This is a genomic window from Allobosea sp. AAP35 (assembly GCF_001295925.1).
In the GTDB taxonomy this organism is placed as follows: domain Bacteria; phylum Pseudomonadota; class Alphaproteobacteria; order Rhizobiales; family Beijerinckiaceae; genus Allobosea.
Map to the genome: position 1 here is coordinate 115,344 of NZ_LJHQ01000024.1, position 41,874 is coordinate 157,217.

A 41,874-nucleotide genomic window follows, 5' to 3' on the forward strand; every position below is an offset into this window, starting at 1 on the left:
GTCGAAGCGCTTCACCAGGGCCTCGCTGCCATAGATCGAGGCGTTCTGCGGCAGCTTCATGTCGACGAGCAGCTCGGTCCGGTCCGAGGCCGGGAAGAACTGCCGCGGCACCAAAGGCAAGGCCAGCATCGAGGCCACGAACAGCCCGATGGTGACGGCGATCGTCAGCCAGCGCACCCGGATCGCGCCGGACAGCATGGAGCGGAAGCCTTGTTCGACGCGACCAGGCCCGGCTGTCTTGCCGGTGGATTTGGGCGCCTTGAGCAGCGCCATGCCCAGGACGGGCGCGAAGATCACCGCGACGAACCAGGAGACGACCAGCGCGATGCTGACCACGGCGAAGAGCGAGAAGGTGTATTCACCAGCAGAGCTTGCCGCAAAGCCGATCGGCACGAAGCCCGCGATCGTCACCAGCGTGCCGGCGAACATCGCCACCGCGTATTTCTCGAAGGCGAAGGTCGCGGCCTTCTCCTTCGGGTCGCCGGCCGCCAGCCGCGTCACCATCGCATCGGTCGTCGTCATCGCGTCGTCGACGAGCAAGGCCAGCGCGATGATCAGCGCGCCCAGCGAAATCCGCTGCATGTCGATGTTGATGACGTTCATGATGGCGAAGACGACCGCGAGCGTCAGCGGAATCGACAGCGCCACGACGAGGCCCGGCCGCACGCCCAGGCTGATGAAGCTGATGACGAGGATGATCGCCACCGCCTGCCAGAGCGAGGTCATGAAGTCGTCGATCGCCTCATCGACCGTGACCGACTGGTCGGCCACCAGCCTCGGCTCGATGCCGACCGGCAGATCGGCCGTGATCCCAGCCATCGCCGCCTTGATATTGGCGCCGAGCGCCAGGATGTCGCCGCCCTCGCGCATGGCGATGCCGAGCCCGATCGCCGCCTGGCCGTTGACGCGGAACATCGGCTGCGGCGGATCTGCGAAGCCGCGCTTCACCGTCGCGATGTCGGCCAGCCGCACCATGCGGTCGCCCACCGGGAAATTGACGTTGAGCAGATCGTCTTCCGACTGGAAGGCGCCTGAGACCCGCAGCGAGAACTTCTCGTCCTGCGTCTGCACCACGCCGGCCGGCCGCACCACGTTCTGGGCCTGCAGCGCGCCCAGCAGAGCCGTGCGGTCGATGCCGAGATTGGCGAGTTCGCGCACCGAGAATTCGATGAAGATGCGCTCGTCCTGCGCGCCGATGATCTCGATCTTGGAAACGTCGGGCACCAGTAGGAGCCGCGAGCGGGCGGCCTCGACATGGTCGCGCAGTTCGCGGCCGGTGAACCCATCGGCGGTGAAGCCGTAAATGATGCCGAAGGTGTCGCCGAAGCGGTCGTTGAAGAACGGCCCCAGCGTACCCGCCGGCAGGGTGTGGCGGACATCGGCGACGAGGTTGCGGACCTTGAACCAGGTTTCCTGGACCTCGCTTGCCGGCACCGACTGCTTCAGATTGACGAAGATCGTCGTGCGGCCCGGCGTCGTGAAACTGCGCACGAAATCCAGGCCCGGCGTCTCCTCGATCTGCCGCTCCAGCCGCTCCGTCACCTGCTTGAGCGTGTCCTCCATCGTCGCGCCGGGCCAGGCGGCCACGACCACCATCGACTTGATGACGAAGGCCGGGTCCTCGTTGCGGCCGAGCTTGACGAAGGCGAGCACGCCGGCCGCCACCGCCACGATCATGAGATAGATCACAACCGAGCGGCTCTTCAGCGCCCATTCTGACAGGTTGAAACTCATTGTGTCTCGGCCCCGGACAGGCGCACGCGCTGCCCTTCCTTCAGGAGATTGGCGCCGGCGGTGACGACGATGTCGCCCAGCGCCAGCCCCTTGCCGACAAGCGCGGTGGCGGGATCGCGTGACACCAGATCAAGCTTGCGCAGCGAGACGGTCAGCGCGGTGGGATCGACGACCCAGACGCCGGTCGCCTGTCCTTGCTGCGTCAGCGCCGTGGCCGGGATCGCGATGCCCGACGCCTCGCCGCCGCGGATTGCGCCCGACACCGCGGTACCAAGCCGGAAGGAAGCCGGCGGGTCGGCCAGCCCCACGCGCACCCGGAAGGTCCGCGTCACCGGGTCGGCCTGCGGCGCGACCTCGCGCACATGGCCGCGCACGCTGACGGACGGATCGCTGGCGAGCGAGACGTAGACATTCACGTCGGCGGGGATGGCACGGATCGCATCGGCGGGCACTTCGAACACAGCGTCGCGCCCGTCGCGCCGCGCCAGTTGCACGATCATCCGGCCGGCCGCCACGACCTCGGCCGGCTCGGCGCCGACGCGCGTGACGATGCCCGGCGCATCGGCCTTGAGCGTGGTGAAGGCAACGATGTCCTCGGCGGACCTGACCCGCGCGCGGGCCGCCTCGACCTGGGCGCGCGCCGCGGTGCGGCCCTGCTCGGCGGCCTCGAAATCGGCCTGCGTGGTGACGGCGCGCGCCAGAAGGTGCTCCTGCCGCTGAAACTGATTGTCCGCCTTGCGCAGCGCGCCCTCGGCCGCCGTCAGCGCCGCCCGCGCCGCGCGCAGATCGTTGAGTTCGTTTTCAGGATCGAGCCGCGCGACGACCTGCCCCTCGGTGACGCTGGCGCCGACGCCGACGAGCCGCTCGGCCAGGCGCCCGCCGATGCGGAAGGACAGCGCGGCCTGGTCCTGCGCCTCGATATGGCCGCTGAAGCCGAGATCGCCGATCTGGCGCGGCGCCTCGATCGTCGTCGTGCGAACGGTGCGAATGGACGGAGCGGGCGCGGTTTCGGCCTCGCGCTGGCAGCCGCCGGCTGCGATGACCAGGGCGCCGAGGCACAGGGCAAGGGGCAGGCGCCTGCGCCGGATCCAGACACGCCCGCTCCGTTCGCCCCCGTCAGCGCTGCCGGCGGCGTGTGCCCGCCCGTCTTGCCGCGCAAACTTTCGCATCGATCGTCCACTCGCATCGTGACGGGCAGCGTCAGCAACAGACGAGGCGTCTTCGCCTGATCGCGCTCGACAACCGGCGTCGCGCCCCATGTCCTGGCATTCGGCGGAAAACTAGCAACAGCGACCCTGAGCCGGATCAGCCTAGAATCCCAAATCTGGGCTGTTCATCCCATTCTCCCGCCGGCGCTCGCAGGGGCAGGGACCGCGCGTGGGGTCCTCCGGCGCCAGCGGCGCGCGGCTGCGAAAATCCGTCGGGCTGCAGCCATATTCCCGGCGGAAGGCCCGGCTGAAGGTCGAGTGATCGCGAAAGCCGACCTGGTTGGCGATGGCATGGACCGAGAGCGGCTCGCCTGGAGCGACGAGCGACTGCCTCGCGAGCGACAGCCTTTCGCGGTTGATGAAATGGGCGACTCCTCCATCGCCATCGAGCAGGCGATAGAGTTTCGAGCGCGACATCGCCAGCAGCCGCCCGAGCTGTGGCGGCCCGAAATCGGGCGAGGCCATGTGGCGCTGAACCATCAGGCGCGCGCGCTCGACCGTGCTCGACGCCAGCCCCGGCGAAGCTTGGGCGGCAGCTTCTCCGACCGGCGCGATGCAGGCTTCGATCAGGGCACGCGTTGCGATCGCCAGCTTCTTGGCCTGGTCGGCATGGATATGCGGCGACTGGCTCGCCAACTGATGCATGAAGCCAGCCAGCAGGGCACCGGGCCCGATCCGCGTGTCGAGACGATGCACGGGCGCCGCCGTCGCGTTGAGACCCTCGAGCCACTCCCGGGGCATGCACAGCGCCAACCTCTCTTCGTTGGTCACGAAGCGATGCGCCGATTGTTCGAGCGTCGCCAGCGCCAGGCCGACGCGCGGCGAGACGATCAAAGTCGACCAGTCGTCCGCGCCTCCGCACAGCAGCGCGACGCAAGCCTGGCGCCGGGACCGCGGGGCGCGCAGCAGGCCCGAGACAGGCTGGCCAGCGCGCCGAACGTCGCGGATCAGGGTCAGATCGCCGAAGCGCCATTCGGTCGCGGCGCCCGGCTCGGCGGACATCCAGGGCGTTGGGGGAATGGGCGCCGGCGCGAGCTCTCGCATGAACATGTCGTGCTGCGGCGCGGAATTGTCGTGCAGTGCCGAATCGTCCTGCGGCATCGCGAACGGCGAGACGAAAGTTTCTGCAGCGTAACTGGACTGATCGGTTGCGGACATTGACATGGCCACCTCTGTGAGTGCGGATCGTCGCATGCGATGAGTCTTTTGGGCGTCCCGTATTGACGATATGAAAGATCGTCGGCCTAGCCTTGATGGTCATCAATATCTGAGAAACGGGCTCAAGCCCCGATATAACTCTGCGTCATCCCTAGCGCGTGGTGGCGGCGTCGAAGACGCGGATCGGCGCCGTAATCAGCAGCCCTGCTGCGGAACCGACGGTCTCGAGCGCCGTCGCCGTACCCGACACGTCCGAATCCGTGATGACCTGCCCCTCGATCAGCCGATTGCCGATCAGCTGGACGATCTCGGGGCTGGCGGCATAGGTGTCGTGATTGACGCGGTCGCCGGCCCGGACCGCGCTGATGTCGACCACGGTGATGCCCTTGAGGCCGGCCAGTTGCGACCGGTAGTCCTCCAGCGAGAGATCGATGGCGCCCAGCCGGATCGCGCCGCGCGCCAGGAATTGCGAGAGCTGCAGCGCCCGGTCGTTCTGCGACGCAAAGATCGTGATGCGCGGGCGGCGCGGCCCCATGACCTCGACCTGCCGCCGGAAGACGCCGACATCGAGATCGGGCGAGGCCAGGATCAGATTGTTGATCTTGGCCGGGACGCCGCCATTCTCCAGAGCGACCTGCTTGATGGCCTCGACGGCCACCCAGGCTCCCATCGAATGCGCGAGCACGACCACCTCGCCAACAGCCGGGCTTTTGGCCGCCAGCATCAGCACCTCGGCGAGATCGGAGCGCGAGTACGAGGCGTTGTCGAGATCCAGCCGATAGTCGAGTAATTGCCCGCGCGAAGGCCAGGAAAACAGGATCGGAGCCGCGTTGGCATCGGAATCATGGGTCAGCTGCGCGAAGCGGAACACGGCGCGGTCGAAGGGCGTGTTGAAGCCATGCACGAAGATGAAGGCGCGGCGTTTGCGCCCCCCAGCGGAGGCGAACCAGCGCGGCAGATCCGACTTTCGCAGCGAGGTCGCGGCAGTGACGGTAAAATCCGTCGCCGGGTTGCCCGGTGCCGTGCGCGGCAGCTGGATCGTCCCCGGTTCGCGGCCGCGCGGGATCGAGACGACGATGTTGCTGAAGGACACGCCCCGGCCGCGCGCGCCGTCATACAGCACGCCGGGCTCGTCCGAGACGGCCCGCGTCGTGGCGGTCAGCATGTCGACCTTGTCGGTCCCGGGCACCGGCGCCACGGTCTGGAGCAGGCCCCGGGGCGCGGCTGCACAGCCCGAGAGCAGAAGTCCCATGATGATCGCCAGGCCGGTGCGGGATGCGGTTCCGGTGCCGACCTTCATCGCAGGGCCGGCGCGGTCCGCGGCGAAAGGACCGGTGATCGGCCGGCCTCGGCATGCCGGGAAATCGGACAACGGTCTGTCGAACTGCCGCGCATTGTGACGGGCATCAGGCATCGCTCCGCAGTCGTCGCGACCGTGGAACCCTGCCTCGACCGGCTATCGCCGGTACCGACAAGTCCTCCGCGGCCGCCATGGCCAGATCGGAGCCCCCCTCCGACAGTTGCGTCAGGATAGTGAAGGCCGGGCAATACAGCAAGGTAAGCCCGACCTGCGGATTTGAAGCCGCATGTCGACGTGCTGTCGCCCCACAAAAGTGTCGCATTCTCGCCAAGTTTGGGACAGCCGGCCCAAGCTTTGGGATTCTGTGCCGATGCCCTCCCGGCGCAGCCCACTAAGTTCGGCTCCATGTCTCCGCCCGGCTCACCAATCGGGCGGACGCACCGTCATCGCCGGAGGGCCGCTTCCGGCTAGGGGAGAGAGCCGACATGGCCATGGCGAGCACCGCGCCCAAGACCACGATGCAGCGCTTTCTCGACGGGGTCGAGAAGGTCGGCAACATGGTTCCGCACCCGGTCGTGATCTTCCTGATCCTGATTGGCATCGTGATCGTGCTCTCGGCCATTTTCAGCCTGTTCGGCGCCCAGGTGTCCTACGAGCGCATCAATCCCGAGACGCACCAGATCGAGAAGGCGTCGACGGCGATCCGCAGTTTGCTCAACGCCGAGGGCATCCGGTTCATCTACTCCTCGCTGGTCCCCAACTTCATGGCGTTCACCGCGGTGGGCCTGATGATCGCCGCCATGATCGGCGCCGGCGTCGCGGAAGAATCGGGCCTTGTCACCGCCCTCATCCGCAAGCTGGTGATCATCTCGCCGCCCGCGGCGCTGACCTACATCCTGGCCTTCGTCGCCATCACCGCCAGCATCGCGGCCGACGCGGGCTATCTGGTGCTGATCCCGCTCGCCGGCATCGCCTATCTCGCCGTCGGTCGAAACCCGATGGCGGGCCTTGCGCTCGGCTTCGCGGGCGTGGCCGGCGCGTTCACCGTCAACATGCTCATCAAGCCGCTGGACGCCGTGCTCGTCGAGTTCACCAACGACGCCGCCCGTCTCGTCGACCCGGCCCGCACCATCGGCCTGGCCTCGAACGTCTGGTTCTCGTTCGCGTCGGTCATTGTGCTGACGATGACCATCGCGTTCATCACGGACAAGGTCGTCGGCCCGAGGCTGGGACCCTATGATCGCACCAAGGCAGCAGAAGGGACGACGACCGACCAGGCCGCGCTGTTGTCGGAGGCCGAATCCCGCGGCCTGCGCTTCGCCGGCTTCGGGCTACTCGGGCTGATCGCGGTATTCCTGCTGTTGACCGTTCCCGCCGGTGCGCCTCTGCGCAACCCAACGACCGGCGAACTGATCGGCAATTCGCCGTTCATGAACGGGCTGATCGCCCTGATCATGCTGATCTTCCTGACCAGCGGCTGGTGCTACGGCATCGGGGCCGGGACGGTGCGCACGCTGACGGATGTCATCGCGGCCATCGAGAAATCGATCAAGGGCCTCGGCGGTACGATCTTCCTGTTCTTCATTCTCAGCCAGTTCGTCGCCTATTTCACCTATACGAACATGGGCACGGTGATGGCGCTCAGCCTCGCCGGCGTGCTGCAATCGGCCAATATCGGCGCGCTGCCGCTGCTGCTCGGCTTCATCGTCGTCGTTGCCATCATCGATCTGCTGCTGACCGGGGCCATCGCCAAATGGGCGATCTTCGCGCCCGTCTTCGTGCCGCTGCTGATGAAGCTCGGCGTCGAGCCCGAAGCAGTGCTCTCGGCCTATCGGATCGGCGACAGCCCGATGAACATGATCACGCCGCTCAACGCCTATTTCGCGCTCGTGGTCGGCCTGATGCAGAAATACGACCGCAACGCCGGTGTCGGCACCGTGGTGGCGCTGATGCTGCCCTATCTGGCCGGCATGTTCGCGGTGTGGACCGCGCTCTTCGTGATCTGGAAAACGCTGGGATTGCCCTGGGGCCTGTGAGCCGCCGCGCCCAACCCTGAACAACAAGCCAGGCCCGGTCATCATAACGGGCTCTCAACTGGGATGGATGTCATGAGCAACGCCACTATTCCCCTCGATGTCGAGGCGGCGATCGACCATCTGATGAACTTCCTCTCCGTCGAGGGCGTCACCGGCGAGGAGGCCGCGATCGCGGCTGCCGTCAGCGAAGCACTGATCAAGGTCGGCGTGCCGGCATCCGCGATCCGCTTCGACGACGTCAATACGCGCATTCCGCTGCCGACGCAGACGGGCAACCTGATCGTCGAACTGCCGGGCACCAAGCCGGGCCCGCGCCTGCTGTTCTCGACCCATCTCGACACGGTGCCGCTCTGCGCCGGCGCCAAGCCCAGGCGCGAGGGAAACCGCATCGTCTCCGACGGCACGACGGCGCTGGGCGGCGATGCGCGCACCGGCGTGGCGCTGCTGGTGGTGGTTGCCGAGACCCTGCTCAAGAACAACCTGCCCCATCCGCCGATCACGCTGCTGTTCACGGTGCGCGAGGAGAGCGGTCTCCACGGCGCCCGCGAACTGAACCCGGCCGATCTCAAGAGCCCGGCGATGTGCATCAATGTCGACGGCCAGCTCGCCTCCGAGCTCATCATCGGCGCTGTCGGCCAGGAGAACTGGGAGGTCGAGATCACCGGCCGCGCCTCCCATGCCGGCGTCGCCCCCGACAAGGGCATCTCGGCGACGATGGTCGGCGCGATCGGGCTGGCCGAGGCCAGGGCCGCCGGCTGGTTCGGCAAGGTCGTCAAGGGTGAGGCCTTCGGCAGCAGCAATATCGGCATCTTCGGCGGCCGGGACGGCAAGCCGGCCGGCGACGCCACCAATGTCGTCACCGACTATGCCTTCCTGAAAGGCGAGGCGCGCAGCCCCGAGCTGAGCTTCGCCACCCAGATCGTCGACGGCTTCGAGGCCGCTTTCGCCAAGGCCCAGGCCGCGGTCACCGACCATGAGGGCGACACCGCGCAGGTGGCCTTCAAGCGCGCCGCGGCCTATCCGCCCTTCCGTCTGGACCAGGATTCGCCCGTCGTGAAGCGCGCCACCAAGGCGCTCGGACTGCTCGGCATGGAGCCGACCTACATCTTCTCCAATGGCGGTCTCGATGCGAACTGGCTCGATAAGGCCGGCGTCCCGACCATCACCATCGGCGCCGGCCAGGCCGAGATCCACACCATCAAGGAATTCGTGAAGCTCGACGAATACGAGAAGGGTTGCCGGCTCGGCATCCTGATGGCGACGCTCGAGGACTGAAGGACCGCTCGGGCGTTCGCCCGGTCGATGACGGCCCAACGAGGAGCTGACGCGTGAGCCCCATTGCCTATACCGCCTTGATCATCGCCGCGGCCGTCGTCCTGTTCGTCACGAACAGGGTGCCGGTCGTGCTGGTGGCGATGGGCACGGCGCTCTCCCTTTGGGCGACCGGCGTTTTGACCCTGCCGCAGGCGCTGGGTGGGCTCGGCGACCCGGCGGTGATCTTCATCGCCGCGCTGTTCGTCGTGTCATCGGGCCTCGAGGTTACCGGCGTCACCGCCTGGGCCGGCCAGCTCCTGATCAAGGGCGCTGGAGAAGACAGCCGCACGCGCCTGCTGCTGCTGACCATGGGCCTCGTGGCCCTGCTGACGGCGCTGATCAGCGTCAACGGCGCGGTGGCGGCCCTGCTGCCGGTCGTCGTGGTCATCGCGGTGCGGCTGAAGCGCAACTCCTCGCAGTTGCTGATGCCGCTGGTCTTTGCCGCCCATGCGGGCTCGATGCTGGCCCTGACCGGCACGCCCGTGAACGTGCTCGTCTCGGAAGCGAGCATGGATGCCGGCGTCGGCGGCTTCGGCTTCTTCGAATTCGCCCTGGTCGGCATTCCGCTGCTCGCCGGTTCGATGGCGATCATGATCCTGTTCGGCCAGAAGCTGCTGCCGGAGCGCAACGGCGCGACCATGCCGGCCGATTTTAGCCGCCATGCCAAGACGCTGGTCGAGCAATACGGGCTGGCCAGCGGCATCTACCAGCTGCGCGTGCGCGCGACCTGCCCCTATGTCGGACAACCGGCGGCGGCGATCGATCTGTCCGCCTATCCCGGCCTCCAGCTCGTCGCGATCCAGGAGGGTGAGAGCGCAAGCCCGCTGCGTCGCGACGCCATCGCTGAGGGCGACCATCTCCTCCTGCGCGGCGATGCGGAGGCGGCCGCCAACTTCGCCGCGACGCTGCATCTCGCCTTTCGTGACGAGAGCGCAGCATCGGGCGCAGGCGAGGAGACGCTGTTCAACCGGCGCTCGGGGCTGGCCGAGGTGGTCATCCCGCCGCGTTCAGGCTTGATCGGAGAGAGTGTCTTCCCCGGCATGGTCACGGACAGCGGCGATCTGATCATTCTCGCCGTGCAGCGCTCCGGCAACGAGATCGTGGGCGAGAACGCCACGACGCAGGCCGGCGCCATCGTGCTGGAGGCCGGCGACACCATGTTGCTGCAGGGCACCTGGAAGGCGCTCGACACCCATCTTGATGATCCCGACGTCCTTGTCGTCAGTTCGCCGGAACTGGTCCGGCGCCAGGCCGTGCCGATGGGCCCCGGCGCCCAGCAGGCCGTTATCATCCTGTTCGGCATGGTCCTGCTGCTCGCCACCGGCATCGTGCCGCCGGCGGTGGCGGGCCTGCTCGCGGCGGGCGCGATCATCCTGACCGGCATCATGACCGTCGAGCAGTCCTATCGCGCGATCAGCTGGACCACGGTGATTCTCGTCGGCGCGATGATGCCGCTCTCGACCGCCATGGTCGAAACCGGCGCGGCCAAGCTTCTGGCCGAGCGGCTCGTCGTCATGGTCGGCGATGCGGGGCCGATGGCGCTGCTGGCGGGCCTTTTCGTGCTGACGGCGGTGATGGGGCAGCTCATCAGCAACACCGCGACCGCGCTGATCGTGATCCCGATCGGCGTCGCTGCGGCCGCCAGCATGGGCATCTCGCCCAAGCCCGTGCTCATGAGCACGGCGGTGGCGGCGGCCGGCGCCTTCCTGACCCCGATCGCGACCCCCACCAACCTGATGGTGATGGGCCCGGGCGGCTATGCCTTCAGCGATTACTGGAAGCTCGGCCTGCCCCTGCTGATCTGGTTCTTCATCGTTGCGGTCTTCATCGTGCCGCTGATCTGGCGCTTCTGACAGGCGGGCCATCGACCCGCCGCGTTTTCGGGAAAGGAGACGACAATGTGGGTTCGAGCATGGCTTCTCGCTGCAGGGCTGGGCCTTGGGTATCTGTCGGCAGGTGACGCCGTCGCCGCGCCCGTGGCGTCGGTGCCTGGCGTGAGCGTGGATAGCGGCGTCGAGCAGGCGCAATGGCATCGGGGTCGCCGCTGCTGGTGGGAGACGCGGCGCTTTCGTGATCATCGCGGCCGCTGGCACACGCGCCGCGTCCAGGTCTGTCGTCGCTGATGGTGAAACCGCCGCGCGGCGATGCGATGATCGCCTCATGGTGCTTGTCGAATTATACGCGGCTGACCTTCATGGCGACTTCTGGGTTCGAGCCCGACTCTACGGGCCCGGCCCGCCGTCAGGCCAACTCCTCTGACGATACGACAAGGCGGCCCGGCAGTCCCTTCGCCACGCCATCGACCAGCGCCGCGGCGACGCGGGTGGCCTGGCTGATCCGCCATTTCGGGGGCAGGAGAGGTCCCATCACCTTGGCCACGAACAGGCCGATACCCTCGGCGGTCCTCGCCTCGGCGCGTTCGCCTCCCAGGAGGCCGGGGCGGACGATGACCAGGGACACAAACCCGATCGCCTCGATGTCGTGCTCGATCTCGCCCTTTGTCCGAAGATAGAAGCTGCGCGAGCCGGTATTCGCGCCCAATGCCGAGTTCAGCCCAAACCGAGTCGCCCCTCGATCGCGTACCGCGCGGGCGATGGCCAGCGTATAGCCATGGTCGATAGCGCGAAAAGCCTCGCGCGAACCCGCCTGGGCCAGCGTCGTGCCCAGCGTCGAGATCGCCGCATCGACCTCCCACCAGGGCGCATCGAGCGGCAGGGCGTCATAGTCGACGATCGGGTTCGACAGCTTGGGATGGGGCGCGAGCGGGCGGCGGGTCGGGGCCACCACCTGCACGAAGCGGTCGTCGGCCAGTAGGCGCTCGAGGACATGGCGGCCGACGAGACCGGTGGAGCCGGCAATGAGGATACGGGACATCGCTGCACCTTTCGAGTCCATGGTTGGCGAAGGACGGCTATCGCATCGCCGCCAACTCGCGGCTGCAGGCTTCGCCGACCGAGACGAGGAAGTCCATGCGCCCGGACTTCGCCCTTTGCACGGCGGCGACCACGTTCAGGCACCGTCAGCATGGCGCGGCCAACCTGATCTGGAGCCCGATGCCGGAACGCGATCTCGCGTGGAACTGCTTGACGGCCTGCGCGAGGACAAGGACGGCGCGATCGGGACACAGACGCGCCTTCAATCCTCGGTTACCTGCCGCTTCTGATCTCCGATCGTCAGAAGCGCGGTTCGGGCAGGCTTTCGACCAGCCGGCTCAGGCCATCGCTGTAGCGTTCGCGCAGATCCGCCCAGTAGGGATGCTGGGCGGTGAATTTGGCGAGCTGCCCGGCGATCAGGCTGCCGGCCTCGTAGCGCAGCAGGTCGATCGGCGGGGCGACCGAGAGGTTGCTGCGGATGGTGGCGTCGAAGGAGAGAAGGGCGAGCTTCGCCGCCTCGTCGAGCCCGCTGCGCGTGGTCAGGGCGCGGTCGAGGATCGGTTTGCCATATTTGGTCTCGCCGAGCTGCAGGAACGGGTTGCGGCTCGAGGCTTCCACGAAATTGCCAGCTGAATAGACCTGGAACAGGCGGTGGCCATCGCCGGCGATCTGGCCCCCGACAAGGAAGCTCGCGCTGGGATCGCCATAGGGCTCGACGAAGCTCCGGTTGAGCCGCATCACCTCGCGCAGCACGGCGCCGACGGTCTGCGCGACGTCGAACAGGCTGCGAGCGGCAAGAATGTCGCCGCCGGCGCCCTCCGTTCCGCCCTTGCCCGCGTTCTGCCGGATCATGCTGATCACCGCCTGGGTCGTGGCGAGATTGCCGGCCGACAGGATGGCGACGACGCGCTCGCCAGGCTTCTCGAACAGCGCCAGCTTCTTCACGGTCGAAATTTGGTCGACCCCCGCGCTGGTGCGGGAATCGGAGGCCAGCACGAGGCCCGTCGGCAGCCAGATGCCGAGGCAGTAGGTCATGGTCGCGTTCCCCCCCGCGATGAGCGGCGACTATGGCACGGTTCGGCCGCCGGCGTGACGCCGGATCTGGCCGCGCATGCTGCGAATGCTGGCGAAGCCGCAGCGCCGGGCGATTTCCTCGATCGGGAGGTCCTTCGTCTCCATTAGGCGCAGGCAGCGCTGGGTGCGCCGCTGCTGGATGAAGCGGTAGGGCGAGACGCCGACCTGCGCTTGGAACTGCCGCGCGAAGTGGAACAGGCTGAGCCCGGCGATCGCGGACAGCTCCGTCAGCGACAGGTCCTTGTCGAGATTGTTCTCGATAAAGGACAGCACCCGCCGCACCTCGATCCGCCGATAGGTCGAGCGTTCGCGGTGCCGGGCGGCGCAGCGCAGCAAGCTGCCCGCGAGATGGGTCACCGCGCTGTCGAGGAAAAGCCGCGACGCGTCGTCGGTGCGAGCCAACTCGATCCAGAGCGACCGGCAAGCCGCTTCGAGGACGTTGTTCTTGAAGTAATGGCCGATGAGGGGGCGCAGTGCCGCCTCCTCATGGGCGAAGAGCTCGTCGTCGAGATCGGTCAGTAGACCGCCACTCCAGGTCAGGACCAGAAGCCGCGTCGGCCCGGCGATCTCGTAGCGCACCTCGGTACCGGGCGGCACCAGCAGGAAGTCGCCGCGGCTGCGCGGTCGCTGCTTCCAGCCGTCGCCATAGTCGAAGCGGGTGGGACAGGCCGCCTTCAGCGGCAGGCCGAGGACCCAGTCCGTGCTGGCGATGTCGGTGAAGTCATGCGGCTGCTGATCGACGACGAAGCCGTGGAACTGGCTCCAGAGATGCGTGCGGTGCTCCTGGGGAAACTGCGAATAGCCCGAGGACCGGTAGAAATCCGCGAAGGAGCGTCTCGGCCGGCTCGGGCTGGCGATGGCGTGCGTGGTCATCGGTCCTCCTTTCGCCTTGAGCATGGCGCAGCCGCTGCACCGCAAAAAGAGGCCTTCGCGGCCCGCGACGGCCTCTTGCCGGGTCCGCGCAAGCGTTCACCGCAAGATCGCGCCCTGGCGTCATCGCAAGATGATTTGTCCTCGACTAGCCTTTCGCAAGTGCAAACCCTGTAGCCCAACAGCGAAAGGTGCGGATGTGAAGTCTGATCCCGCAACCGTGTTCGGTATCGCGCGCCAGATCCGTGGAGCGGCGGCATGATCGACGCGTTCGGCTCGCAGCACGCCGTCGATCATCCGGTCGCCGGCCACGCCTTCGCCGCTGCGGTTGCTGCCCTGGCCGGCCACCGGCCCGATGTGGGCGCCCATCTCGAAGCCGCGCTGGAGGCTGAGCCCGCCTTGACGGCGGCGCATGCGCTCGCCGGCATGGCCGGCATCGTCCTGGCCGGCCAGGACAACCTCGCCGATGCCGCCATCCGCCTGCAGCGGTCGCGCGCCACTCTTGGGCGCAATGGCGGCGGGACGGCATTCGAGCGGGCTCTGGTCGGCGCCCTGGACCATGCCGTCGCCGGTCGGCTGCGTGCGGCGGCCGATGTCCTCGACGATTTCCTCTACCGCGATCCCAACGCCTTCCTGGCCGCCAAGCTCTCGCATGCGCTGCGCTTCATGACCGGCGATGTCGACGGCATGGTCAGCCTGACGGCCCGCCTCAGCCTCGAATGCGAGCGATCGAACGCCGGCTATGGCTATCTGCTCGGCTGCCACGCCTTCGGGTTGGAGGAGATCGGCCGGCTGCATGAGGCGGAGCGCGTCGGCCGGGCCGCTCTGGCCGTCGCGGCTGACGATGCCTGGGGACTCCATGCCGTTGCCCATGTCTTCGAGAGCCGAGGCCAGACCGCCGAGGGCACTGCCTGGCTTGAGGAGCACCGTACGGTCTGGACCCGCTGCAACAATTTCTCGCGGCATTTCGCCTGGCATCTCGCCCTGTTCGCGCTGGAGCGCGGCGACCACGACGCCGTCCTGGCGATCTATGACCGCGACGTCGGCAGCGACCTGTCTGGCGATTTCCGCGACTTTGCCAATGCGGCCTCGGTGTTGTGGCGCCTGCGCCAGCTCGGGATCGATCCGGGTGCGGCGCGCTGGGAGGCGCTGGCGGAGATCGCCCGCCAGCATGCGCGCGACACCACGCTCGTCTTTGCGCAGATGCACTTCCTGATGGCGCTGATCGGCTCTGGCGCGCGCGACGAGGCAGCAGCCTTCGCCGAGTTCATCCACGACAGCGGCCGCGCGGGCACCGACCAGGCCAATGTCGCCCGCAATGTCGGCGCCGAACTCGCCTTCGCGCTGGTCCAGGGCGAGCGCGGCGGGGCCTCCGACGTGCCGGTCGGCTTTCTGGCGCGCCGGCTGCACCGGCTCGGCGGAAGCAACGCCCAGCGCGATGTCTTCCTGCAGACGCTCGCCGGGATGGCGCATGCGGCGGGCGACGCCGCGGGCCTGCGCCAGGTGCTGGCGGTCCGGCGACGCCACAAGGCCGACGACCCGTCGATAACCAAGCTGCTGTGGGGAGCAAATTCTGCTTCAGCTCGTGTCGCAGCAGAGCTGAGGGGTGGAGACCGAAAATGACGATGGTAGCCGACGCGAAACCTGCGACCCTTCAGGGTCGGACAGCCCTTCACCTCTTCGCCGGCGGCCTGGCGGGCCTGCTGATCTGGGAGGTCTGGGCCCGTGTGCTGACCAAGGCCGTGCTGGGCTATCCGCTCGAGCCCGCCGGGTTGATCGACGCGATCGCCCAGCATCGTTTTGGCCTGTCGGTGCCCTATCTCATCCGCGAGGCGCTGCATTACGGCGTCGGCATTGTCGGCTACCCGGTCGCCTATTTCGTGATCTCGCGCTTCGTGCCGCGCTGGCCCGTCGTGCTCGACGCGATCGTCTTCGTGACATTCTCGATCGGCATCGCCGGTCTGATGGCGGCGGGCACCTTCGCGCCGATCCACTTCATCTTCTGGACCGCGGCCGTCTGCCTGATCGCGACCCGGCTGATCAACCGGGACGCGCTGATCGCCGATGCGATCACCTGGGGAAACTTCACCTGGTTCAACGCGCTGGGCCTGATGGCGCCGATCGGCGGCCTGTCCTTCTACCTGCTCGGGGAGGGCGGTGAGCTCTCCTACATGAGTTTCGTCGGCCATGTGATCTACGGCGCGGTCGCTGTCTGGCTCTTCGAACGCCTTGAGGCCGGCTCCGAGCGCCGATGATGCCGGCGCGGCGGTCGCGCCTGCAAACACCAACGCAGTGACGGGAGGCGCAACGCCATGAGGGCACGGCTTCGGACCAAACCGGCCGACTTCGACAAAAAGATCGGGCTCGTGCTGCAGGGCGGGGGCGCGCTCGGCAGCTACCAGGCAGGCGTCTACGAGGCGCTCGCGGAATCGGGCTACCATCCCGACTGGATCGCCGGCATCTCGATCGGCGCGATCAACGGTGCCATCATCGCCGGCAACGCGCCGGCAGAACGCATCTCGCAGCTTCGCGGTTTCTGGGAACGGATCACGGCGCCGACCACGAGCTTCCCTTTCCTGCCGTTCACGGAGGCGGCGAATAGGCGCTGGCACGCCGCGAGCGCGCTCCTGTTCGGGCGATCGGGCTTCTTCGGTCCGCGCCCGATGACGGACTGGTTCGGCTCGCCGGTGAGCTTCTACGAGGCCAGGGCCCTGCGCAGCACGCTCGAGGCCTTCATCGACTTCGATCGGCTCAATGCCGGCGATACCCGCTTCAGTGTCGCCGCCGCCAATGTCCGGACCGGCGATTTCGCCTATTTCGACAGCCGCGAGATCACGATCCGGCCCGAACACATCATGGCCAGCGCCGCGCTCCCGCCGGGCTTCCCGCCCGTCGAGATCGATGGCGAGCATTACTGGGATGGCGGGCTGGTCTCGAACACGCCGCTGCAATACGTCCTCGATTACGTACCCCGGCGCAGCCGGCTGACCTTCCAGGTCGATGTCTTCAATGCGGAAGGGCCGCTTCCCGCTGACCTGGAGAGCGCCATGGAGCGCGAGAAGGACATCCGCTATTCGAGCCGCACGCGCGCCGCGACCGACATGGCGCGTGTGATCCACGATGTCCGCCACAACATCAACGACCTGATCGAGCGATTGCCCGACGATCTGCGCGCCAGCAAGGAAGCCCAGTTCCTCTACGATTTCGGCTGCGTTACCCGCATGGACATCGTCAGGCTGAGCTATCGTCCGGCCGAGCCTCAAGGCCAGTCCAAGGATTACGAGTTCAGCGCCGCCACCATGGCACAGCGCTGGGACCAGGGCCTGCTCGACGCCCGCGCGACGCTGGCCGAGAGCCCCTGGCTCGTCCCGATGCCGAGCGAATTGGGCGCAAGGGTGTTCGACGGCGGCTGGGCGAGTAATGCACCCGCACAGACCAGCCTGATGGCGCAAAGCCGTCCGGCCGCGGCCGAGCCAGGCTGAGCCGGCGATGGCGGCTCCCGCGATCATCGTCGCTCTGGGACAGGCCTGGCTTCTGGCCGGACTCGCCGCCGGCGTTGCGTTTCTGCTGTTCGGGCTCGACCGGCGCGACGCCGCGGCCCGCGGGGCCTATGGCTTCCGGCCGCTGCTCCTGCCGGGGCTCGTCCTGCTCTGGCCGCTGGTTCTCTGGCGCTGGCTTGAGCCGCCGTCGCCGTCTCGGCAGCCGTCGCTGCGTCGCAGCCACAAGCGCGCCCATGCTCTCCTGTGGCTCGGGCTCGCCTGCATCCTGCCGGCCATCTTGGCCACGGCGCTGGCGCTGCGGCGGCACGACATACCCGTGCCGGCCTCGGTGCGGATCGACACCGGCCCGTCGGAGCGCGACGAATGAGCGTCAGCTATCGCCCTGTGGGCTGGACGCGCAGCAAGATCGTCTATGACGCCGTGCTGATCGCCGGCATCGGGCTCTATCTTGCGGCCTTCATGCGGTCCGCGCCGAGGGGCCGGCCGGCCGGCACGCTGCTCGACGACCAGTCGCTGGCGATCAAGGCCTATGGCTCATGCGCTTTCCTGCTGCTGACGCTCGTGCTGATGATCGGGCCGCTGGCCCGGCTCGACGCCCGCTTCCTGCCCCTGCTCTACAACCGCCGGCATTTCGGCGTGATCACCTGCACCGTCGCCGCAGCCCACGCCATGGCCGTTTTCGACTGGTATTTCGCCTATAGCCCGCTCTCGCCCTGGGTCGCGCTCTTCGCCACCGATACCACCTGGGGTGACCTGCGCGGCTTTCCCTTCATCCCGTTCGGGCTCGCGGCCTTCCTGATCCTGCTCGTCCTGGCTGCGACCAGCCATGACTTCTGGCTGAACTTCCTGACGCCGCCGGTCTGGAAATCGCTCCATATGAGTGTCTATGCCGCCTATGGGCTGGCGGTGCTGCATGTCGCGTTCGGTGCGTTCCAGGATGCCCGCAATGCCGGCCTGCCAGTGCTGGTCTTCGGCGGCAGCACAGTCCTCGTGACCTTGCATCTGGCCGCCGCCTGGCGCGAGCACCGGCTGGACCGGCGGGGACCGGTCGATGCGACCGGCTGGATCGCGGCCGGGCGGATCGGCGACGTTCCGGCCGGCCGGGGGCTGGTCGTGCCGCTGGCAGACGGCTCCTCGGTCGCGATCTTTCGCGAGGGGGACGCTCTTTCGGCCATCAGCAATCTCTGCGCGCACCAGAACGGCCCGCTGGGCGAGGGCCGGCTGCGCGATGGCTGCGTGATCTGCCCCTGGCACGGCTATGAATACCGCCTGCGCGACGGCTGTGCGCCGGCGCCCTTCACCGAGCGCGTCGCGACCTACAAGCTCAAGCTGGAAGCCGACATGATCCTGCTCGACCCGAAGCCCAATCCGCTGGGGACGACGGTCGAGCCCATCGCGATCGGGGAGCGTGGCCGATGACGCAGCATGACGGGATCGCCGGCCCCCGCACCGACGAGTTCTTCATTGGCTGGAGCGGAAAAGCGGGGCCGCGCCTGAGCCGCTTCCTCGCTGTCGTCGCGATGCTCTGCCTGACCGGCATGGGCTTTATCGGTTACGGCCTGAGCCGCCATGCAGATGATCCCGCCGCCGGCCTGTTGCGGCTGGGCGAACGGGATGGCGCCGGTGGGCCGGTGCGTCCCGACGATTGGGGCGGCGAGGAGATTTTGCGCGGCCATGTCTCGCGCTTCGGCCCGCCTTTGCTGCATCTGCCGCCGAGCGGCGAATTCCCGCGCGGACGGGTGATGCTCCTGGCCGGAGACGGCAAGAAAGGCCCCGATCTGCCGGCGGGCTCCGGCCCGATGGAGTTGCGTGGTAGCGTGCTGCGGCGCGGCGCCATCGAGATGCTGGTCGTCGAGGGGCAAGGTCAGCCGCTCGACGCCTCCACCGGCCTCAACCCCGCCATGCATGAGCCGCTCGGGCGCTGGCGGATCGCCGGCGAGATCTGCGACGGCAAATGCTATGCGGGCGCGATGCGGCCGGGCTCGGGGCTGGCCCACAAGGCCTGCGCCAATCTGTGTCTGATCGGCGAGATCCCGGCGGTGTTCGTCACGGTCGATCCTATTGCCGGCAGCCGGTTCCTCGTGCTGGCGGGGCCCGATGGTCGCCCGCTGCCGGCCGATGTCTATGACTGGGTTGGCATTCCCGTCGAGTTGCAGGGCGAGGTCGAGCGGATCGGGAACGTGCTTGTCCTGCGCCTCGAGCTCACGCGCATGAGGCGCCTGTAATGGCTCGGCTGGTCAGCCTCGTCGGCACGCTGCTGATCTTCGCGCTGGCCTATGGGGCTTTCGTCCAGGCGGCGCCCGTTGCAGGCCTCATCGGCCTTCCCGAGATGAAACTCGTCGCCCAGCTCGGCCTGACCCTGGTCGTGCTCGGCATCGCCGACGCCGTGGCCGGACGCCTGTTTGTCAAGATCCATCCCCCGACCTGACTGCCGACAGAAAGATTGGACGTCGCCATGACCGACACCTCCCCGATCGTCATCGTCACCGGCGCGGCCGGCAATGTTGGTCGCGCGCTGCTGACCACGCTCGCCTCACGCGGGGACCGCATCATCGCTGTGGACCGCCAGTCGTCGGCGATGGGCGACCTGCTTCAGCCGTTCGGCGGCACTGATCGCCATCTTGTTCTGGCTGATCTCGACCTGTTCGACGCAGCCGCCTGCGAGGCCGCCGTCAAGGCGGGGCTCGCCCGCTATGGCCGCATCGACGGCATCGCCCATACGGTCGGCGGCTTCGCCTCGGCCGCAGCCGCCGAGGGCGGCCCCGATCTCTGGGAGCAGATGTACAGGTTGAACGTCCTGACCACGCTCAACATCTTCCGGGCCGCGCTGCCGCCCATGCGCGCAGCCGGTCGCGGCAGCCTTGTCGCCATCGGCGCCGGTGCGGCGGTGAAGGCGCCGTCGGGGCTCGGCGCCTATGCCGGCGCCAAGAGCGCCGTCCATCGGCTCGTCGAGAGCTTCGCCGACGAGCTCAAGGCCGACCGCATCCGCGTCAACGCGATCCTGCCCAGCATCATCGACACCCCGCAGAACCGGGCGGCCATGCCCAACGCCGACCACACCGCCTGGGTGCGGCCGCGTGAGATTGCCGACGCCATCGCCTTCCTGCTTGCCGAGGACGCCAGCGGCGTCACCGGTGCGTTCATCCCGGTGTCGGGCCGCGTCTGAACCGTTGCGGCTTTCAGCCCGGCGCCGCTCTCACCAGCCGGATATCGACCTCGCGCTCGACAAAATCCCATTCCCGTGTCGCTCGCAGCCGCGCCAAAAGCTTGTCGAACGCCGGCTCATCGGCAGGCGCGAACTCGAACCAGGTCAGGAAGTCGAACGGCTCGCCGAGGTCGCGGCTGTGGTGCAGCCGTCGCGCGATCGCCGGCAGATACTCCATGCCGATCGCGGTGTGCTGCGAGGTCTCTTCAAAGATCGCGCGCCTCTCATCCTGCGCGAGCGCCCACCAGGCCGCTGACTTTCTGATCGGGATCAGGGCTGCATGCGTCGCCTGCGGCCGGTCGAGGCCCTCCTGGCGCACCCTCAGGCCGGCCATCTCGTCGCGGGTCGCATAACGCGTGTTGCTGATCGTGCCGAGCAGGCGCCAGTGGACCGCGCCATCCGCCGTGCCGGGCTCCCAGGGACGGATGGTCAGGGCTGGCGCCGGGGCAAGGCCGGCGCCGCGACAGGCGGCGATCGAGGAGATCAGCCACTGGCCGCCTGTGCCACCGCTGAAGACATAGGTCGATGCCATCATGGTCCCCATCCTGCTCGTCCGCCACGACACGGCCAAGCCAATGCGAAAGCTAAGGCAAATGACGTGCCCGCCCGCGCTCCGACGCCTGGCCGCTGACGCTCGCCAACTCGGCCTCTAGCACCAGGATGCGGCGGTCCTTCTCGGCGAGGGCCGTGGCGACGTCCTTCGCCGGGATCAGCTGGGGAATATGCTGCGGGCAGTTGGCGTCCCAGGCCTCGATCTTGAACAGCATCGCCTGCTCCGGCGTGCCGGCATAGCCGGCGGGGCGCAGCCGCTCCAGCAGCTCCGGATCGTCCTCTACGACCCTGGCCGTGCCCCATATCTTGATGCGCTGGCGGCGGGCATAGTCGATCAGGAAGAGATAGGCCTTTGGGTTCTCCGACAGGTTGCCGAGGCTGACATATTGCCGGTTGCCGCGGAAATCGGCGAAGCCGAGGGTCGTCTCGTCGATCACCCGCAGGAAGCCGGCCGCGCCGCCGCGGTGCTGGATATAGGGCTGGCCGTCGGCACTGGCCGTCGCCAGGAAGAAGCTGTCGCGGGCCGCGATGAAGGCCGCCAGCTCCGGCGTCACCGTCGTCTCCCAGCCGCCATGCTCCTCCATCCGGCGGTAGCCGTTGCGGGAGCCCTTGCGCTGCTGGATCGCCTTGACGGCCGGCGTGAAGGCAATGTCGCTCGAACTCTTCAGATCGCTCATTGGTCTGCTCCGGAAAGCCGTCTCCCGGCCGCATCGGCCAGGGAGACGCAGGTCATGACGGGAGGGGGACGCAGGGGACGCCAGGCGCTCAGGACGCCAGCGGCAACGCGACGGCGGGGAAGTCGACATCCGTGCCGGCGACCTCGTTGACGTAGTTCGTCAGCGTGTTGAGCGCGACATGGGCAACGATCTCGATGATCTGGCCGTCGTCGTAGCAAGCCGCCTTGACGGCCGCGACGGCGTCTGGACCGACATGGCCGCGCTCGCTGACGATGGCGACAGCGAAGCGAACGGCAGCATCGGCCTTGGCATCGCCGGAATGGCCATGGCGGTTGGCGAGGATCTCGGCGTCGTCGAGCTTGGCGATGTGGCGGCCGAGATAGCTGTGCGCCGCCAGGCAATAGCCGCAGCCATTGATCTGCGCGACCGCAAGCGCGATCCGCTCCCGGGTCTTGGGCTCGAGCCGGCCCTTGCCCAGCGCGCCGCTCAGGCCGAGATAGCCTTCGAGCGCGGCTGGCGAATGCGAAACGACGCGAAACAGGTTCGGAACGGAGCCGAGCTGCTTTTCGACGGCCTGCAGCAGGGGCCGCGCCGCCGCCGGTGCGGCGTCGATCGAGGACGGGGTGACGATGATGGACATGATGGGCCTCCCTCGAGGCATGCCGGGATGGTCGCCTCACGAGGGGAAAGATGACAATGGTCGCCTAAAACGATAATTGGCTGGTTTGTCACGTCATCATTGCGCAGAATGGTGCAATCTCATGGACCGGTTCGCCTCGCTCTCAGCCTTCGTCAAAGTTGCAGAGCTCAAGGGCTTCGCCCCGGCGGCCCGTCATATCGGCCTGTCGCCCTCGGCCCTGACGCGTCTCGTCGCCGCGTTGGAGGACCATCTCGGCGCGCGCCTGCTGCGGCGGACGACGCGCTCGGTCACGCTCACCGACGAGGGCGAGCGCTATCTTATGCAGGCCCGCCGCATCCTGGCCGATCTGGCCGACGCCGACGCTTCGCTGCAGGCCGTGCGTGCCGTCCCCGCCGGCCGGCTCGTCGTGGCGGCGCCGCTGGCCTTCGGCCGCTTCCATGTCGGCCCGCTGCTGTCGGCCTATCTGTCGCGCTATCCGGCCGTACAGGGAGAGCTCAGGCTGGGAGACCGCAACGTCAGTCTCATCGAGGACGGCATCGACGTCGCGGTCCGCATCGGCGATCTCGCCGATTCGACGCTGAAATCGCGCCGCGTCGGCGAGACACGCCGCGTTCTGGTGGCGGCGCCGGGCTATCTGGAGAGGCATGGCGCGCCGTCGTCCCCCGCCGACATCGCAGCGCATCGCTGCATCCATTTCTCCGGCTTCAACGCGGCCCATGAATGGGTTTTCGAATGGGAGGGACGGCGGCTGCGGGTCGCCTTCACGCCCAGCTTCGTGACAAATGGTGCGGAAAGTGCCGTCCAGCATGCCGTAGACGGCGGCGGGCTGACGCTGGTCTTCGCCTACCAGGCTGCCCCGGCGCTGGCGCAGGGGCGTCTGCGCATCCTGCTGCCGGACTATGAGAGGCCGCCCTCGCCGATCCAGCTCGTTTACCCGACCGCGCGCCTGCTCTCTGCGAAGGTGCGCACCTTCATCGACATGGCCGTCAACGACACGCACTGGTCGTTCACGGATTTGGACGCATCGACGGGCGTTTGATGAAGGCGACGGTCCATCGCCCGGTGTCGGACAGGCGCCGATATGGAATCTGCGGCCTGCGGCGACAGATGCCGGCCAGACTCGCAGTTGTCAGCAAGCCACCGACAGAGCCTCTCCACGCCACGACCGGTCCCATCAGTCTGAACTGCTGGCGGCCGTTCCCGATGTCTGCCGTGGCCCCTTCGCGATTGCTCGACTGACTGGCCCAGCAGACGGCCCTGAAGCAGACGTTCCAGATGCCGGCTATGGACCAAAAGCGTCGGCCGCTCACTGATGGCTGCACGCGCGCGCTCCTGAAAAAACCTGCCACTTCCACAAAAAAGCGACTTGTCAGCCCACCAGCATCGATGCAGTGTCGGCATTAACGCATACATTAATGGACGCGCAGATGATCGCTTTGGCCGGATACGATGAGACCGAGGATGATCCGCGCCCTCCGCGCTCGTCTGAGGCCGTCTATCTGAAGCTCAAACAGGCGATTCTCGACAACCGCTATCCGCCCGGGGCTCAGATCCTGGAGAGCCAGATCGCTTCTGAATTTGAGGCCTCCCGCACGCCTGTGCGAGAATCCTTCGTTCGCCTCCAGCAGGAGGGGCTGCTGGAGATCGTGCCGCGTCACGGGGTACGCATTTCGGCGTTGTCGCCGGGCGACATGCGCGAAATCTACGAAGTTCTCATGTCGCTCGAGCCGACCGCGGTCGAACTGCTCGTGGCGCGCCGACCCGACCGAGCCGAGTTGTCCGGTCTTGTCCGGGCCTGCGACGACATGGAGAAAGCGTTGGCGGGTCCGCAGCCCGATCTCGTCGCCTGGGCCATGGCGGATGAGCGCTTTCACATGAGCCTCGCCAGGCTTTGCGGCAACAAGCGGCTCGCCGCGATGATCCTGACGGTCTGGGACCAGGCCCATCGCGCCCGCATGTTCACGCTGTCGCTGCGGCCTTTGCCTCTGCAATCGACGGCCGAGCATCGCGCCGTCGTCGATGCGATCCTCGCCGGGGACGGGGAGCGAGCGCGCGATCTCTATTTCGCCCACCGCAAGCGCGGCGGCCATGAATTGACCACCATCATCGAGCGCCACGGAATCCAGCGTCTATGACATCGAACTCGTTCCATCTCGCGGTGATGCCCGGCGAAGGCATCGGCATCGAAGTTATGGAGGCGGCCTCCGCCGTGCTCGCAGCGGTCGAGGATCGTTTCGGTCTCTCATTCCGGCCGGAGACGATACCTGGCGGCGCGCATCATTACCGTGAGACCGGCGCGACCCTTCCTGATAACGGCATTGCTCGCGCCGGCAAGGCTGACGCGATCCTGTTCGGTGCGATGGGCTGGCCCGACATCCGCTATCCCGACGGCACCGAGATCGCGCCGCAACTCGATCTGCGCGTCGCCTTCTCGCTTTTCGCCGGCGTGCGCCCGATCCGCGCCATCCCCGGCGTCAGGCTCGCGCTCGCCGACGAGCGCGCCAAGACGATCGATCTCGTCATCGTGCGGGAATCGACCGAGGGCATGTTCGCCTCGCGCGGCAAGGGCGAGATCATCGAGGATCGCGAGGCGCGCGACACGCAGGTGATCACCCGGGCGACGACGGAAAAGCTGACCGAGTTCTGCTGCGGGCTGGCGCGTCGGCGTCGCGAGAGCCGGGGCACGCCCGGCCGCGTCACCCTGGTCGACAAGGCCAATGTCTTCCTCTCCTTCGCCTTCATGCGGAAGGTCTTCTACGAGGCCGCAGCCAGACATCCCGACATCGATGCCCGCCACCACTATGTCGATGCGATGGCGCTCGACCTCGTGCGCCGGCCCTGGGATTTCGATGTGCTGCCGATGGAAAATCTGTTCGGCGACATCCTGTCGGATCTCGGTGCCGGTTTGATCGGTGGCATGGGCTTCGCGCCCTCGGCCGATATCGGCGCGGCCAACGGAATGTTCCAGCCAAGCCATGGCACGGCGCCCGACATCGCCGGACAGGGCATCGCCAACCCAACCGCGATGATCCTGTCGGCGGCGATGATGCTCGACTGGCTTGGCGAGACGCGCGGCAGCCAGGCGGCCGTCGATGCCGGCCGCGCCATCGAGAAAAGCGTCGATCATGCCTTCGGGATGCTCGGCCTGCGCAGCCACGACATCGGCGGCTCCAACGGCACGGTCGAGATCGGCAGGACGGTCGCCGACCTCATTCGCAGCGGCGAGGCCGATCCGCAATGACCGGGCCGTCTCAGTCATGACCATCGCGGTTGCCATTGCGGGCTGCGGCTATTTCAGCCGGTTCCATCAGGATGCCTGGAGCCGCATGGCGGATGTGCGCGTGGTCGGCATCGCCGATCGCGATCCGCAGAAGCGCGCTGCCGCTGCCGCCCTGTTCCCGCAAGCGCGCGCCTTCGTTGAAGCGGAAACGATGCTCGACGAGACGACACCCGATCTGATCGACATCGTAACGCCGCCCCAGACCCATCTCGATCTCGTGCGGGCGGCTTCGAGGCGCAAGGTCGCGATGATCTGCCAGAAGCCGCTGGCGCCGGCCTTGCCGGAGGCGATCGAACTGGTCGAGACGGCCGAGCGGGCCGGCACGCTGCTGGCCGTGCACGAGAACTTCCGCTTCATGCCCTGGTTCCTGGAGACCGCTCGGCTGATGGCGGATGGGGCTGTGGGAACGCCGCTCAACATCAGCTTTCGCCTGCGGCCGGGCGACGGCCAGGGGCCGAACGCCTACCTGTCGCGCCAGCCCTACTTCCAGCAAATGCCGCGCTTCCTCGTTCATGAGACCGGCATCCATCTGATCGACGTGTTCCGCTGCCTGATGGGCGAGATCACCGGCGTGTTTGCACGGCTGCGGCGGATCAACCCGGTCATTGCCGGCGAGGATGCGGGCCTTGTGATCTTCGACTTCGCCAGCGGCGCGGCCGGGCTCTTCGACGGCAACCGTCATGTCGATCATCCCGCAAAGGACACCCGCATGACCAACGGCGTCTTGCTGGTCGAGGGTACGGAGGGCGTCATCCGACTCGACGGCTTCGGCAAGCTCTTCGTCCGCCCGCGCGGCGGCGAGGAACGCGAGCACGCCTATGACTGGGAGGATCGCGGCTATGGCGGCGACTGCGTCTACCGGCAATCGCGCCACATCGTCGATCATCTGGTGACCGGCACGCCGCTGGTCAATTCCGGCCGCGACTACCTGCGCAACCTCGACATCGAGGAGGCGGTCTACCGCTCGGCCGAGGAGGGCCGCTTCATCTCGCTTTGAATTCCACGAGAAGGCGGCGCCAAAGCCGCCCAGGCTGGCAAACAATCACATCCTTGGGAGGATAACATGACCAACAGACGCGATATCCTGAAGGGCACGGCCGCAGCGGGCGGCCTCGTCATCACGGGCTTTCCCACAATCCTGCGGGCGCAAAGCGCCAGGGTGCTGCGCTTCAGCCATACCGACACCTCGGTCGGCGCGCGCCAGCAGGCGGCGGAAATGTTCGCCGCCGCCGTCGAGAAGTACACGCAGGGCCGCTACAAGGTGCAGGTCTATCATTCAGGCCAGCTTGCCAACGACGCCAAGTCGCTCGACCAGCTCCAGATCGGCGGCCTCGACTTCGCCGTCACCGGCGTCGTCACCTTCACCCCGCATGTGAAGGACCTCTCGCTGATTGCACTGCCCTATCTCGCCGAGAACTACGAGCAGGGCTGGAAGCTCTATGATACCTCGCCCTTCATCGCGAAGCAGGCTGCGGCGCTGCCGGCCAAGGGTATGCGCATCATCGGCAACTGGGAGGCGGGCTTCCGCTGCTTCACCACCAATTTCCCGCTGAACAGCCCGGCCGACGCCAAGGGCAAGAAGCTCCGGATCGCCCCTGTCGAGATGATCCGCTGGATCATGGAATCGATCGGTTTCTCACCGGTGGTGATGCCGGTGACCGAGGTCTATCTCGGCATCCAGCAGAACACCGTCTCGGGCCAGGAAAACCCGATCGATACGATCTTTTCGCAGCGCTTCTACGAGGTGGCCAAACACATCACCCTCTCGAACCACGTTTATTCGCCGCTCTGGCTCGCCATGGGTGAGCGCACCTTCAAGGGCATGACAGCAGGTGACCAGGAGGGCGTGATGAAGGCCGCCAAGGAGGCCGGCGACTGGAACCGCCGCGAGGTGCGCGCCAATGACGACAAGCTCCTGGCCGAGATGACCGCCAAGGGTGCGACGATCGTCAAGCCCGATCTCGCCGCCTGGAGCAAGGCCGCCGAGGGGGCCAACGAGCGCGCCCGCAAGGAGTTCGGGGCGGCGGCCGTCGATCAGATGATCGGGGAGGCTGCGGCCATCCGCAAGGCCATGGGCTGATGGCGACGCCCGACATCGGGGCCGCGGTCGGGGCGTTCTATTTCTACCGTCCCGGCCGGCCTGAACCGGCGGCCCTGCGCCTGCTGGGCGACGCGATCGATATCGTCGTCACCGGGCTCGCGGTCATGCTGCTGCTGGTCATGTTCGCCAATGTCGCGGCCCGCGTGCTGCTCAACAGCGACATCGCCTGGAACACCGAGTTCGGAGAGTTCGTGCTGCTCTGGGCGACCTTTCTGGGAGGAGCCTCGGCGGCGCGGCGCGGCGCGCATATGCGCATCACCGAGTTCGTCGAGGCGATGCCACCGGCCTGGACCCGCGTCGTCGAGATCGCGACGCGGATCGGCGTCATTGTGCTGCTCGGCTTCCTGGTCTGGTACGGCTGGAACATCGCGCAGGGCACGATGGAACAGGAGATGACGGTGCTGCACTGGCCGATGGGCGTGCAGTACCTCGCCATGCCCGTCGGCTCGGGCCTGGCTCTGGTCTACGTCATCTACGAGGCGTCCCTGCTGGCGCGGGGCGAACCGATCCCTCAAGAAGCCTTCATGGACTAAAGACATGGTTCTCGCCGTCATCTGCGCGATCTTCTTCGCGCTCGCGCTGCTCGGCATGCCGCTGGTCTGGGCGCTGCTTCTCACCACGATCTCGACGATCTGGATCTTCGGCCAGGGCTATCCGCTCGAAGCGATTTTCCTGTCCTACCTCTCCAGCGTCGAGCCGCTGCATCTGGCGGCGATCCCGCTCTTCATCTTCACAGGCGAACTCATCACCCATGGCGGCGTCGGCAAGCGCCTGATCGACTTCGCCCGTTCGCTGCTCGCCTTCATGCCGGGCGGGCTCGGCGTCGTCACGGTGTCCGCCTGCACGATGTTCGGCTCGGTCTCGGGATCGGCCGTCGCCGACTCGGCCGCGATCGGCTCGATCATGGTGCCGCGCATGGCAGAGCGCGGCTATCCACGCGCCTTTGCCGGCGCGCTGATCGCGGTCGCCGGCACCATCGGCGTGCTGATGCCGCTCTCGATACCCCTGCTCGTCTACGGTTTCGTCGGCAACGTCTCGATCCGCGAATTGCTGGTTTCCGGCGTCTTTCCGGCCTTCACCCTCGCTTTCGCACTGATCCTTCTGTGCATCTGGAAGGGACGTTCGCTCGGCTGCGACCTCGGCGGCGCGATGCCGAGCCGGGCCGAGATCTGGCGCAGCTTCGTCGCGATCCTGCCGGCGTCGGGCATGCCGGTCGTGATCCTCGGCGGCATTCTCAGCGGCATCTTCACGCCCACGGAGGCAGCCTCGGTCGCGGTGTTCTACGGGCTCGTTCTGGCACTCTTCGTCTATCGCGAGGTCAAGCCGCGCCAGGTTCCGGAGATGCTGCTGCACTCTTTCCGCACCAGCGCGGTGGTCATGCTCGTCGTGGGTGCGACCGGGGCCCTGTCCTGGCTGATCACGGTCGAGCAGATTCCCGCCAACCTCGCCGCCGCGATCCTGCATATCTCGGAGAACAAATATGTCTTCCTGCTTCTGCTCAACATCGCGCTGATCCTGGTCGGGATCTTCCTCGAGCCGCTGCCCTCGTTGATGCTGACCGCCCCGCTCTTCATCCCGACCGCCAAGGCCTTCGGCATCGACCCGGTCCATCTCGGGCTGATCATGGTCTTCAATCTGGTGATCGGGCTCTACACGCCGCCTGTCGGCGGCACGCTCTTCGTCGCGGCCAAGATCGCGCGCGTCGGCATGGTCGCGATCTCGCGCGAACTGATCCCGATGTTCGCGATTGCACTGATCGTCCTGTTCACCGTCACCTATGTCGAGGCGATCCCGATGGCTCTTGTCTGGTTCATGCGCGGATGAACCCGATCCCGCTCTCCGACGTCTCGCTGCTCGGCGAGGGGCTGGTCCGCCCCGAATGCGTTCTGGCGACGAAAGCCGGCGATCTCTACACCGCCGACTGGCGCGGCGGCGTCGCGCATCTGAAGCCCGATGGCACGCAGGCCCTCTACACCGGCGCGACGGCCGATCTTCCCGAGGGCCTGCGCCCCAACGGCATCGCGCTGGAGCCGGACGGTTCGTTCCTGATAGCCAATCTCGGCACCGAGATCGGTGGCGTCTGGCGGCTGGCGCGGGACGGCCAGGTCGCGCCCATTCTCACCGAGATCGACGGCCAGCCCATTCCGCCGTCCAACTATGCGGTGCGAGACCGTGAAGGACGGCTCTGGCTCACCATCTCGACGCGAGTGAAGCCGCGTTCGCTGGACTATCGACGGGATTCATCGACCGGCTTCGTCGCGGTGCTCGACGAGCGCGGCGCGCGGATCGTCGCCGACGGGCTGGGCTTCACCAATGAATGCCAGATCTCCCCGGACGGATGCTGGCTTTATGTCAACGAGACCTATGGAAGGCGGCTCAGCCGCTACCCGATCGGGCCTGGCGCTTGCTTGGGGCCAAAGCAGGTCATGCATGAATTCGGCACGGGCCAGTTTCCCGATGGTCTCGCATTCGACAGCGAGGGCAAGATCTGGGTCGCCGGGGTCATCTCGAACCAACTCCTGCGGCTCGATCCGGAACGCGGCACCGTCGAGACTGTGCTTAGCGAAACCGATGCCCGGCATGTCGCGTGGGTCGAGCAGGCTTTCCTCGCCAACCAGCTGGGCCGCCCTCATATGGACACCAATCCGGCGATGAAGCTGCGCAACCTGTCGAGCATCGCATTCGGTGGTCCGGACCTTCGAACCGGCTATCTGGGCTGCCTGTTGGGCGACCATATCGCCCGGGCTCGGCTCCCGGTGTCTGGGTCTGCCCCTATCCATTGGCACTATTGAAAATTGGCTGCTCTTGGTCATCCAACCCGTCGTTCGGTCCAATTGCGCCAGCTTGTCACTATCGACCATCGCACGTTCGGATGCCGCTTGATCCGGGGCCAAGGCCTTGCGAAATGCGTCGTTGCAGTCATTGGCACGCAGCCAATCACCGGCCATCAACGGCGCAGGAGAGGGGCCGATCCGACGGATGCCGCGGTCGGTATCAGCTGGACGCGCGCCCATGTTGCCGGCCGCGCCGCGTAGCGGACGGACGCCTTTAGAGCCGTCCCATCGAACCATAACAGGGTGTTTCTGACCGGCTCACGGTTTCGGCGCGAAGGGATTGACCCAGCCGCCGGCCGGGGACGGGGCCTGGGTCGGATAGGCCTGCGCGAGATAGTCGAGCAACACCTTGCGCATCTCGGCATCGGGCGCCGGCATGGCGTGTTTCTCGGTCATCCAGTTCAGCGTGTCGTCCCAGCGGCTCCTGTCCATGCCCTGCCGGCCCACCACCTTGAAGGAATGGCAGCCGACGCAATAGCCGAAGGTCTCCTCGCGGCCGGGAAAATCCGGCAGCGATTCCGGCGACTCCTCGATTGCTGTGGGTGTCTGCGCGGAGGCGGTGGCGAGGAAGGCGCCCAAAAGGGCGGCCGCTGTTGCGGCCGCCAGAGATGTGGTCCTGATCGGCATGTCTCAGCCCACCAGCAAGGCGATGCGGTGCAAGGCGTTCGCGCCATAGCCCTGCGGGTTCCAATTGGTCGCGACATGCGGCTGGGCGACACCGCGCGAGTCGGTCGCCCTGACCCAGATCTCGAAATAGCCGTCGCTCGGCAGTGCAACCGTGCCGGTCCAGCGGACCCAGTCATAGCGGTTCTTCGGCTTGGCCATATCGACCGCCTGCCAGCGCTGGCCGGCGTCGAACGAGACCTCGACCTTTTGGACCTCGTGGTCGCCGGCCCAGGCCGCGCCGCGGATCGGGATCCGGTGCGTGCCGGACGCCAGCCGCGCGCCATTGGCCGGCGCTGTGATGATCGAGCGCACCGGCATCGAGGTCATGTCGGCGAAGTTGGTCTTGCCGTCGACAGTCGAGCCCGGAACCACCGGAACCGTCGGCAGGCGATAGGAGGTCCCGCCCATCCCCTGGCCGTCATGGGGGTCCTTGCGGACGAGCACCCGGGTCAGCCATTTCGAGGAGAGCGAACCCGGCCAGCCCGGCACGACCAGCCGGAGCGGTCCCCCATGGATATGCGGCAGCGGCTCGCCGTTCATCGCCCAGACGATCATCGAATGCGGCTCGAGCGCCTTCTCGATCGGCATGCCGCGCGAGATCGCATCCTTGCCTGCATCGCCCGAGAGGTGCGGATCGGCGCCGTAATGGCCGGTGAACTTCGCGCTGTCCTTCAGGCCTGCCGCTTTCAGCACGTCGGCGAGCTTCACGCCCGTCCATTCGGCGCAGCCGGCGCCACCATTGGTCCACTGGTTGCCGCGGCCGGGCGGCTGGAAGGAGGAACGGCCATTGCCGCCGCACTCCATCACCATCCGCATCGTCTGCGCGGGGAAACGCGATTTCAGTTCGGCGACGGTCAGCGTCAGCGGCTTGTCGACCTCGCCCTCGACCTTGAGCGTCCAGGCATCGGCGTTCTTCGCCTCATCGGGCAATTGCCCATTGTTGCGGATGAAAAATTTTCCGATCGGGGTGGTGTCGTCGTCGAGCAGACGCTCGGGCGTCTCCGCCACGAGGGGCCGGTCGCCGAGCAGGACGAGGCCCTTGTCCTTGCCGGGATAGTCGAAGGGCTGCGGCCCCTTTGGGGCGGCGCCCGATGCCGGCGCGCCCTGCGCCGAGGCTGCGGAGGTCAGGCCTGAGCTTCCACCGCCGAGCGGCAGACCCAGGCCGGCGGCGGCACCCAGCGAGACGAGGCTACCGCCAAGCAAAAGGCCCCGGCGCGAGGTCTGGACGGCTTCGCGACGGTCGGTGTCGTTGTGGTCTGAATGCGTTGCGGCATCCCGCGATTGTGCTTCGTTGAGCATGGCGTTTCTCCCGAGGACATGTTCCCCATGAGAGACGACGCCCGAGACGGTTGGTTTATTCCGGGCTCATCCGAAAATTTAACAGCATCATCCCGTGCAGGCGGGAGCGACGCTGCGCGCCTCGTCCAGCGCGGCGATCTGGTCGCGCGGAACGACGGGGTCCATCCGGGTCAGCCTTGCGACGAGCGCGGCGATCCGATCCAGCCGCAGGCTGTCGATGTCGCGCCCGAGCAGCGCATACTCCGCCCCGGTCCCGCTCCAGCGACGGATCGTCAAGCCGTCGCGATCCTCGGCGACCGGCTGCGCATGCGCCGGGCCATGATGGGGGGCGATCCAGAGGCCCACCCGGCAGCCATTGGGGCCGACATAGCCGGCCAGGACGCCACCGCCTTTGCGGATTGCCGGGTCGAGCGACAGATGGACGAGCGTCAGCGACGCCAGCGTCAGGTCCGGAAGGGCGGTGGCGCTGGCGCCGGCCAACTCGACCTGCAGCCGGCCGCCCCGAGCAGGCTTTGTATCGGCAAGCCAGGCATGATGCGCGGCGACGGCCGCCGAAAGGGGCCCGCCATCCGGCGATGTCCAGGAGAACGACCAGATCGCGGCGCCAAAGCCTGCGACGATGACAAGCGATGCCGCGAGCGCAGCGAACCGTTCCGGGAAAGCCTGCTTCCGGCCCGGCAGCCGAAGCGCGGGCGCGCTCATATCGTGCGGCAGGCTCCGCGTCATCGCGCGCAAGCGCGACAAGCTGGCGACGCGGGCGGCGAGATCGGGATCGCGCGCGACGGCGGCTGCGACATCGGCAGCCGCCGCAGGCGTCAGCTCGTCGTCGACATAGGCGTTGAGCGCTTCCCAACTCACTGGCGGGCTACCCGTCATGTCTCGCCTTCACCTGCAGCCGTCTTCACCTCGCGCGACGCCGACCTGCCGCAATCGGCGTGACGCTGCGCCCCTCGATCAGAACCAGCATCGCCAGACGCGCGCGGCTCAAGCGGCTCATCACCGTGCCCACGGGCAGATCGAGGATTCCAGCCGCCTCCGCATAGCTGAAGCCGGCGATATCGACCAGCTCGATGATCTCGCGATGGATCGGGTCGATCTTCTCCAGGGCCTGCTTGACGGTGATCTCCGCAATGAGCCTGTCGTCGCAGTCCCAGGGCGTATCGATCCAAGGCCTGTCGCTCCATAGTTCGGCCGGCCCGTCGATGGCGCGGACCGAAGACCGACGGTGATCGTCGATCCAGCAATTGCGCAGGACCTTGAACAGCCAGGCGCGCGCCTGTGACGGTTCGATTGGCATTGCGCGGCTGGCAAGAGCCTTGCTCGCGCAGGACTGCAGCAGGTCGCCGGCCGCGTCGCGGCTGCCGCTCAGCCGGAACGCATAACCGAACAGGCGCTGCCAATTCTCGCGAAGTGCCAGTTCAACCGTATGTCCCAGGATCGTTTCTCGCGTCGCCGACCGAAGGTCGAAAGGGTTGCCCAGCCGATATCTTGGCAGGCCGTAGTTGTTCCGTCATCTGCCTTCAGGCGGCATCCGTCACATGTCGAGCATGATATCGTGCTCACCCGCCTCCGATGGCCATTCATGCTGCCCTTCAAGGGGAGATGCGCCAGAAGTTGAATGGGAACTTTGCCAGGAAGCTGACATTCTGTGCTCTCGGCTGGACGACAGCACGGGCGGGCGCCATACCGCACTGTCGCCTTACCGCCCTCAGTTGCGGTGACATAATTGAGGCTGCTGGGCCCTGTTGCGCCAGATATGACCGTCGCTCGTCCGGGCGAGATGCGCCACTTTCCGACATTCCGCGGCGGCCTGACAGCGGACGTAGATCGCTTCGAGATTGAGGGGCTCTACAAGACGCAGCCGACTGAAGGCGTCGCGCTGTCTGCGCCATCGGCCGCAGTGACACTTGTGATGGATCTTTCATTGCGTCTGGCGGAGACTGCGGCCGCTCGTCTGCATCCAGCGTTCATGACTTGGCGCCCGGGCCGACCAATTGCTCGGCGACGGCGTCCTCGCTTTCGGCGACCGCCTCGATCGCGGCCCTCACCGTTTCAACGAAGCCCAGTGCCAGCGGTGACCGGAAGCGGCCGGCCGGCCAGACAACGCCGATGTCGTAGAGCACCTCGGGCCGGAACGGCCGCGCCACGATGCCCCGGCCGACATATTCCGCTGCGGTATAGGGATCGACGATGCCGATGCCGGCGCCCGACGCCACCAGCGAACACGCGATCATCGACAGCGGCGTCTCGACCCGGATCTGCCGTGTCACCCGAGCCGCCGAGAACAGCGCGTCGGTCCGGTAGCGCCACTGCGTCGATCCCGCCAGCGACACGAAGGGTTCCCCGGCGAAGTCCAGCGGCTCGAGGAACAGCTTGTCGGCCAGGCGGTGCCCCTCCGGCAAGACCGCGACGGCCGGCACCGAGGGCAGTTGCTCGACATCGATATGGGGGAAGTCGAGCGGGTACTGCGCAAAGCCGATATCGCAGAATCCGGTGGCGACCCAGTCGACGACCTGGGACGAGATGCTGCCATAGATCGCGATGTCGAGACCCGGCTTGTCCTTCATATAAGCGGCGACGAGGCGCGGCAAAAAGCCGACATTGAAGGTCGGCAGCGCGGCGATGCGTAGGCTGCCCGAGAGTCCGTCCCGCAGATTGCGCGCGGTATTCTGGATTTGCTCGAGCCCGACGAACTGGCGCTCGACCTCGCGATATAACGAAAGCGCCTGATTGGTGGGCACAAGCCTCGTTCCGCGCCGCTCGAACAGCGTCAGCCCCAGCACATACTGCAGATCATGGATCAGTCGCGTTACAGCGGGCTGGCTGATATTCAACGCTTTCGCTGCCGAAGTGACCCCGCCGGTGACGATCACGGTCCGGAACGCTTCGATCTGACGGGGATTCAGCATGGGTTTCGTCCACAAAAGCAAGACATAACATTTGCGTATGGATTTCGCGAATGATTCGATTTGACCCGTTACAAACTGTCGCAGAACCTTCACGGATCACTCGCAAACGAGGAGGGGCTTATGAAGTTTTCTTGGGCAAAGACTTGGGCAGGACTGCTGCTGACCACGACGGCGCTGAGCGCCGGCACAGCGGCCATGGCACAGCAGAAGACGATGTTCGTCGCCGGCTATGGCGGCTCCTATGAGCAGACGATGCGCAAGGAGGTCATCCCGCTTTTCGAGAAGCAGGCCAACGTCAAGATCGAGTATGTCGCCGGCAATTCGACCGACACGCTCGCCAAGCTCCAGGCCCAGAAGGGCAACCAGCAGATCGACGTCGCCATTGTCGATGACGGCCCGGCCTATCAGGCGGTTGCGCTCGGCTTCTGCGGCACGCTGACCGACGGTCCCGTCTATAAGGACGTTGCGCCGGTGATGAAGTTCAAGTCCAACAAGGGCGTGGGGCTGGGCCTCGTCGCCACGGGCCTGTTCTACAACACCAAGGTCTTCGCCGAGAACAAATGGCCGGCGCCGACCTCCTGGAACGATCTCAAGTCCAAGGCCTATGGCAAGAAGATCGTCACCCCGCCGATCAACAACACCTATGGCCTGCACGCCCTGATCGCCATGGCGCAGATCGGCGGCGGCGGCGAGGCCAATATCGAGCCGGGCTTCAAGACCTTCAAGGAGGAGATCAACCCCAACATCATCGCCTATGAGCCGTCTCCGGCGAAAATGACGGAGCTGTTCCAGAACGGCCAGGCCGTCATGGGCGTCTGGGGCTCCGGCCGCGTCAAGGCCTTCGCCGACACCGGCTTCCCGGTTGCCTTCGTCTACCCGAAGGAAGGCAGCTTCGCGCTCGGCGTCGCCGCCTGCCCGATCGAGGGCGCCAAGAACCCGGCCGAGGCCAACGCCTTCATCCAGTTCATGCTCTCGCCGGCGATCCAGAAGGTCATGGCCATCGGCGCCGGCTTCGGCCCCGCCAACACGACGGTGACGCTGACCACCGACGAGCAGAAGGGCCTGCCCTATGGCGAGGACGTGAAGAAGCTCAAGGCCGTCGACTGGGACATCGCCAACGCCAAGCGCGAGGAATGGACCCGCCGCTGGAACCGCGAGGTCGAGCGGTAAGGCTCCTTCGTCCTGAAGCACTGCCGTCATCCCGGACGTAGCGAAGCGGAACTCCGGGATCCATCGTAGGGCACCGTCGCGTCCTATGATGGATCCCGGGGCAAGCCTGGGATGACGGTTGATGCTCCGCGCCCTCCATTACGAAACCAGCAAGACATCCATGTCCCATCTCGTCCTCGACGGCCTGACCAAGCGCTTCGGCAGCTTCACCGCCGTCGACGCCATGAACCTCTCCGTCGAGCGCGGCGAATTCGTCTCGCTGCTCGGCCCCTCGGGCTGCGGCAAGACGACGACGCTGCAGATGATCGCCGGCTTCGTCGATGTCGACCATGGCGGCATCCGGCTCGACGGCGCCGATCTGGTCTCTGTGGCGCCCAACAAGCGCGGCCTCGGCATCGTCTTCCAGAGCTATGCGCTGTTCCCGCATATGACAGTGGCGGAAAACATCGCCTTCGGGCTGGAAATGCGTGACATCGCCAAGGCCGATCGCGACCGGCAGACGCTTGCCGCGATGGAACTCGTCGGTCTGAAGGGTTTCGCCGACCGCTATCCGCGCCGCATGTCGGGCGGCCAGCAGCAGCGCGTCGCGCTCGCCCGCGCTTTGGTGATCAAGCCGGCGCTGCTCCTGCTCGACGAGCCGCTCTCGAACCTCGACGCCAAGCTGCGCGAGGAGATGCAGGGCGAACTGCGCCAGATCCAGCGCTCGGTCGGCACCACCACCATTCTCGTCACCCATGACCAGCACGAGGCGATGGCGCTGTCGGACCGGATCGTGCTGATGAACCAGGGCCGCATCGAACAGATCGGCGCGCCCGACCAGGTCTATGACCACCCCGCCAGCGCCTTCGTGGCGAGCTTCCTCGGCAAGACCAATGTGCTGTCAGGCATCGGCGACGGGCAGGGCGCGGCCGCCATCGGCGGTCTCGTCCTGCCGCTGCCGGGCGCCGGCAAGGGCCCGCTGCAACTGGCCGTGCGGCCCGAGCGCCTGACCTTTGCGGGAGCCGAAGAACCCGGCCTCGAGGCCCGCATCCTTGGCCGCGTCTTCCAGGGCACGCATTGGCTCCTCACCGCCGACAGCGCGGCCGGCGCACTCACCTTGATGCGCGGCAATGACGGCGCGGCCGTGCCGGCCGAGGGCGAGACGGTGCGCCTGCGCTTTTCAGCCGCCGACGCAGCCCTGCTGCCCGCCGGAGCGGCGGCATGAGCGCAGCGGTCACCGAACGCAACGCGCCCTTCCTGCTGACCGGGCCGGCGCTTCTGGTCTTCCTCGGGCTGGTGATCATCCCGCTCGGCATGACCGTGCTGCTCTCCTTCTATGATTGGGGGCAGTACAAGGGCATCGTCCCGGAGTTCACGCTGAAGAACTGGATCGAGGTCTTCACCGATTCCTACTTCTTCGAAATCTTCATGCGGACCTTCCGCATCGCCTTTCTGGTCACGCTGGCGGCAATCGTGATCGGCGTGCCCGAGGCCTATATCCTCAACCGGATGTCGCCGTCCTGGCGCAGCGCCTTCCTGCTGGTGATCATCGGCCCGCTTCTGGTTTCCGTCGTGGCGCGCACGCTGGGCTGGGCCCTGCTGCTGGGCTCGACGGGGCTCGTCAACCAGGGGCTTATGTCGCTGGGGCTGATCGCGACGCCGCTCGAGTTCATGTTCACCGAGACCGGCGTGGTGATCGCGCTGATCCATGTGCTGATCCCATTCATGATCCTGGCGGTCTGGGCCTCGCTGCAGCGGCTCGACCCGCAGATCGAAAACGCGGCGCTGTCGCTCGGCGCCGGCCGCGTCACGATCTGGCGCCGCGTGATCCTGCCGCAGATCGTGCCGGGCATCCTCTCGGGCTCGATCATCGTCTTCGCGCTGGCCGCGAGCGCCTTCGCCTCGCCGGCGATCATCGGCGGTCGCCGGCTGAAAGTCGCTTCGACGCTGGCCTATGACGAGTTCCTCAACACGCTGAACTGGCCGCTGGGCGCGGCGATCGCGACGCTGCTTCTGGTCGCGCTCGTGCTGATCACGGTGGGCTCCAACCGCCTGATCGAGCGCCGCTACGCACAGGTGTTCGAATGAGGGACCGGACCAACACCACAGCCCTCATCCTGAGGAGCCGCGAAGCGGCGTCTCGAAGGATGCTCCAGGAGGTTCCGGAGACAGCTGGAACATCCTTCGAGACGCGCCTGTCGGCGCTCCTCAGGATGAAGGCTCTGGAAAACCTCATCGAAGGAGCCCTTCCATGAGACGCAACGGCCCCCTCGCTCTCATCTTCCATGGCCTCTTCGTCGTCTTCATGCTGGCGCCGCTGCTGATCGTCTGTGTCGTCGCCTTCACGCCCGAGGGCTATCTCTCGCTGCCGACGCGCGGCCCGAGCCTGCGCTGGTTCAAGGCGATCTTCGACTATCCCGAGTTCATCCGCGCCTTCCGCGATTCGCTCTGGCTGGCGGCGCTCTCCTCGACCATCGCGATCATGCTGGCGGTGCCGGCCGCGCTCGCCATCGCGCGCTACCGCTTCCCCGGCCGCGAGGCGATCACGGCGCTGTTCATGTCGCCGTTGATGGTCCCGCATGTTGTGCTCGGCATCGCTTTCCTGCGCTTCTTCACGCAGATCGGCATCTCCGGCACTTTTGTCGGGCTGGTGCTGAGCCACATCATCGTGGTCATCCCCTTCGCGCTGCGGCTCGTGCTGGCGGCCTCCTACGGCATCGACCGGCGCATCGAGCATGCCGCGATTTCGCTGGGCGCCGGCACGGCGACGGTGTTTCGCCGGGTGACGCTGCCGCTGATCCTGCCCGGCGTCGTCTCGGGCTGGCTTCTGGCGGCGATCAACTCCTTCGACGAAGTGACGATGACGGTGTTCATCGCCTCGCCGGCGACCGTCACGCTGCCGGTGCGGATGTTCCTCTACATCCAGGACAATATCGACCCGCTCATCGCGGCGGTCTCCGCCTGCCTCATCGCCATGACCGCGATCCTGCTCTTCGCGCTCGATCGGCTGTTCGGGCTCGACCGCCTCTTCGTCGGATCCGGAAAGGGCTGACAGACGTGACCACCCCAGCATTGTCATCGGAAGCCGACATCGTCGTGGTCGGCGGCGGTGTCGTCGGCGGCGCGATTGCGCTCGGCCTCGCGCGCGGCGGCGCCCGCGTCACCATCCTCGACGAGGGCGATGTCGCCTTTCGCGCTTCGCGCGGAAATTTTGCGCTGGTCTGGGTCCAGTCCAAGGGGCTGGGGATGCCTGACTACGCGATGTGGTCGCGCCGCTCGGCCGAGCAATGGCACCAGCTCGCCGATGTTCTGCACGCGGAAACCGGCATCGATGTCGCCCACAGCCAGCCCGGCGGCTTCATGCTCTGCCTCTCCGAGACCGAGCTGGAGCAGCGTCGACAGACCATGCTGCGGCTGCATAACCAGATGTCGCTCGCCGATTTCCCTTATGAGATCCTCGACCACGACGAGACAAAGCGCCGCCTGCCCGATATCGGCCCCGATGTCGTCGGCTCCGTCTATAGCCCGCTCGACGGCCATGTGAATTCGCTGAAGCTCTTCCGCGCGCTGCGCGAGGCCACCCAGCGTCGCGGCGTCGATTACCGCCCCAACTGCACGGTCGACAGCATCACCCAGAGCGACGGCGGATTCCGGCTGAAAGGCGCCTTCGGCGCGATTGCAGCGGGTAAGGTCGTGCTCGCGGCAGGGCTCGGCAATGCGAGGCTCGCCCCCATGGTCGGGCTCGACGCGCCGGTGAAGCCGAGCAAGGGCCAGATCATCGTCACCGAGAAGACCGACGCCTTCCTGCACAACCCGATGGTGACGATCCGCCAGACCGACGAGGGCGGCATCATGATCGGCGACAGCCAGGAGGATCGCGGCTTCGACACCGTCGTGGGCCAGCCGATCCTCTCGGTCATGGCGGAGCGCGCGGTGCGGATGTTCCCGCGCTTGGCGGGCCTCAACGTCGTGCGCTCCTGGTCGGCGCTGCGCGTGATGAGCCCCGACGGCTTCCCGATCTACGACCAGTCGCTGAGCCATCCCGGCGCCTTCCTCGTCACCTGCCATTCCGGCGTGACGCTCGCTGCCAACCATGTCCTGACGCTCGCGCCCGCCATTCTCGCGGGCGGCCTGCCCGACACGCTCGCTGCCTTTTCCGCACGGAGGTTCCATGTTCCGGCCCATGCATGAGCTGAAGCCGGCCGAGGCGCTCGGCTTCAGCTTCGACGGCCGCGCCCTGACGGCGCGCGCGGGCGACACGGTAGCGGCCGCGCTGCTGGCCAACGGCGTCCAGGCCTGCCGCCAGACGCCGGTCTCGGGCGCGGATCGCGGGCCCTATTGCATGATGGGTGTCTGCTTCGACTGCCTCGTCGTCATCGACGGCGTCGGCAACCGCCAGGGCTGCCTCGTGCCGCTGCGCGAGGGCATGCGGATCGAAACCCAGGCCGGGCGGCGTCGTCCCGACGGGGCTACCCCATGATCGCGATCACCGCCATCGACCAACTCGCCGAGCATTACGACATCGCGGTGGTCGGCGCGGGGCCCGCCGGTCTCGCCGCCGCCGCGCGCGCGGCGGAACTCGGCCTCTCCGTGCTGCTGGCCGACGAGAACCCCGCGCCCGGCGGCCAGATCTACCGCGCCGTCACCATGACGCCGGTCGCAAGACGGGACGTGCTCGGCGAGGATTACTGGAAGGGCGGGGCGCTGGTCGCAAGGCTGGAGAAGACCGGCGCCCGCTATGCGCCGGGCTGCACGGTCTGGTCGGTCGCGCCCGACGAGGAGGGCGGCTTCGAGTTCGGCCTCTCGCTCGGTGGCCAGGCCCGGCTGATCGCGGCGGGGCAGGTCATCCTGGCGACGGGCGCGCAGGAGCGGCCCTTTCCGATTCCGGGTTGGACCCTGCCGGGCGTGATGACCGCCGGCGCCGCCCAGATCGCGCTCAAGGCCTCGGGCCTGGTGCCGAGCGGCCGCACCGTGATCGCCGGCTGCGGCCCCTTGCTCTATCTGCTCGCCGGCCAGCTCGCGGCGGCCGGCGCCAACATTGTTGCGGTGCTCGACACCACGCCGCGCCGCAACTGGCTGACGGCCATTGCCGCGGTTCCCGATTTCCTGCGCTCGCCCTATCTCGCCAAGGGGCTGAAGCTGATGGCGGGGGCACGGGGCAAGCTGCCGTTCAAAACCGGCGTCACCGCGCTGGCGGCCGAAGGCTCCGGCAAGGTCACGAGCGTGAAGGTGACGCGTGGAGGGGCGACTGAAACGATTCCCTGCGACGCGCTCCTGCTGCATCACGGCGTCATCCCCGGCATCAACCTCTCCAACGCCGCTGGCTGCGCGCAACACTTCGACACGGTCCAGCATTGCTGGACGCCGACCGTGGACGAGTGGTTTGCCTCCTCGATCCCCGGCATCGCCATCGCCGGCGACGGGGCGGGGATCGGCGGCGCCGAGAGCGCGGCCCTGCGCGGCGAGATCGCGGCGCTCGACGCCGCCCGCCGGCT

The 41,874-nt window shown here is 67.1% G+C and carries 41 protein-coding genes (1 of these 41 cut by a window edge); 26 read left to right on the forward strand and 15 right to left on the reverse strand.

All coding sequences use genetic code 11. The annotated features are described in order from the left end of the window. The 4 genes from IP69_RS10405 to IP69_RS10420 form a co-directional block, all read right to left on the reverse strand. Window positions 1–1,734, reverse strand: partial view of an efflux RND transporter permease subunit gene (locus IP69_RS10405; protein WP_054142753.1) — the 5' portion only. Its footprint begins 1,359 nt before the window's first position; only the first 1,734 of its 3,093 coding nucleotides appear in the window; its start codon is at window positions 1,732–1,734; its stop codon lies beyond the left edge, outside the window. Then, entirely contained in the window at window positions 1,731–2,903 is a 1,173-nt protein-coding gene (locus tag IP69_RS10410) for an efflux RND transporter periplasmic adaptor subunit (protein ID WP_082359210.1), read from the reverse strand. Before IP69_RS10410 ends, IP69_RS10405 begins: the two co-directional genes overlap by 4 nt. Before the next feature lie 141 nt (window positions 2,904–3,044). After that, the gene (locus tag IP69_RS10415; RefSeq protein WP_197279793.1) at window positions 3,045–4,100 is read right to left on the reverse strand and encodes a helix-turn-helix domain-containing protein; all 1,056 of its coding nucleotides are present in this window, start codon (window positions 4,098–4,100) and stop codon (window positions 3,045–3,047) included. A gap of 151 nt (window positions 4,101–4,251) precedes the next feature. Then, window positions 4,252–5,400 (reverse strand): alpha/beta hydrolase, encoded by a 1,149-nt coding sequence (locus IP69_RS10420; RefSeq protein WP_248306792.1) that lies wholly within the window; start codon window positions 5,398–5,400, stop codon window positions 4,252–4,254. A gap of 485 nt (window positions 5,401–5,885) precedes the next feature. On the opposite strand from IP69_RS10420, the gene IP69_RS10425 reads away from it, so the two are divergent. The 3 genes from IP69_RS10425 (at window position 5,886) to IP69_RS10435 (ending at window position 10,603) form a co-directional block, all read left to right on the forward strand. After that, entirely contained in the window at window positions 5,886–7,436 is a 1,551-nt protein-coding gene (locus IP69_RS10425; RefSeq protein WP_054142755.1) for an AbgT family transporter, read from the forward strand. A 63-nt stretch (window positions 7,437–7,499) separates the two neighbouring features. After that, window positions 7,500–8,711, forward strand: coding sequence for a M20/M25/M40 family metallo-hydrolase (locus IP69_RS10430; protein WP_054142756.1), 1,212 nt, complete (start codon window positions 7,500–7,502; stop codon window positions 8,709–8,711). Window positions 8,712–8,764: 53 nt separating this feature from the next. After that, on the forward strand, window positions 8,765–10,603 hold the full coding sequence (locus tag IP69_RS10435; RefSeq protein WP_054142757.1) for an SLC13 family permease: 1,839 nt from the start codon (window positions 8,765–8,767) through the stop codon (window positions 10,601–10,603). Window positions 10,604–10,991: 388 nt separating this feature from the next. Here IP69_RS10435 and IP69_RS10440 read toward each other — a convergent pair whose 3' ends face one another. From IP69_RS10440 to IP69_RS10450, 3 genes are all read right to left on the reverse strand, one after another. Beyond that, a complete protein-coding gene (locus IP69_RS10440) occupies window positions 10,992–11,624 on the reverse strand; it encodes an NAD-dependent epimerase/dehydratase family protein (protein ID WP_054142758.1) in 633 nt (210 codons plus the stop codon). Window positions 11,625–11,923: 299 nt separating this feature from the next. Beyond that, on the reverse strand, window positions 11,924–12,658 hold the full coding sequence (locus tag IP69_RS10445) for a peptidase (RefSeq protein WP_054142759.1): 735 nt from the start codon (window positions 12,656–12,658) through the stop codon (window positions 11,924–11,926). Window positions 12,659–12,688: 30 nt separating this feature from the next. Further along, window positions 12,689–13,570 carry an AraC family transcriptional regulator gene (locus IP69_RS10450; protein ID WP_197279794.1) on the reverse strand — a complete coding sequence of 294 codons (882 nt, stop codon included), beginning with the start codon at window positions 13,568–13,570 and terminating at the stop codon, window positions 12,689–12,691. A gap of 255 nt (window positions 13,571–13,825) precedes the next feature. On the opposite strand from IP69_RS10450, the gene IP69_RS10455 reads away from it, so the two are divergent. Genes IP69_RS10455 through IP69_RS10490 form a run of 8 tightly spaced genes read left to right on the forward strand, consistent with a single transcriptional unit; the run spans window position 13,826 to window position 20,233 of the window. Then, the gene (locus tag IP69_RS10455) at window positions 13,826–15,190 is read left to right on the forward strand and encodes a hypothetical protein (RefSeq protein WP_054142761.1); all 1,365 of its coding nucleotides are present in this window, start codon (window positions 13,826–13,828) and stop codon (window positions 15,188–15,190) included. Then, window positions 15,187–15,822, forward strand: a complete 636-nt coding sequence (locus tag IP69_RS10460; RefSeq protein ID WP_156323386.1) for a hypothetical protein — start codon at window positions 15,187–15,189, stop codon at window positions 15,820–15,822. Before IP69_RS10455 ends, IP69_RS10460 begins: the two co-directional genes overlap by 4 nt. A gap of 57 nt (window positions 15,823–15,879) precedes the next feature. Beyond that, entirely contained in the window at window positions 15,880–17,049 is a 1,170-nt protein-coding gene (locus IP69_RS10465; protein WP_197279796.1) for a patatin-like phospholipase family protein, read from the forward strand. A 7-nt stretch (window positions 17,050–17,056) separates the two neighbouring features. Beyond that, window positions 17,057–17,434 (forward strand): hypothetical protein, encoded by a 378-nt coding sequence (locus IP69_RS22355; RefSeq protein ID WP_248306793.1) that lies wholly within the window; start codon window positions 17,057–17,059, stop codon window positions 17,432–17,434. After that, the gene (locus tag IP69_RS10475) at window positions 17,431–18,486 is read left to right on the forward strand and encodes a Rieske 2Fe-2S domain-containing protein (protein WP_054142763.1); all 1,056 of its coding nucleotides are present in this window, start codon (window positions 17,431–17,433) and stop codon (window positions 18,484–18,486) included. The genes IP69_RS22355 and IP69_RS10475 overlap by 4 nt, the downstream gene beginning before the upstream one ends. Next, window positions 18,483–19,292: a hypothetical protein gene (locus IP69_RS10480; protein ID WP_054142764.1), complete on the forward strand. Its 810-nt coding sequence runs from the start codon at window positions 18,483–18,485 to the stop codon at window positions 19,290–19,292. Before IP69_RS10475 ends, IP69_RS10480 begins: the two co-directional genes overlap by 4 nt. Further along, a complete protein-coding gene (locus tag IP69_RS10485; RefSeq protein ID WP_054142765.1) occupies window positions 19,292–19,495 on the forward strand; it encodes a hypothetical protein in 204 nt (67 codons plus the stop codon). The genes IP69_RS10480 and IP69_RS10485 overlap by 1 nt, the downstream gene beginning before the upstream one ends. A 27-nt stretch (window positions 19,496–19,522) precedes the next feature. Beyond that, window positions 19,523–20,233 carry an SDR family NAD(P)-dependent oxidoreductase gene (locus tag IP69_RS10490; protein WP_054142766.1) on the forward strand — a complete coding sequence of 237 codons (711 nt, stop codon included), beginning with the start codon at window positions 19,523–19,525 and terminating at the stop codon, window positions 20,231–20,233. Between the two features lie 13 nt (window positions 20,234–20,246). Here the strand turns inward: IP69_RS10490 and IP69_RS10495 are convergent, their stop codons facing one another. From IP69_RS10495 to IP69_RS10505, 3 genes are all read right to left on the reverse strand, one after another. Continuing rightward, complete coding sequence (locus IP69_RS10495) at window positions 20,247–20,804, reverse strand: chlorite dismutase family protein (protein ID WP_054142799.1); 558 nt, start codon at window positions 20,802–20,804, stop codon at window positions 20,247–20,249. A 52-nt stretch (window positions 20,805–20,856) separates the two neighbouring features. Next, on the reverse strand, window positions 20,857–21,501 hold the full coding sequence (locus IP69_RS10500) for a pyridoxamine 5'-phosphate oxidase family protein (protein ID WP_054142767.1): 645 nt from the start codon (window positions 21,499–21,501) through the stop codon (window positions 20,857–20,859). Between the two features lie 88 nt (window positions 21,502–21,589). After that, on the reverse strand, window positions 21,590–22,141 hold the full coding sequence (locus IP69_RS10505; RefSeq protein ID WP_054142768.1) for a carboxymuconolactone decarboxylase family protein: 552 nt from the start codon (window positions 22,139–22,141) through the stop codon (window positions 21,590–21,592). A 121-nt stretch (window positions 22,142–22,262) separates the two neighbouring features. On the opposite strand from IP69_RS10505, the gene IP69_RS10510 reads away from it, so the two are divergent. From IP69_RS10510 to IP69_RS10545, 8 genes are all read left to right on the forward strand, one after another. Further along, window positions 22,263–23,180 carry a LysR family transcriptional regulator gene (locus IP69_RS10510; RefSeq protein WP_054142769.1) on the forward strand — a complete coding sequence of 306 codons (918 nt, stop codon included), beginning with the start codon at window positions 22,263–22,265 and terminating at the stop codon, window positions 23,178–23,180. Window positions 23,181–23,568: 388 nt separating this feature from the next. Then, window positions 23,569–24,276 (forward strand): GntR family transcriptional regulator, encoded by a 708-nt coding sequence (locus tag IP69_RS10515; RefSeq protein ID WP_054142800.1) that lies wholly within the window; start codon window positions 23,569–23,571, stop codon window positions 24,274–24,276. Next, window positions 24,273–25,382: an isocitrate/isopropylmalate family dehydrogenase gene (locus tag IP69_RS10520; protein ID WP_054142770.1), complete on the forward strand. Its 1,110-nt coding sequence runs from the start codon at window positions 24,273–24,275 to the stop codon at window positions 25,380–25,382. Before IP69_RS10515 ends, IP69_RS10520 begins: the two co-directional genes overlap by 4 nt. 16 nt (window positions 25,383–25,398) lie before the next feature. Continuing rightward, window positions 25,399–26,418 (forward strand): Gfo/Idh/MocA family oxidoreductase, encoded by a 1,020-nt coding sequence (locus tag IP69_RS10525; RefSeq protein ID WP_054142771.1) that lies wholly within the window; start codon window positions 25,399–25,401, stop codon window positions 26,416–26,418. A gap of 66 nt (window positions 26,419–26,484) precedes the next feature. Next, complete coding sequence (locus IP69_RS10530; RefSeq protein WP_054142772.1) at window positions 26,485–27,501, forward strand: TRAP transporter substrate-binding protein; 1,017 nt, start codon at window positions 26,485–26,487, stop codon at window positions 27,499–27,501. Further along, window positions 27,501–28,055: a TRAP transporter small permease gene (locus IP69_RS10535; RefSeq protein ID WP_054142773.1), complete on the forward strand. Its 555-nt coding sequence runs from the start codon at window positions 27,501–27,503 to the stop codon at window positions 28,053–28,055. The genes IP69_RS10530 and IP69_RS10535 overlap by 1 nt, the downstream gene beginning before the upstream one ends. 4 nt (window positions 28,056–28,059) lie before the next feature. Next, window positions 28,060–29,346 (forward strand): TRAP transporter large permease, encoded by a 1,287-nt coding sequence (locus IP69_RS10540; RefSeq protein ID WP_054142774.1) that lies wholly within the window; start codon window positions 28,060–28,062, stop codon window positions 29,344–29,346. Continuing rightward, window positions 29,343–30,314, forward strand: a complete 972-nt coding sequence (locus IP69_RS10545; RefSeq protein ID WP_054142775.1) for an SMP-30/gluconolactonase/LRE family protein — start codon at window positions 29,343–29,345, stop codon at window positions 30,312–30,314. Before IP69_RS10540 ends, IP69_RS10545 begins: the two co-directional genes overlap by 4 nt. Window positions 30,315–30,614: 300 nt before the next feature. On the opposite strand, the gene IP69_RS10550 is transcribed toward IP69_RS10545, so the two are convergent. The 5 genes from IP69_RS10550 to IP69_RS10570 form a co-directional block, all read right to left on the reverse strand. Continuing rightward, a complete protein-coding gene (locus IP69_RS10550; RefSeq protein WP_054142776.1) occupies window positions 30,615–30,983 on the reverse strand; it encodes a hypothetical protein in 369 nt (122 codons plus the stop codon). Window positions 30,984–30,986: 3 nt separating this feature from the next. Then, window positions 30,987–32,321 carry a sulfite oxidase gene (locus IP69_RS10555; RefSeq protein ID WP_054142777.1) on the reverse strand — a complete coding sequence of 445 codons (1,335 nt, stop codon included), beginning with the start codon at window positions 32,319–32,321 and terminating at the stop codon, window positions 30,987–30,989. An 87-nt stretch (window positions 32,322–32,408) separates the two neighbouring features. Then, window positions 32,409–33,197 carry an anti-sigma factor gene (locus IP69_RS10560; protein ID WP_156323387.1) on the reverse strand — a complete coding sequence of 263 codons (789 nt, stop codon included), beginning with the start codon at window positions 33,195–33,197 and terminating at the stop codon, window positions 32,409–32,411. A 25-nt stretch (window positions 33,198–33,222) separates the two neighbouring features. Beyond that, on the reverse strand, window positions 33,223–33,816 hold the full coding sequence (locus IP69_RS10565) for an RNA polymerase sigma factor (RefSeq protein WP_349236292.1): 594 nt from the start codon (window positions 33,814–33,816) through the stop codon (window positions 33,223–33,225). Window positions 33,817–34,288: 472 nt separating this feature from the next. Continuing rightward, on the reverse strand, window positions 34,289–35,230 hold the full coding sequence (locus IP69_RS10570) for a LysR substrate-binding domain-containing protein (RefSeq protein WP_082359212.1): 942 nt from the start codon (window positions 35,228–35,230) through the stop codon (window positions 34,289–34,291). A gap of 120 nt (window positions 35,231–35,350) precedes the next feature. Between IP69_RS10570 and IP69_RS10575 the strand changes: the two genes are divergently transcribed. From IP69_RS10575 to IP69_RS10605, 7 genes are all read left to right on the forward strand, one after another. Beyond that, complete coding sequence (locus IP69_RS10575; RefSeq protein ID WP_054142780.1) at window positions 35,351–36,400, forward strand: ABC transporter substrate-binding protein; 1,050 nt, start codon at window positions 35,351–35,353, stop codon at window positions 36,398–36,400. 160 nt (window positions 36,401–36,560) lie between these two features. Further along, a complete protein-coding gene (locus tag IP69_RS10580; protein ID WP_054142801.1) occupies window positions 36,561–37,604 on the forward strand; it encodes an ABC transporter ATP-binding protein in 1,044 nt (347 codons plus the stop codon). Beyond that, complete coding sequence (locus IP69_RS10585) at window positions 37,601–38,467, forward strand: ABC transporter permease (RefSeq protein WP_054142781.1); 867 nt, start codon at window positions 37,601–37,603, stop codon at window positions 38,465–38,467. The genes IP69_RS10580 and IP69_RS10585 overlap by 4 nt, the downstream gene beginning before the upstream one ends. Window positions 38,468–38,630: 163 nt before the next feature. Next, complete coding sequence (locus tag IP69_RS10590) at window positions 38,631–39,431, forward strand: ABC transporter permease (protein ID WP_054142782.1); 801 nt, start codon at window positions 38,631–38,633, stop codon at window positions 39,429–39,431. 5 nt (window positions 39,432–39,436) lie between these two features. Beyond that, window positions 39,437–40,570, forward strand: a complete 1,134-nt coding sequence (locus IP69_RS10595; protein WP_054142783.1) for an FAD-dependent oxidoreductase — start codon at window positions 39,437–39,439, stop codon at window positions 40,568–40,570. Further along, complete coding sequence (locus IP69_RS10600; RefSeq protein ID WP_054142784.1) at window positions 40,551–40,859, forward strand: (2Fe-2S)-binding protein; 309 nt, start codon at window positions 40,551–40,553, stop codon at window positions 40,857–40,859. The genes IP69_RS10595 and IP69_RS10600 overlap by 20 nt, the downstream gene beginning before the upstream one ends. After that, the coding region (locus tag IP69_RS10605) for an FAD-dependent oxidoreductase (protein ID WP_054142785.1) at window positions 40,856–41,874 on the forward strand (1,019 nt) is incomplete at its 3' end. The genes IP69_RS10600 and IP69_RS10605, both read left to right, overlap by 4 nt.

Coding starts and splice junctions, on each gene's coding strand:
- IP69_RS10500 (WP_054142767.1), bottom strand. CDS start 21,501: ATGAGCGATCTGAAGAGTTCGAGCGACATTGCCTTCACGCCGGCCGTC.
- IP69_RS10525 (WP_054142771.1), top strand. CDS start 25,399: ATGACCATCGCGGTTGCCATTGCGGGCTGCGGCTATTTCAGCCGGTTC.
- IP69_RS10430 (WP_054142756.1), top strand. CDS start 7,500: ATGGATGTCATGAGCAACGCCACTATTCCCCTCGATGTCGAGGCGGCG.
- IP69_RS10550 (WP_054142776.1), bottom strand. CDS start 30,983: ATGCCGATCAGGACCACATCTCTGGCGGCCGCAACAGCGGCCGCCCTT.
- IP69_RS10465 (WP_197279796.1), top strand. CDS start 15,880: ATGAGGGCACGGCTTCGGACCAAACCGGCCGACTTCGACAAAAAGATC.
- IP69_RS10475 (WP_054142763.1), top strand. CDS start 17,431: ATGAGCGTCAGCTATCGCCCTGTGGGCTGGACGCGCAGCAAGATCGTC.
- IP69_RS10590 (WP_054142782.1), top strand. CDS start 38,631: ATGAGACGCAACGGCCCCCTCGCTCTCATCTTCCATGGCCTCTTCGTC.
- IP69_RS10495 (WP_054142799.1), bottom strand. CDS start 20,804: ATGGCATCGACCTATGTCTTCAGCGGTGGCACAGGCGGCCAGTGGCTG.
- IP69_RS10455 (WP_054142761.1), top strand. CDS start 13,826: ATGATCGACGCGTTCGGCTCGCAGCACGCCGTCGATCATCCGGTCGCC.
- IP69_RS10555 (WP_054142777.1), bottom strand. CDS start 32,321: ATGCTCAACGAAGCACAATCGCGGGATGCCGCAACGCATTCAGACCAC.
- IP69_RS10460 (WP_156323386.1), top strand. CDS start 15,187: ATGACGATGGTAGCCGACGCGAAACCTGCGACCCTTCAGGGTCGGACA.
- IP69_RS10485 (WP_054142765.1), top strand. CDS start 19,292: ATGGCTCGGCTGGTCAGCCTCGTCGGCACGCTGCTGATCTTCGCGCTG.
- IP69_RS10445 (WP_054142759.1), bottom strand. CDS start 12,658: ATGACCTACTGCCTCGGCATCTGGCTGCCGACGGGCCTCGTGCTGGCC.
- IP69_RS10510 (WP_054142769.1), top strand. CDS start 22,263: ATGGACCGGTTCGCCTCGCTCTCAGCCTTCGTCAAAGTTGCAGAGCTC.
- IP69_RS10600 (WP_054142784.1), top strand. CDS start 40,551: ATGTTCCGGCCCATGCATGAGCTGAAGCCGGCCGAGGCGCTCGGCTTC.
- IP69_RS10415 (WP_197279793.1), bottom strand. CDS start 4,100: ATGTCCGCAACCGATCAGTCCAGTTACGCTGCAGAAACTTTCGTCTCG.
- IP69_RS10440 (WP_054142758.1), bottom strand. CDS start 11,624: ATGTCCCGTATCCTCATTGCCGGCTCCACCGGTCTCGTCGGCCGCCAT.
- IP69_RS10545 (WP_054142775.1), top strand. CDS start 29,343: ATGAACCCGATCCCGCTCTCCGACGTCTCGCTGCTCGGCGAGGGGCTG.
- IP69_RS10530 (WP_054142772.1), top strand. CDS start 26,485: ATGACCAACAGACGCGATATCCTGAAGGGCACGGCCGCAGCGGGCGGC.
- IP69_RS10560 (WP_156323387.1), bottom strand. CDS start 33,197: ATGACGGGTAGCCCGCCAGTGAGTTGGGAAGCGCTCAACGCCTATGTC.
- IP69_RS10580 (WP_054142801.1), top strand. CDS start 36,561: ATGTCCCATCTCGTCCTCGACGGCCTGACCAAGCGCTTCGGCAGCTTC.
- IP69_RS22355 (WP_248306793.1), top strand. CDS start 17,057: ATGGCGGCTCCCGCGATCATCGTCGCTCTGGGACAGGCCTGGCTTCTG.
- IP69_RS10535 (WP_054142773.1), top strand. CDS start 27,501: ATGGCGACGCCCGACATCGGGGCCGCGGTCGGGGCGTTCTATTTCTAC.
- IP69_RS10540 (WP_054142774.1), top strand. CDS start 28,060: ATGGTTCTCGCCGTCATCTGCGCGATCTTCTTCGCGCTCGCGCTGCTC.
- IP69_RS10450 (WP_197279794.1), bottom strand. CDS start 13,570: ATGACCACGCACGCCATCGCCAGCCCGAGCCGGCCGAGACGCTCCTTC.
- IP69_RS10570 (WP_082359212.1), bottom strand. CDS start 35,230: ATGCTGAATCCCCGTCAGATCGAAGCGTTCCGGACCGTGATCGTCACC.
- IP69_RS10480 (WP_054142764.1), top strand. CDS start 18,483: ATGACGCAGCATGACGGGATCGCCGGCCCCCGCACCGACGAGTTCTTC.
- IP69_RS10575 (WP_054142780.1), top strand. CDS start 35,351: ATGAAGTTTTCTTGGGCAAAGACTTGGGCAGGACTGCTGCTGACCACG.
- IP69_RS10490 (WP_054142766.1), top strand. CDS start 19,523: ATGACCGACACCTCCCCGATCGTCATCGTCACCGGCGCGGCCGGCAAT.
- IP69_RS10585 (WP_054142781.1), top strand. CDS start 37,601: ATGAGCGCAGCGGTCACCGAACGCAACGCGCCCTTCCTGCTGACCGGG.
- IP69_RS10515 (WP_054142800.1), top strand. CDS start 23,569: ATGATCGCTTTGGCCGGATACGATGAGACCGAGGATGATCCGCGCCCT.
- IP69_RS10505 (WP_054142768.1), bottom strand. CDS start 22,141: ATGTCCATCATCGTCACCCCGTCCTCGATCGACGCCGCACCGGCGGCG.
- IP69_RS10425 (WP_054142755.1), top strand. CDS start 5,886: ATGGCCATGGCGAGCACCGCGCCCAAGACCACGATGCAGCGCTTTCTC.
- IP69_RS10520 (WP_054142770.1), top strand. CDS start 24,273: ATGACATCGAACTCGTTCCATCTCGCGGTGATGCCCGGCGAAGGCATC.
- IP69_RS10420 (WP_248306792.1), bottom strand. CDS start 5,400: ATGAAGGTCGGCACCGGAACCGCATCCCGCACCGGCCTGGCGATCATC.
- IP69_RS10410 (WP_082359210.1), bottom strand. CDS start 2,903: ATGCGAAAGTTTGCGCGGCAAGACGGGCGGGCACACGCCGCCGGCAGC.